At 39.3% G+C, this 57,671-nt stretch carries 46 protein-coding genes, 1 pseudogene and 1 riboswitch (1 of these 48 only partly in view); of the genes and pseudogenes, 36 read left to right on the top strand and 11 right to left on the bottom strand.

Going from position 1 to position 57,671, the window contains the following annotated elements:
• Window positions 1-2,278: the 3' portion of a DNA gyrase/topoisomerase IV subunit A gene (locus tag H4K35_RS10410; RefSeq protein WP_182627687.1), read on the top strand. Its footprint begins 389 nt before the window's first position; the window shows 2,278 of its 2,667 coding nt (coding positions 390-2,667); its start codon lies beyond the left edge, outside the window; its stop codon occupies window positions 2,276-2,278.
• An 83-nt stretch (window positions 2,279-2,361) separates the two neighbouring features.
• Complete coding sequence (locus H4K35_RS10405; protein ID WP_182627685.1) at window positions 2,362-3,279, top strand: phospholipase A; 918 nt, start codon at window positions 2,362-2,364, stop codon at window positions 3,277-3,279.
• Window positions 3,280-3,600: 321 nt separating this feature from the next.
• Here H4K35_RS10405 and hemN read toward each other — a convergent pair whose 3' ends face one another.
• Window positions 3,601-4,962 carry an oxygen-independent coproporphyrinogen III oxidase gene (hemN, locus tag H4K35_RS10400; protein WP_182627683.1) on the bottom strand — a complete coding sequence of 454 codons (1,362 nt, stop codon included), beginning with the start codon at window positions 4,960-4,962 and terminating at the stop codon, window positions 3,601-3,603.
• 79 nt (window positions 4,963-5,041) lie between these two features.
• On the opposite strand from hemN, the gene H4K35_RS10395 reads away from it, so the two are divergent.
• The 4 genes from H4K35_RS10395 to H4K35_RS10380 all read left to right on the top strand — a co-directional run bounded on the left by H4K35_RS10395 (window position 5,042) and on the right by H4K35_RS10380 (window position 9,764).
• Window positions 5,042-5,428, top strand: a complete 387-nt coding sequence (locus tag H4K35_RS10395; protein WP_255492427.1) for a rhodanese-like domain-containing protein — start codon at window positions 5,042-5,044, stop codon at window positions 5,426-5,428.
• Window positions 5,429-5,505: 77 nt separating this feature from the next.
• Complete coding sequence (locus tag H4K35_RS10390) at window positions 5,506-5,799, top strand: DUF4834 family protein (protein ID WP_182627681.1); 294 nt, start codon at window positions 5,506-5,508, stop codon at window positions 5,797-5,799.
• A gap of 211 nt (window positions 5,800-6,010) precedes the next feature.
• The gene (locus H4K35_RS10385; protein ID WP_182627679.1) at window positions 6,011-8,434 is read left to right on the top strand and encodes a YfhO family protein; all 2,424 of its coding nucleotides are present in this window, start codon (window positions 6,011-6,013) and stop codon (window positions 8,432-8,434) included.
• Window positions 8,435-8,453: 19 nt separating this feature from the next.
• Window positions 8,454-9,764 (top strand): glycosyl transferase family 1, encoded by a 1,311-nt coding sequence (locus tag H4K35_RS10380; RefSeq protein WP_182627676.1) that lies wholly within the window; start codon window positions 8,454-8,456, stop codon window positions 9,762-9,764.
• A 414-nt stretch (window positions 9,765-10,178) separates the two neighbouring features.
• Here the strand turns inward: H4K35_RS10380 and H4K35_RS10375 are convergent, their stop codons facing one another.
• Window positions 10,179-10,385 (bottom strand): hypothetical protein, encoded by a 207-nt coding sequence (locus H4K35_RS10375; RefSeq protein ID WP_182627674.1) that lies wholly within the window; start codon window positions 10,383-10,385, stop codon window positions 10,179-10,181.
• A gap of 304 nt (window positions 10,386-10,689) precedes the next feature.
• A complete protein-coding gene (gene uvrA, locus H4K35_RS10370; RefSeq protein ID WP_182627672.1) occupies window positions 10,690-13,500 on the bottom strand; it encodes an excinuclease ABC subunit UvrA in 2,811 nt (936 codons plus the stop codon).
• A 222-nt stretch (window positions 13,501-13,722) separates the two neighbouring features.
• Between uvrA and H4K35_RS10365 the strand changes: the two genes are divergently transcribed.
• Complete coding sequence (locus tag H4K35_RS10365) at window positions 13,723-14,307, top strand: sigma-70 family RNA polymerase sigma factor (RefSeq protein WP_182627670.1); 585 nt, start codon at window positions 13,723-13,725, stop codon at window positions 14,305-14,307.
• Window positions 14,308-14,355: 48 nt separating this feature from the next.
• The gene (locus H4K35_RS10360; RefSeq protein WP_182627668.1) at window positions 14,356-14,511 is read left to right on the top strand and encodes a hypothetical protein; all 156 of its coding nucleotides are present in this window, start codon (window positions 14,356-14,358) and stop codon (window positions 14,509-14,511) included.
• A gap of 13 nt (window positions 14,512-14,524) precedes the next feature.
• Here the strand turns inward: H4K35_RS10360 and nth are convergent, their stop codons facing one another.
• Window positions 14,525-15,196, bottom strand: coding sequence for an endonuclease III (gene nth, locus H4K35_RS10355; RefSeq protein WP_182627666.1), 672 nt, complete (start codon window positions 15,194-15,196; stop codon window positions 14,525-14,527).
• A gap of 207 nt (window positions 15,197-15,403) precedes the next feature.
• Between nth and H4K35_RS10350 the strand changes: the two genes are divergently transcribed.
• The 8 genes from H4K35_RS10350 to H4K35_RS10315 all read left to right on the top strand — a co-directional run bounded on the left by H4K35_RS10350 (window position 15,404) and on the right by H4K35_RS10315 (window position 25,545).
• Entirely contained in the window at window positions 15,404-16,750 is a 1,347-nt protein-coding gene (locus tag H4K35_RS10350) for a sigma-54 dependent transcriptional regulator (RefSeq protein WP_182627664.1), read from the top strand.
• A gap of 407 nt (window positions 16,751-17,157) precedes the next feature.
• On the top strand, window positions 17,158-17,235 hold the full coding sequence (gene kdpF / locus H4K35_RS15925) for a K(+)-transporting ATPase subunit F (RefSeq protein WP_182627740.1): 78 nt from the start codon (window positions 17,158-17,160) through the stop codon (window positions 17,233-17,235).
• Window positions 17,236-17,338: 103 nt separating this feature from the next.
• Complete coding sequence (gene kdpA, locus H4K35_RS10340) at window positions 17,339-19,033, top strand: potassium-transporting ATPase subunit KdpA (RefSeq protein WP_182627662.1); 1,695 nt, start codon at window positions 17,339-17,341, stop codon at window positions 19,031-19,033.
• A gap of 3 nt (window positions 19,034-19,036) precedes the next feature.
• Window positions 19,037-21,052 (top strand): potassium-transporting ATPase subunit KdpB, encoded by a 2,016-nt coding sequence (kdpB, locus tag H4K35_RS10335; RefSeq protein ID WP_182627660.1) that lies wholly within the window; start codon window positions 19,037-19,039, stop codon window positions 21,050-21,052.
• Between the two features lie 5 nt (window positions 21,053-21,057).
• Window positions 21,058-21,618 carry a potassium-transporting ATPase subunit KdpC gene (kdpC, locus tag H4K35_RS10330; protein WP_182627659.1) on the top strand — a complete coding sequence of 187 codons (561 nt, stop codon included), beginning with the start codon at window positions 21,058-21,060 and terminating at the stop codon, window positions 21,616-21,618.
• Between the two features lies 1 nt (window position 21,619).
• A complete protein-coding gene (locus tag H4K35_RS10325; RefSeq protein WP_220497683.1) occupies window positions 21,620-22,708 on the top strand; it encodes a porin in 1,089 nt (362 codons plus the stop codon).
• Window positions 22,709-23,839, top strand: coding sequence for a sensor protein KdpD (locus H4K35_RS10320; RefSeq protein WP_182627656.1), 1,131 nt, complete (start codon window positions 22,709-22,711; stop codon window positions 23,837-23,839).
• A complete protein-coding gene (locus tag H4K35_RS10315; RefSeq protein WP_182627654.1) occupies window positions 23,836-25,545 on the top strand; it encodes an ATP-binding protein in 1,710 nt (569 codons plus the stop codon). The genes H4K35_RS10320 and H4K35_RS10315 overlap by 4 nt, the downstream gene beginning before the upstream one ends.
• Window positions 25,546-26,205: 660 nt before the next feature.
• On the opposite strand, the gene H4K35_RS10310 is transcribed toward H4K35_RS10315, so the two are convergent.
• Window positions 26,206-27,081 carry a DMT family transporter gene (locus tag H4K35_RS10310; RefSeq protein ID WP_182627652.1) on the bottom strand — a complete coding sequence of 292 codons (876 nt, stop codon included), beginning with the start codon at window positions 27,079-27,081 and terminating at the stop codon, window positions 26,206-26,208.
• A gap of 87 nt (window positions 27,082-27,168) precedes the next feature.
• On the opposite strand from H4K35_RS10310, the gene H4K35_RS10305 reads away from it, so the two are divergent.
• From H4K35_RS10305 to H4K35_RS10215, 19 genes and pseudogenes are all read left to right on the top strand, one after another.
• Entirely contained in the window at window positions 27,169-28,584 is a 1,416-nt protein-coding gene (locus H4K35_RS10305; RefSeq protein ID WP_182627650.1) for a PLP-dependent aminotransferase family protein, read from the top strand.
• Window positions 28,585-28,692: 108 nt separating this feature from the next.
• Window positions 28,693-28,802: riboswitch (TPP riboswitch) on the top strand.
• A 25-nt stretch (window positions 28,803-28,827) separates the two neighbouring features.
• Complete coding sequence (pnuC, locus tag H4K35_RS10300) at window positions 28,828-29,424, top strand: nicotinamide riboside transporter PnuC (protein ID WP_182627648.1); 597 nt, start codon at window positions 28,828-28,830, stop codon at window positions 29,422-29,424.
• Window positions 29,411-30,427 (top strand): hypothetical protein, encoded by a 1,017-nt coding sequence (locus H4K35_RS10295; RefSeq protein WP_182627646.1) that lies wholly within the window; start codon window positions 29,411-29,413, stop codon window positions 30,425-30,427. The genes pnuC and H4K35_RS10295 overlap by 14 nt, the downstream gene beginning before the upstream one ends.
• 287 nt (window positions 30,428-30,714) lie before the next feature.
• Window positions 30,715-31,556, top strand: a pseudogene (locus tag H4K35_RS10290) (DMT family transporter).
• Window positions 31,557-31,698: 142 nt separating this feature from the next.
• A complete protein-coding gene (locus H4K35_RS10285; protein WP_182627644.1) occupies window positions 31,699-33,171 on the top strand; it encodes an aminoacyl-histidine dipeptidase in 1,473 nt (490 codons plus the stop codon).
• Between the two features lie 684 nt (window positions 33,172-33,855).
• On the top strand, window positions 33,856-34,461 hold the full coding sequence (locus tag H4K35_RS10280; RefSeq protein WP_182627643.1) for a YceI family protein: 606 nt from the start codon (window positions 33,856-33,858) through the stop codon (window positions 34,459-34,461).
• Between the two features lie 94 nt (window positions 34,462-34,555).
• Window positions 34,556-35,629, top strand: coding sequence for a peptide chain release factor 1 (prfA, locus tag H4K35_RS10275; RefSeq protein WP_182627641.1), 1,074 nt, complete (start codon window positions 34,556-34,558; stop codon window positions 35,627-35,629).
• Window positions 35,630-35,689: 60 nt separating this feature from the next.
• Window positions 35,690-36,511 (top strand): orotidine-5'-phosphate decarboxylase, encoded by an 822-nt coding sequence (gene pyrF, locus H4K35_RS10270; RefSeq protein ID WP_182627639.1) that lies wholly within the window; start codon window positions 35,690-35,692, stop codon window positions 36,509-36,511.
• A 3-nt stretch (window positions 36,512-36,514) separates the two neighbouring features.
• Window positions 36,515-37,312, top strand: coding sequence for an ABC transporter substrate-binding protein (locus H4K35_RS10265; RefSeq protein WP_182627636.1), 798 nt, complete (start codon window positions 36,515-36,517; stop codon window positions 37,310-37,312).
• 278 nt (window positions 37,313-37,590) lie between these two features.
• A complete protein-coding gene (gyrA, locus tag H4K35_RS10260) occupies window positions 37,591-40,134 on the top strand; it encodes a DNA gyrase subunit A (RefSeq protein WP_182627634.1) in 2,544 nt (847 codons plus the stop codon).
• Between the two features lie 21 nt (window positions 40,135-40,155).
• Entirely contained in the window at window positions 40,156-41,415 is a 1,260-nt protein-coding gene (locus tag H4K35_RS10255; RefSeq protein WP_182627632.1) for a tetratricopeptide repeat protein, read from the top strand.
• Between the two features lie 185 nt (window positions 41,416-41,600).
• Complete coding sequence (locus H4K35_RS10250; RefSeq protein WP_286466970.1) at window positions 41,601-41,963, top strand: hypothetical protein; 363 nt, start codon at window positions 41,601-41,603, stop codon at window positions 41,961-41,963.
• Window positions 41,964-42,216: 253 nt separating this feature from the next.
• Window positions 42,217-43,128: a hypothetical protein gene (locus H4K35_RS10245; protein ID WP_182627630.1), complete on the top strand. Its 912-nt coding sequence runs from the start codon at window positions 42,217-42,219 to the stop codon at window positions 43,126-43,128.
• Window positions 43,129-43,132: 4 nt separating this feature from the next.
• Window positions 43,133-45,118: a TonB-dependent siderophore receptor gene (locus H4K35_RS10240; protein ID WP_182627628.1), complete on the top strand. Its 1,986-nt coding sequence runs from the start codon at window positions 43,133-43,135 to the stop codon at window positions 45,116-45,118.
• Between the two features lie 12 nt (window positions 45,119-45,130).
• On the top strand, window positions 45,131-46,000 hold the full coding sequence (locus H4K35_RS10235; RefSeq protein WP_182627626.1) for an MbnP family protein: 870 nt from the start codon (window positions 45,131-45,133) through the stop codon (window positions 45,998-46,000).
• Between the two features lie 66 nt (window positions 46,001-46,066).
• A complete protein-coding gene (locus H4K35_RS10230) occupies window positions 46,067-47,080 on the top strand; it encodes a cytochrome-c peroxidase (protein WP_182627624.1) in 1,014 nt (337 codons plus the stop codon).
• Between the two features lie 57 nt (window positions 47,081-47,137).
• On the top strand, window positions 47,138-47,704 hold the full coding sequence (locus tag H4K35_RS10225; RefSeq protein ID WP_182627622.1) for a hypothetical protein: 567 nt from the start codon (window positions 47,138-47,140) through the stop codon (window positions 47,702-47,704).
• A 99-nt stretch (window positions 47,705-47,803) separates the two neighbouring features.
• Window positions 47,804-48,379, top strand: coding sequence for a hypothetical protein (locus H4K35_RS10220; protein WP_182627620.1), 576 nt, complete (start codon window positions 47,804-47,806; stop codon window positions 48,377-48,379).
• 188 nt (window positions 48,380-48,567) lie between these two features.
• Complete coding sequence (locus tag H4K35_RS10215; protein ID WP_182627618.1) at window positions 48,568-49,431, top strand: EamA/RhaT family transporter; 864 nt, start codon at window positions 48,568-48,570, stop codon at window positions 49,429-49,431.
• 174 nt (window positions 49,432-49,605) lie between these two features.
• Here the strand turns inward: H4K35_RS10215 and H4K35_RS10210 are convergent, their stop codons facing one another.
• The gene (locus H4K35_RS10210) at window positions 49,606-50,232 is read right to left on the bottom strand and encodes a YigZ family protein (protein WP_182627616.1); all 627 of its coding nucleotides are present in this window, start codon (window positions 50,230-50,232) and stop codon (window positions 49,606-49,608) included.
• Window positions 50,232-51,302, bottom strand: a complete 1,071-nt coding sequence (ribD, locus tag H4K35_RS10205) for a bifunctional diaminohydroxyphosphoribosylaminopyrimidine deaminase/5-amino-6-(5-phosphoribosylamino)uracil reductase RibD (protein WP_182627614.1) — start codon at window positions 51,300-51,302, stop codon at window positions 50,232-50,234. Before ribD ends, H4K35_RS10210 begins: the two co-directional genes overlap by 1 nt.
• A 46-nt stretch (window positions 51,303-51,348) precedes the next feature.
• Here ribD and prmC point away from each other — a divergent pair, with 46 nt between their 5' ends.
• Window positions 51,349-52,188 (top strand): peptide chain release factor N(5)-glutamine methyltransferase, encoded by an 840-nt coding sequence (prmC, locus tag H4K35_RS10200; RefSeq protein ID WP_182627612.1) that lies wholly within the window; start codon window positions 51,349-51,351, stop codon window positions 52,186-52,188.
• 142 nt (window positions 52,189-52,330) lie between these two features.
• On the opposite strand, the gene H4K35_RS10195 is transcribed toward prmC, so the two are convergent.
• The 4 genes from H4K35_RS10195 to H4K35_RS10180 form a co-directional block, all read right to left on the bottom strand.
• Window positions 52,331-53,227 (bottom strand): 3-hydroxyacyl-CoA dehydrogenase, encoded by an 897-nt coding sequence (locus H4K35_RS10195; protein WP_182627734.1) that lies wholly within the window; start codon window positions 53,225-53,227, stop codon window positions 52,331-52,333.
• A gap of 52 nt (window positions 53,228-53,279) precedes the next feature.
• Window positions 53,280-55,232 (bottom strand): oleate hydratase, encoded by a 1,953-nt coding sequence (locus tag H4K35_RS10190; RefSeq protein ID WP_182627605.1) that lies wholly within the window; start codon window positions 55,230-55,232, stop codon window positions 53,280-53,282.
• A 396-nt stretch (window positions 55,233-55,628) separates the two neighbouring features.
• Entirely contained in the window at window positions 55,629-56,057 is a 429-nt protein-coding gene (locus tag H4K35_RS10185) for an acyl-CoA thioesterase (protein WP_182627604.1), read from the bottom strand.
• Between the two features lie 401 nt (window positions 56,058-56,458).
• Complete coding sequence (locus H4K35_RS10180; RefSeq protein WP_182627602.1) at window positions 56,459-57,664, bottom strand: NAD(P)-dependent oxidoreductase; 1,206 nt, start codon at window positions 57,662-57,664, stop codon at window positions 56,459-56,461.
• Window positions 57,665-57,671 lie beyond the last annotated feature (7 nt).

Raw genomic sequence — 57,671 nt, 5'->3', positions numbered from 1 at the left:
GCAAGGAAACTGGGGGAATATCCTCACGGGTGATGGTGCCGCTGCTTCGCGTTATATCGAAGCACGTCTGAGCAAATTCGCCCTAGAAGTGCTGTATTCTCCAAAAATTACAGAATGGCAATCGTCTTACGACGGCCGTAGAAACGAACCAATCAACCTCCCTGTAAAGTTTCCTTTGCTCTTAGCACAAGGTGCAGAGGGAATTGCGGTTGGACTCTCAACGAAAGTCTTACCACACAACTTTAATGAATTAATCGACGCCTCAGTAAAAATATTGAAAGGGAAACCTTTTACGTTATATCCCGATTTTCCAACCGAGGGAATTGCTGATGTGTCTGCTTATAACGACGGACTCAGAGGAGGCCGTGTTCGCGTTCGCGCACGCATTTCTCAGCTAGATAAAAATACCCTCGTCGTTACGCAAATCCCTTTCTCAACAACCACAACATCGTTGATTGATAGTATATTAAAAGCAAATGAGAAAGGAAAACTGAAAATTAGAAAAATTGAAGATAATACGGCAGCTAGTGTTGAAATATTAATTCACCTACCGCCGGGTACATCACCAGATAAAACCATTGACGCCCTCTATGCCTTTACGGCTTGTGAAACGTCAATCGCTCCACTGGCTTGTATTATTCAAGATAATAAACCTCTCTTTATCGGAGTTTCTGAAATGTTGAAACGCTCCACGCATCAAACCGTTGACCTGCTTCGACAAGAACTCGAAATCGAACTACAAGAGTTAGAAGAACGTTGGCACTTCCTCTCCTTAGAGCGCATTTTTATCGAAAATAGAATTTACCGTGCCATTGAGGAAGAAGAAACATGGGAGGGTGTACTCAGCGCGATTGATGAGGGACTTAAACCGTTTATTGTTAACCTCAAAAGAGCTGTTACTCAAGAAGATATTATCAAGCTTACAGAAATTCGAATTAAGCGTATTTCTCGTTTTGACATTGATAAAGCAAATCAGCTAATCGAAGCTCTTGAAGGTGATATCGAAAAAGTAAAATACAACTTAGAACACTTGGTTGATTTTGCAATCAAATATTTTACAAGCCTAAAAGAAAAATACGGCAAAGGTAAAGAGCGCAAAACGGAGTTGAGAAGCTTTGATACCATTGAAGCAACGAAAGTGGTGTTGCGAAATACCAAATTATACGTCAACAGACAAGAAGGTTTCTTTGGAACTTCCCTGCGCAAAGATGAATACGTTTGTGACTGTTCTGATATTGACGATATTATCGTTTTCTTACGCGATGGATCTATGGTTATTTCCAAAGTAGAAGAGAAGCGCTTTGTCGGAAAAGATATCATCCACATTGATGTATTTGCCAAAAACGACAAACGCACCATCTACAACTTAATCTACCGCGATGGTAAATCCGGACCGTCTTATAGTAAGCGCTTTAATGTGATGAGTATCACTCGTGATAAAGTATATGACTTAACGCAAGGGAATCCAGGGTCACAAGTATTGTATTTCTCTGCCAATCCAAATGGTGAAGCAGAAGTAGTGACTATTTTATTGCGACAGTTGAGCAATGTTAAGAAGTTGAAATTTGATCTTGATTTCGCCGATCTATTGATTAAAGGACGTATTGCCAAAGGAAATTTGGTCACTAAATACGCCATCAAGAAGATTGAACTGAAAGAAAAGGGAATCTCAACCTTGCGCCCGCGTAAAATATGGTATGATGAAGCCGTTAGACGTTTAAACGTGGAAGGTAGAGGAGAGCTGTTAGGCGAATTTAAAGCAGAAGATCGCCTGATGATTATTACCCAAAGTGGGAAAATAAAAACAGTGGTGCCTGAATTGACTACACACTTCGAAGAAGATATGATCGTCTTAGAAAAGTGGAAACCAAACAAACCGATTTCTGCTATTTATTTCGATGGGGAAAAAGCGCGTTACTATGTGAAGCGATTTATCATTGAAAATGAAAATAGAGAAGACATCTTTATTTCTGAACACGAGAACTCAAAATTAGAACTGATTTCAACAGATTATCGCCCTGTAGTTGAAGTTGTTTTTGCCAAGGTAAAAGGCGTGCAAAAAGAAAACTTAATCGTTGATTTAGAGCAATTTATAACGATTAAAGGAATTAAAGCTTTAGGTAATCAACTAACCGCAGATAAGGTAAAACAAATTGATCATTTGGAATCTTTGCCTTATGAAGAGGAGGTAGAAACGCAAGAAGACACAACAAATTACGACTTGGAAAATCTACCCGATGTCAATGTAGATGAGGATGGTCAAAGTAGTTTGTTTTAGATTGATTGTACAACTTTGAAAGAAGCATAACCTACGGTAGTCGTCGTGATGGATACTAGAGCGTAAATAAACAGGAATAGTACATGAAACTGAAAAAGTATAGACAATGTTTAGGATTAGCCCTTATTGCTACCTGTGGCGCTTATGCGCAAACACCGTCAACGGATAATTTATTCGAACAAGAGGATGTTCATTCGCTGTCGGAACGATGGGATTTAGGTCCAACGGCCAAGGGAAAAACGTTTACTATTTCTCCCTATAAACCCATCTATGTATTGCCTGGGCGTTGGTCTAATAGACCCAATAACCAGCCGTTTAGCTATAGCGAGCACATGGATAGACCCGCTGCGAATAATTACAATGAAACCGAAATTCGCTTTCAGTTGAGTTTCAAAACCAAAGTAGTGGAAGGACTGTTATTTGGCAAGGGGGATATTTGGTTGGCTTTTACGCAAACCGCCAATTGGCAAGCGTATAATGAGAAGATTTCTAGACCTTTTCGGGAGTTGAACTATGAACCTGAAATCATCTTTAACTATCCGTTGGATTTGTCCTTGCACAACCTAAAATTTAAAATGGCCGGTTTAGCCTTCAATCACCAGTCCAATGGAAAGAGTGAACCAACCTCAAGAAGCTGGAATCGCTTGGTTTTTCACCTTGGGATGGAGTATAGGGATTGGACTATTATGGTTAAACCCTGGATGCGACTGAAAGAGAAAAATAAAAGTGACGACAATGCGCGTATTTCAGAATACTATGGAAAAGGTGAACTAACAGTGGCTTATCAACGAAACGGACAAGTTTTTACCTTTATGATGCGAAATAATATGCGTTTAAATGAAGATTATAGAGGATTTCACGAATTCACCTATACCTATCCCATTAAGAATAACCTAAAGGCTTTCTTTGTAATTAACAATGGATATGGTGAATCGCTAATTGACTACAATTGGAACCAAACAACAATTGGGGTAGGAATATCCCTAATGGAGTGGTATTAATAACAATATGACATAAAAAAAGGAGAACGCATGGTTCTCCTTTTTTTATAAATTATAGTGGCAGTTGTATATAGTAATAAAACAATCTGTTTTTTGCTTCTTCTGTTCCTTATTTTTGTTTTTGCATATCTTGCTTTTTTGCTGCATGCTTTAATGAAAACACCAAATAGCAGAAGAATATGATAAAAGCCAGGAATGAAAACCAATTCACCTGTATGGACCAAAGATTGTCTAGGTCAAGTTGGTAGATCCCATAGACTAAAAGAAAAAGGACAAGATAGGTGGTTATTTTTTCAACTTTTTTATTCATAGCTAGTTCAATTAAATCGTCATAGAAAATAAAGCGCGGTCTGGTTTGTTGCGTTGCAAACGCAAATCCAAAGCCATACATATATTGCGAACAAAAGCACGCCCTACTTTGTTCACCGTAATGACGTGATTGTTAATGGTGATCAACTGGTCGTTTTCCATTTCTTTTAATTCCTCCAAAATAGGTTGGAAATCAATTAAATGTAAATCGTCAGACAAATCGGTTTTTAAATCACACATTAAATGTAGGATATGTTTTCTAATTATCAAATCTTCTTCGTTTAAAATATGACCTTTTACTACTGGAATTTCATTTTTTTCAAGTAGTGCATAGTAGGTTTCTATGTTTTTTTCGTTTTGAGCAAAAGCAGTCCAGCTGTCGCTAATCGCAGAAACACCTAATCCGATCATTACATCTGTCTTAGATGAAGTATACCCCATGAAGTTTCGGTGAATACTATTGGTATTCATCGCTTTGTACAAGCTGTCCGACTTTAAAGCGAAGTGATCCATCCCAATTTCAATATATCCCTTTTCTTCCAATAGGTTTTTTCCTATTTCATAAAGCTTTCTCTTTTCCTCATCTTTGGGAACATCCTCATCTTTAAAACCGCGTTGTCCATTGCCTTTGATCCATGGCACATGAGCATAGCTGTAAAAAGCCAAGCGATCAGGGGATAAAGACTTAGTTTTCTCAATGGTATCCACCACGTGATCGATGGTCTGAAAAGGCAAACCAAAAATTATATCATGAGAAATAGAAGTATAGCCCAATTCCTTGGCCCAAAGAGTTACTTTAGCAACATCGTGAAACGTTTGATTACGATTTATGGCCTTTTGTATCTCGCGATTGTAGTCTTGTACACCAAAGCTAACTCTTCGAAAACCAAGGGTATATAAAGTTTGTAAATGCTCTCTTGTTGTGTTGTTTGGATGACCTTCAAAGCTGAATTCATACTGTGGAGCTTTTTCAGCACGCGCTAATATTCCTTCAATTAACAGCTGTAGGTGTTCCGGTGTAAAAAATGTAGGTGTGCCTCCGCCTAAGTGAATCTCTTTGATTCGCGGCTTATCTTCTAACAAGGTACAATACAACGCCCATTCTTTTAATACGGCTTGTATGTAGGGAATTTCCACTTCATGGCGTTTGGTGATGTGCTTGTGACAACCACAAAACGTACATAAACTCTCGCAGTACGGCAAGTGAATGTATAAACTGATACCTTCACTTTGATTGGTTTGATCAAAAGTTGCTTTGACACTTTTTAGCCATTTATCACGAGAAAAACTCGTCTCATCCCAATAGGGAACAGTAGGATAACTGGTATATCGAGGACCAGGTACATTGTATTTTTGAATTAGAGGGGTAGCCATTTTTCGTATATTTGTAACAAATGTAACAGGAATAACAAATACTAATCCTGATATTTGTCACTTGATTAAAAATATTTAGATGAAATATACGATGAAAAATAGTTTTTTAACAGCTACTTTACTAATGTTCTCTTTTTTTAAGGTTACTGCCCAGGAAGTGAAAGAGAAAGAATTGGTTCAACCCCTTGCCTTTGAGAAGCAAATTACAGCCCGTAAAGTGCAGTTAGTCGACGTTAGAACACCAAAAGAATACCAAGAAGGCACAATCGCTAATGCGGTTAACTTAGATTATTTAGGAGATGATTTTGACCAACAAATAAAAGAATTAGATTCTTCGCAACCTGTATATATCTTTTGTCAATCAGGAAAACGAAGTGCAGGAGCTGCAAAAAAAATGCAAGAAGCAGGATTTCAAGTCATCGAGTTAGCTGGAGGTTATAAAGCTTGGAAGGCAGAAAAAGACTAGGTTAATTTATCAATTATTTAAGAATTCTCAAGACTAGATGTTTGAAAAAATTGCTATTTTTGAAAAAAAGGTAAAGTATGGATATAGCATCATTTGGAGGTTTTTTAAGAACATTAGTTATTATAGTAGTGATCTATTATGCTTTTAAATTTGCGATGCGTTATTTATTTCCACTTTTTGTCTATAAAATGGCAAAGAAAGTAGAACGAAATTTTCAACAGCAACAGCAAGATTTTTATCAACAAAATAGAACATCTCAACAAGAACCTGATTTTACGAATCAAAATACATCGACAGGGAAAGATAAATTCCCTCGCTCAACAAAAGTCGTTGGCGAATATATCGATTACGAAGAAGTAGACACAAAATAACAACAAGCTCCTCTCAAGGGAGCTTTTTTTTATACATCTCCCTAGCGTAGGAGTTCTACTCATTCATCTATTCACCTAAAAAAGCTGTGGCAAGTAGGGATATTCCTAGTATTTATGGACAGGTTTCAAAAAAAATACACACATCTAACCTTAAAATTACTTACTTTAGCTAATTGAACAGAATTCAATCAAAGCAAAGTAGTTTTATAGCATGAATGCAGTAAAAAAATATGTACCACATCTCTTGGTGTTGGTAGGTTTTATCGTCGTAGCCTTACTTTATTTTTCTCCCGTTTTACAGAACAAGGTTATCTACCAGTCTGATATTGTACAATATACGGGGATGGCAAAAGAGCAAAACAATTTTAGAGCAGAATTTAATGAAGAGCCTTATTGGACGAATAGTGCTTTTGGAGGGATGCCGACCTATCAGTTAGGTGCCAAGTATCCCTATAATTTTGTAAAACACTTAGATAGCGCCATCCGTTTTTTACCGCGTCCTGCAGACTATTTATTCTTGTATTTCGTCGGATTTTATGCCTTACTTCTCGTTTTGGGCATTCGTCCCTTAAAGGCATTTATCGGATCGCTGGCTTTTGGATTCTCTACTTATTTAATCATCATCTTAGGGGTTGGACACAACGCCAAAGCACACGCCATTGCTTATATGCCTATGGTAGTAGCAGGGGTCATACTCGTGTTTCGAAAGAAATACGTAGTAGGAGGGATTCTAACGGTTGTGGCAGCTGCTCTAGAAATTAGCGCAAACCACTTCCAAATGACCTATTACTTGCTGTTGTTCTTATTGATTTTAGGTATAGCCTATACCTACCAATATGGCAAAGCAAAAGACTGGAAAGGCTTGGGTATTGCCTATGCGATTTTAGTTGGATCAGCCGTGTTGAGTATTGGGGCTAATGCAACGAATATTATGGCAACGGCGGAATATACCAAGTTTAGTACGCGTAGTGCAAGTGAATTGACCTATGAACCAGATGGATCGCCTAAAACCTCTTCTAATGCGATGAGCTATGACTATATCACAGAGTATAGCTATGGTATTTTTGAGAGCTTAAACTTGCTATCTCCCCGTTTAACAGGGGGTGCAAATAACGAAACCCTTGAGGAAGATAATGCCATCTATCGCTACCTTACTTCAATTGGTGCTAATCCGCAACAAGCCAAAGAAATGAGTAAGCAAGCTCCTACGTATTGGGGAGATCAACCCATTGTGGCTGCACCTGCTTATATTGGAGCTATTGTATTTTTCTTATTTGTATTGGGTTTGTTTACCGAAAAGCGAAACCTCAAGTATATTTTCTTAGCTGGAGCCTTATTGGCTTTGGTGTTGTCTTGGGGAAAAAACTTTCCAATAGTGACGAATTTCTTCATCGATTATGTGCCCTTGTACAACAAATTTAGAGCGGTTTCCTCTATTCAAGTTATACTAGAGATGTGTGTACCTGTTCTAGCAGTATTGGGCTTGTACAACTTCTTTAAACTCGAGCAAAAACAACAACTAGATGCCTTAAAGAAAACAAGTCTTATCGCTGGCGGTTTGTTGGTCTTTCTATTTGTAATTAAAGGAACGCTTTCCTTTACAGGTTTAAATGACGATTACTATCGCAGTGCATATGGAGAAATTGGTCCTGGTTTTATCCGCGCATTAATTGAAGAGCGCAAGGCCATGTATACCCACGATTTACTGCGTTCCTTTCTATTAATACTAGCTACCGCTGCCGTGCTTTTCGCTTTCGCAAAAGACAAGTTGAAAGAGCTGTATGCCCTCGTGATTATCGGTGTGCTACTCGTTGGTGACTTAGTTATGGTAGACCGCAAGTACGTCAATGAAACCTCTTTTGTGTCAGCTAGAAAAATGGAAGATCCCTTTGAAATCACACAAGCAGACAAACAAATTTTAAACGATCCCTCTCACTTTAGAGTCTTTGATGCTCAGGGAGGATTAAATAGCGCAAAAGCGTCCTATTTCCATTATTCACTTGGGGGATATCACGCAGCAAAACCGAGAAGAATCCAACAACTGGTCGACTATCAATTGAATCAAAACCCGATGACGGTTTTCAATATGATGAATGTAAAATACATTATACAACCAGATGAAGAAGGTCGTAGTGTAGCCATGCTAAATAACGAAGCTAATGGCAATGCATGGTTTGTATCTACTGTTGAAAAAGTAACAACAGCAGACCAAGAAATGCAGGCCTTGGGTAAAATAAACACCAAAACAACCGCCGTGTTGAATACACAAGCGTTTCAACAGCCAATTAAAGATAGTTATGCCGTAGATTCTTTAGCTCGTATTCAGTTAACTTCTTATAAAGCCAATAAGCTAACCTATGAATCGACAAACGCACAAGAAGGATTAGCTGTGTTTTCTGAAATTTACTATCCACAAGGATGGATGGCGAAGGTTGATGGCAAAGAAGTGCCTATTGTAGCAGTAGACTATGTGTTGCGCGCTATAGTTATTCCAGAAGGAAAGCACACGATTGAATTTACCTTTGAACCTCAAGTGGTAAAAACAGGTAGCCGCATTGCTTTGGCAAGCTCTTTGTTGATTGTAATCCTATCACTTGGAGCCGTTTGGACATGTAGAAAAAGAAAAGAAAAATAAAAGTGATTTATTGCTTGAAATGGAAAAGAAAAAAGAAAAGAAAAAAGTACTCATCCTTTGTTATTACTGGCCTCCTGCAGGGGGACCAGGTGTTCAACGCTGGTTGAAGTTCGTCAAGTATTTACCCGATTTTGATATAGAACCAATAGTATACGTACCTGATGGGGCAAACTATCCCTTGATTGATACCAAACTAGAGCAGGAGGTAAGCCCAGAGGTAACGATTTTGCGCAAAACCATCAAAGAACCGTATTCTTTAGCGAAGAAATTAATGGGACAACGCGCACAAACGATGAGTTCAGGAATGATTCCCCAAGTTCGAAATCAAACTAAATGGGATAAATTATTGCTGTGGATTCGCGGTAATATGTTTATTCCCGATGCACGCGTTGGATGGGTAAAACCCTCCATCGATTACCTCAACACCTATTTAGAACAACACCCTGAGATCGAAACCATCATCACCACAGGCCCTCCTCATAGCATCCATTTAATTGGATTGGGCTTGAAGAAAAAAAGAAAAATCAAGTGGGTGGCTGACTTTAGAGATCCTTGGACGACAATAGGTTATCATAAAGAACTTAAACTATCGCATAAAGCAAAAGAAAAGCATTTAGCGCTAGAAAAAGAAGTGCTTACAACTGCAGATCAACTAATTGTAACGAGTAAGACAACGAGTAAAGAATTTAGAACTAAAACAGCAAAGCCCATTGCGATTATCACCAATGGATATGATGTGGCACATTTAGGAAAAATTCCACTGGATGAAAAATTTACTTTAGCCCATATCGGCTCATTTCTCTCTAATCGCAACCCACGTGTTTTGTGGAAAGCAATTAGTGAGTTGAGAAGGGAGAACAAAGCATTTAAAGCCGCATTTGAGCTTAAGCTAATCGGAAAGATTAGCGATGAAATACTCCATACCTTGGCAGAATTTAAACTGTTGGAATGTACTGATAACAGAGGCTATGTCGACAATGAAGAAGCATTGAGGCAAATGCGCGCGTCTCAAGTGTTGTTGCTTGTTGAAATTGACTCCGATGATACCAAAGCGATTATTCCAGGAAAACTGTTTGAGTATATGGCCGCAGAACGTCCGATTTTAGCCATTGGACCGGAGGAGTCTGACTTCTTTGAAATAGTGCAACAAACCAATGTAGGACGCAATGCCTTATACAGTGAGAAAGATAAAATTAGTGAAATCTTACTGCAATATTTTGAACAGTATCAAAACAATCAACTCCGAGTACACGCCATGGGCTTACAGTATTTTGGTCGCAAGCGATTGACTGAACGCTTGGTGAGTGTGTTGAATGGAGATGGGAAATGAGAGTTAGATGAAGAGTGGTAAGTGGTAAGTGGTAAGTGGTAAGTGGTCTTTGAATTTGACTGAGATTCATTCCTTGAATACAAAAAAAAGAAGTTCTGATTTTTGTCAGGACTTCTTTTTTTACTACTAGAAAGAGTAGGTATCTTATCGCGATGTATAGGGCTAAAAGGAGATAAAAATTATTTTCTTTTTTTTCTTTTGATGACTTCATAAACGATATTGCTTAAAAATGATAAAGACAATGCTATGCTAAATAGAAAAATCCATAAAGGTTTATTGCCTTTAATGTAATCATGATAATACGTGTAGTTCAATATAATTGTGATAAAGAACAATAAAGAGTTTTTAATTATATTTTTTTTCATTTTTTCGATGATCAGAAGAGTTGATTTAACCAGTTAAATCAGCTCCTAATTATTTACCATTGTTACCAATTAAAGTACTACATCCTACAAAGGCTAAAGCTAGTCCTAAACCTGTTGTAGCTGTCAAAATACCTGCGGTACAGGCAAAACCTGCTAGAAAATCCTGTCCATCACCAAGACCTTTAATTTCTGCCATTTCATTTAAATTAAGTTTTTCCTTTAAAAGTTTTTTTAAGGTTGATTGTGTAAATTTCATTATTTTATTTGCTAAATAAAATAATAAAACCAATTATTTTTCATGTAATAATTAATTAAATGAAGTGTTTTTGTTTTTTTATTGTTTTTATCAAAAAAATAAGTGTAAGGAAGTTGAGTGAAATAATGGCAAAGTAAATTCTGAGTTGGGCGAAATGCATTATGGGTTAACGGTTGACAGCAAATAGAAAACAACAAAAAAGCTTGAGGATTACCTCAAGCTTTTTTGTTTGTTGTATGCTTCTACTACTATAGACAATATCAGTCATTCATTATCCAAAAAAAAGGAGCATACGCTCCTTTTTTTACTTCAATTTATGTTTTAAAAACTGTCCTGTACTGGATTCTTTGCATGCAGCTACTTCCTCAGGAGTACCAAAAGCAATCAGTTGACCGCCTTTTTCTCCGCCTTCAGGGCCAATATCTACGATATAATCTGCACATTTGATCAAATCTAAATTGTGTTCGATAACCAAGATGGAGTGTCCTTTATCGATCAGTGCATTAAAAGCAGTAAGGAGTTTATTAATGTCGTGAAAGTGTAAGCCCGTTGTCGGTTCATCGAAGACAAAGAGCACTTTTTCTCGCGTTGAACCTGCCAATAGGAAAGACGCTAATTTAATGCGTTGTGCTTCACCACCCGAAAGCGTAGAAGAAGATTGTCCCAATTGGACATACCCCAATCCCACGTCTTGTAGCGGTTGCAAACGCGTAGCGATTTTCGTTTGGTTGTATTGCTTGAAGAAGGCTAATGCATCATCAATAGTCATGCGAAGAATATCGTCTATGTTTTTTCCTTCAAAATTCACTTCGAGCACTTCCTTCTTGAATCGTTTACCGTGACATGCTTCACACTCTAAGTGCACGTCGGCCATAAATTGCATTTCTACCGTTACACTTCCTTCCCCTTTACACACTTCACATCGTCCACCGTCTACGTTAAACGAAAAATGCTTGGGTTGATACCCCCTTAATTTGGACGTATTTTGCTTGGCGTATAAGTCTCGAATTTCGTCATAGGCTTTGATATAGGTCACGGGATTCGAACGCGAGCTTCGTCCGATTGGATTTTGATCTACGTATTCAATCTGCTTGATGTGTTCAAATTTGCCTTCTAATGCGGTAAATTGACCTGGTTTATCACTTAGTCCCGTTAGTTTTTTCTGAAGGGCAGGGTATAATATACGCTTGACTAACGTACTCTTTCCACTTCCCGAAACGCCAGTGATTACCGTTAAGCAATCCAATGGAAAACGAACATCAATATTCTTTAAATTGTGCTCTCTCGCACCAATGATGTCAATATAGTGTTTATACGATCTTCTTTTCTTAGGTATTTCAATAGCTCTCGTTCCATTGAGGTATTGTGCGGTTAGGGAATCTGATTGTAGAATTTCCGCTAAAGTCCCCTGTGCGACTAATTCCCCTCCAAAAGTACCCGCTTCTGGTCCAATATCGATAATCTGATCCGCTGCTTGCATGATTTCCTCATCGTGCTCTACAACAATTACCGTATTGCCTAAAGCCTTTAATTGTTTAAGCACTTGGATTAACTTTTCTCCATCCTTGGGATGTAGACCAATACTCGGTTCGTCGAGAATATACATGGAACCAACCAAACTACTTCCCAACGAAGTAGCTAGGTTAATGCGTTGAGATTCTCCACCCGAAAGTGTAGATGAATTTCGGTTGAGCGTTAAGTAGGATAAACCTACGTTTAACAAAAAGCCTAATCGATTGTTAATCTCGATGAGTAAGCGCTTAGCTACTTGCTGTTCATAGTCTGTTAACCTCAGCTCTTGAAAGAAAACTACTAATTTATCAATGGGCATATCAACCAGATCAGAAACGGTTTTTCCACCAATTTTAACGTAGCCTGCTTCTTTTCTCAAGCGTTTTCCCTTACAAGTTGGGCACTTCGTTTTCCCTCTATAACGCGAGAGTAAAACGCGATTTTGTATTTTGTAATTCTTTTCCTCTAGTTCTTCAAAGAAAGCATTCAGACCCGTAAAATATTCATTTCCTTCCCATAGGAGTGCCTTTTCTTCTGCGGTGAGCTGAAAAATAGGACGATGAATGGGAAAATCAAATTTATACGCATGTTGAACGAGTTGATCGCGATACCATCCCATGGATTCCCCACGCCAAGGAAAAACGGCATTTTCATATACCGAGAGTCCTGTATTAGGGAACACCAACTCTTCATCAATGCCAATTACATTGCCATAGCCATCACAAACAGGACAAGCGCCATAGGGATTATTAAAGCTAAACAGGTGAATATTAGGCTCTAAAAATGTTATGCCATCGAGTTCAAATCGATTGTTGAATTCGTATTGTTTATCTTCATCTAAGCTGCGTACATAACAAGTTCCCTTGCCTTCAAAAAAGGCAGTTTCAACAGCATCACCTAAACGATTGTAAAATTCGTCTGTATCTTTTACCACAATGCGATCAATGATCAGGCGGATATCCTCCAAAGAAAATTGATTAATAAGTGCGGGTTCCAAGCCTAGAAACTCATCCAAACGCACCATTTCACCTTTTACCCATAAACGAGCATACCCCTGTTTGAGTAGAACATCTAAGTGCTCGGCTAACGTTCTTTCTTCCTCAAACAACAAAGGGGCTAATAACAGCCATTTACTATCTAAAGCAAAGGATTTGATTAAGGTTGTTACATCAGTTACAGTGTCTTTCTTTACTTCTTGTCCCGATATAGGGGAGTAGGTATGCCCAATACGAGCAAAGAGCAATTTGATGTAGTCATATAGTTCCGTAGACGTCCCCACCGTAGATCGCGCATTGGTGGTATTGACCTTTTGTTCAATGGCAATAGCAGGGGCAATACCTTTGATGTATTCCACTTTAGGTTTGTCTATGCGCCCTAAGAATTGACGTGCATACGAAGACAAACTCTCAACATAACGACGCTGTCCCTCCGCATATAGGGTATCAAAAGCCAAAGAAGATTTTCCAGAACCAGAAAGTCCTGTTACGACAACCATCTGATTTCTAGGAATCACCACATCTATATGCTTTAAGTTATGGAGATGTGCTCCTTTAATGATAATGTTTTTCTTGGGATCTAGTTTAGAAAAATCGATTTTAGACATGTGATATTTTGGTGTTTAGTACACAAAAATACGCTTTTATCTTAGTTTATGAAATGCTTTAGCTTCCCAAAAATCAATTATATTGGCCTCCCTTTTTTTATTTCTTTTTTTTAACAAATATTTTTGTATATATTTGTAACACTCAATACATAAAAATCAATTGCCTATATAACAAAAGTACTTTTTAGATCAGAATAGAACAGCTATAAAAAGAATTTTGTTATGGAATTAAGTCAATTACCAGATGCTACCCTTGTACAGCATTATAGAAGGGGCAATGAATATGCGCTAGAAGTTTTAATTAAAAGACATCAAGCCAAGATTTTTGGATTTATTTTTAGTAAATTGGACGATGTTGAATTAACCAATGACATCTTTCAAGATACGTTTATCAAAGTAATCAATACCCTTAAAACAGGAAAGTATAACGAAGAAGGCAAATTCATCTCCTGGGTGATGCGCATTGCACATAATCTAATTATGGATCACTATCGACGTGAAAAGCGCACGGTTATCCACAATGATACCGAACAAACGCCTTTTTTTAGTTTTCTAAAAGACGATAGTGATACCGTTGAAGAATTGTTAATACAAAATCAGATTACCGAAGATTTACAACAGTTAATTTTAGAATTGCCTGAAGATCAGCAAGAGGTGATCCGCATGCGCTTGTATCAGGATCTGAGTTTTAAAGAGATTGCCGAAGCAACGGATGTCAGTATTAATACAGCTTTGGGAAGAATGCGCTACGCTATTATCAATTTGAGACGAATGCTCGAAAAAAAACAAATATCATTAAGTATATAATAAAGTCTCAGATCGCCCGTTATAAAAGAGGAATATAACAGATTTTCTATGAAAAAAAATTACAAGACTCTTTTAACCGTAACGGAAGCAAAGGTACCGAAACCAGAGTTGATTGAAAAGCTATTGACGTATTCTAAATTTTGGTCTCAACTAGCTTTCAGTGAATTTGTGGAAACAAACCTAAAAACGGCTAAAGTAAATTAAAAAAAAGCATCGATTATTTCGATGCTTTTTTTTCTTGTTTTTTATAGTATTCATTGAGAACGGTTTTGCGTCCAATAACACTAGTAATGATATCGAGTTCTAATTTCCATCCACGGGCAGGCGAATATTGACGCCCATACCACACCAATTGTAAGTGCAATTTATTCCAGTGTTCTTTAGGAAATAAGCGTTTAGCGTCTTTTTCTGTTTGTTGCACACTTTTGCCGTTGGAGAATCCCCAACGATACAACAAGCGGTGAATATGCGTATCTACAGGAAAAGCAGGAATATCAAAGGCTTGGGCTACTACTACCGAAGCCGTTTTATGTCCCACCGCAGGTAATCGCTCTAAGGCTTCCATATCCGCAGGGACCTCTCCATTGTGTTCCTCAATTAAGATCTTGGACAACCCATAAATCCCCTTACTCTTCATCGGTGATAAGCCACAAGGACGTATAATATCTTGAATCTCCTCAACCGTTAATTTTACCATGTCATAGGGATTATCCGCCTTGGCAAATAAAATAGGCGTTATTTTATTGACGCGTTCATCTGTACACTGTGCGGATAATAATACGGCAATCAGCAACGTATAAGGGTCTTTGTGATCTAAGGGAACCGGAATTTCAGGATATAAAGCATCTAGCGTTTCAAGCACAAAGTTTACTTTCTCAGTTTTAGTCATAACTACTTATTCTATAAAGAAGAATCCTCTTTTGGTGTTTCATACAAAGATCGTTAAAAAAAGTGATTTTTATAAAAATTCTCCTTTACTGTATAACGCCCTAGATCATCAAAGCAAAAAATCCTGCTATCATATTGGAGGGATCCATAGTGGAATACCGGATTGTTTTATACCTTTATAAAAATAACCAATCAAAAAAAGCGAAGGATGAAACAAACGGTTTTAGTGGTCGATGATGAGGAAAAATTGAGAAAACTATTGGCTCGCATTATTGAGTTAGAAGGTTTTGACGTTTATCAGGCGCCTGATTTGAAAACAGCAACTAAAAAATTAGAACAACTCACTATAGACGTAGTGGTTTGTGACGTTAAACTACCTGATGGAAATGGCGTTGCTTTTGTGGAGCAAGTCAAGACTAGCTATCCTTGGGTAGAGATGATTTTACTAACGGCTTATGGCAATATACCTGATAGTGTACAAGCCATTAAGAGTGGTGCCTTTGACTATATTACCAAAGGCGATGACAACAACAAGATTTTGCCTTTGCTTTACCGCGCTATGGAGCGGGTTCGCGTTAATCGCACTTTAGAGCAAAACCAAATCCGCAGAGAAGAGCCTCTACCGGGTTTCGAATCTGTGTTGGGAGCAGCACCTTTAGTCACCGAAGCGATTCACCTTGCGCAGCGGGTTGCACCAACTAATGCTACGGTATTATTAACTGGAGAAACGGGAACGGGAAAAGAAGTCTTTGCTCAGGCGATTCACCAAGCAAGTACGCGTGCAAAAGCAAATTTTGTAGCGATTAATTGCTCGGCTTTTAGCAAGGATTTACTCGAGAGTGAATTATTTGGTCATAAAGCGGGTTCGTTTACTAATGCGACCAAGGATCAAAAAGGGTTGTTTGAAGAAGCGCACCAAGGAACGCTCTTTTTAGATGAGATAGGAGAGATGCCGATAGGCCTACAAGCCAAACTGCTTCGCGTATTGGAAACAGGAACTTTCTTTAAAATCGGAGAAACGAAGCCCACGCAAGTCAATGTGCGTATTATTGCGGCAACGAACCGAAATTTTGACAAAGAAATAAAAGCAGGACACTTTAGAGAAGATTTGTACTATCGCATTTCAGTATTTGAAATTCGCTTGCCTGCCCTAAGAGAACGCATGGAGGATATTCCTGTATTAGCCGAACACTTCCGAGCACAATTTGCAGCAACATCGCTCAATCCAGTACAATCCATTGCAAGAGAAACCTTAGCTTGTATGCAGCACTATTCTTGGCCGGGAAATATTAGAGAACTGCGCAACACCATGGAACGCGCCCTAATCCTGTGTACGGGAGTTTCCCTGCAAGTAGAAGACTTACCTGGGGAAGTACAACAAAAAAGTGAACAAACAAGACAAGAAACCACAGCACTTGATCTGGCTTCCATTGAAAAGCAACACATCCAAAAAGTATTGGAATACACCAAGGGCAATAAAACCAAAACTGCAGAATTGTTGGGAATTGCCTTGACTACGTTGTATCGGAAAATGGCAGATTACAACCTCAACTAGTCCATATAGCCTACACAAAGCTCCCAATTCGGAGCTTTTTTTTTTATATAAACCCTATCATTATGATAGACACTCATGCGCAAACCCTATCAAAACGATAGGGTTTACTTTTTGCCCTACCTTTCTTTTTTAAAGTAAAATGTTGATTTATAGTCTTATACCTAATTGTAGGCTAAAGTGGTATGCCATTCGCTATAGTATGAGCAAATCAGCTTCTATGAAACCAACAGTTCCTATAGCATGTAGGCATTTCCGAATCATTGACCAAGAGCAGCACAGCGGTGCTATATGTTCCATTTTAAAACTGAATAACCATGATAATTCTAGCTTGTATCGCCCTAGGCGTGGCCTGCTTTGTCGCCTTTTACAAAGCCATTAATTTTTTTGATCAACTTTAAATCTTACTTATGATTGTTTTATTCTTAATCGCTTTGGCTGTATTAGTCTATTTGTGTTATGTCTTATTCAAGCCTGAGCAATTTTAAAAAAAATGTAAAAGATATAGGAATGATCCTATTGATCTTTACGATGGTCTACGGCATCGTCTACCTCATTCACCGAATTTTATTAGTACTTGATTAAATCAATATGAATACAGAAATCACCGGAATCCTAGTCACTTTTTTATTGGCTATTGGAATCTCAATTCCCCTAGGGAACTATATAGCAAAGGTCTATGCAGGCCAGTCGACTTTTTTAGATGGGGTATTAGCACCACTAGAGAAACTACTGTATCGCATCAGTAAAATAAACCCTGCCGAAGGGATGAACTGGAAGCAGCACCTTCTTGCTTTACTCACCATTAATGTTGTTTGGTTTGTCTTGGTATTTGTGCTATTGCTCACCCAGGGGAGTTTACCATTAAACCCAGACCACAACCCTAGTATGTCACCTGATTTGGCATTCAATACGGCTATATCCTTTTTGGTCAACTGTAATTTACAGCACTATGCTGGGGAAACAGGGGTAACCTATTTGACACAAATGGCTTTGATGTTTCTGCAATTCGTTAGTGCTGCCACGGGAATGGCAGCAGCAGCAGTGGTATTTGAAGCTTTTAAAAATAAAACAGCAACCCAATTAGGTAACTTCTACGTGTATTTTACGCGATCCATTACGCGTATCTTATTGCCTTTGAGTATAGTTGTGGCGACCATTTTGATTTTTCAGGGTACGCCTATGACCTTTGAGGGAAAGGATAGGATTACTACATTAGAAGGACAACAAGTCGAGGTGTCTCGTGGTCCCGCAGCTGCCTTTATAGCTATTAAGCACGTGGGCACAAACGGCGGTGGATTCTTCGGAACCAATTCGGCTCATCCCTTTGAAAATCCAACCTATTTAACCAATATGACCGAAATGATTGCACAGCTCATTATTCCCATGGCCATGGTATTTGCCTTTGGGTACTATATTCAGCGCAAGCGATTTTCTTGGATGATGTTCGGGGTGATGACGTTTGGATTCTTGTGTTTAGCTGTGCCAACCATACAGGTGGAGCGCAGTGGGAATCCAAATATTACAGCCATGGGTATTGACCATTCCCTAGGTGCTATGGAAGGAAAAGAAGTGCGTATAGGCGCTGCTGCTTCTGGTTTTTGGAGTATTGTGACAACCGTAATCTCCACGGGCTCCGTTAACTCAATGCACGATAGCGCTATGCCTTTATCGGGAATGAATCAATTGCTCGCCATGATGATCAATAGCTTTTATGGCGGTGTAGGGGTTGGCATACTTAATTTCTTCGTTTTTGTCGTTTTAGCGGTATTCATCAGTGGGCTTATGGTGGGGAGAACACCGGAGCTATTTGGCAAAAAAATAGAAGCCAAAGAAATGAAAATCGCGATGATTGTTGCCTTGATTCATCCCTTACTTATTTTGGGTAGTACGGCTATAGGGGTGTCTTTTCCCGAATTTACTAGAGACAGCCTCAACAATCCCTCCTTTCATGGATTTACGGAAGTACTCTATGAATACACCTCTTCAGCTGCAAATAACGGAAGTGGCTTTGAGGGGTTGGGAGATAATACCTTGTGGTGGAATTTCTCCACGAGTATCGTCTTGTTACTCGGGCGCTTTTTGCCCATTATAGGTCCATTGGCTCTTGTAGGGGCCCTTGCACAAAAAAGATATATCCCCCAAAGCGCTGGTACATTGGCTACTGATACGTCCACCTTCGGCCTAATTGTTCTAACGGTAATTCTCATCGTAGCCGCATTGGCCTTCTTTCCTGTCTTAACCCTAGGCCCTCTAGCGGATTATTTTACTCAACTACATATTTAGATCATGGCAACGCAAACCAAACAAACACTTTTTCAAAAAGAAGTGATTCAGAAAGCGCTAGTAGAAGCTTTTATAAAATTAAACCCTAGAACTTTAGTTCGCAATCCCGTAATGTTTACTGTAGAAATAGGAACGGCCATTCTGTTGGTTGTTTGTATCGGAATTTTATTCGGATCAACACAACAAGGGAGTTTTGGCTATACGTTCACGCTTTTTTTGCTGCTATTCGCCACCTTGCTGTTTGCTAATTTCGCCGAAGCCATTGCCGAAGCAAGAGGAAAAGCACAAGCAGATAGCTTGCGCAAAACAAGAGAAGAAACACCAGCTCAATTAGAAGATGGAAGGCAAATTTCCTCTGCTGCTTTGCAAAAAGGGATGATTTATTGCTGTGTTGCAGGGGATATTATTCCCGCAGACGGAGAAATTATCGAAGGGTTAGCTACGATTGACGAAAGTGCAATTACTGGAGAGAGTGCACCTGTAATACGAGAAGCTGGCGGAGATAAAAGTAGCGTTACGGGTGGAACGAAAGTATTATCCGATCGCATCAAGGTGCGCGTTACAGCCCAAGCGGGTGAGAGTTTTTTAGACCAAATGATCGCTTTAGTTGAAGGGGCAAACCGACAAAAATCACCTAATGAAATAGCGTTAACCATTTTACTCGCTGGATTCACTTTGGTGTTTACTCTTGTGATTATCACCCTTAAGCCTTTTGCTGATTTTGCTCATATTACACTGACGATTAGCGCTTTAATTTCGCTCTATGTGTGTTTGATTCCCACCACAATAGGTGGGTTGTTATCGGCGATTGGCATTGCGGGTATGGATCGAGCATTGCGTGCCAATGTCATTACAAAAAGCGGTAAAGCGGTAGAAACTGCAGGAGATATTGATGTATTGTTGTTGGATAAAACGGGAACCATTACCATAGGGAACAGAAAGGCCACTCATTTTCACCCTGCCAATGGGGTAGCTAGCCAAGACTTGATCAAAGCTGCCGTATTGAGTTCCCTACGCGACGATACACCAGAAGGAAAATCCATACTAGAATTGGCTCAGGTCGATCCCACCGCTTTTAGAATCAATCAACCTCGATTTATTTCCTTTACAGCAGAAACAAGGAGCTCAGGAGTGGATTATGACGACATCCGCATCCGCAAAGGAGCCGTTGACGCCATCAAACAACTAAGTGAACAAGCGGGATATCCCTTTCCAGAGGAAATGGATCGCTGCGTCCGCGCAGTAGCCGAGAATGGAGGTACACCTTTAGTTGTGGCTCAAAATGAACAAATTGTCGGGGTGATAGAGCTACAAGATGTTATTAAACCAGGCATTCAAGAGCGCTTTGCGCGTTTGAGAAAAATGGGAATTAAAACGGTAATGGTAACCGGCGACAATCCCATGACGGCAAAATATATTGCAGAAAAAGCAGGAGTAGATGATTTTATTGCCGAGGCAAAACCCGAAGATAAAATGAACTACATCAAAAGAGAACAAGCAGAAGGCCGACTCGTAGCTATGATGGGGGATGGGACCAACGATGCTCCCGCATTAGCACAAGCAGATGTTGGGGTGGCGATGAATAGCGGTACGCAAGCCGCTAAGGAAGCAGGAAATATGGTGGATCTCGACAATGACCCTACCAAACTGATTGAAGTAGTAGAAATCGGAAAGCAACTACTCATGACAAGAGGTACCCTAACTACTTTTAGTATTGCCAATGACGTTGCTAAGTATTTTGCCATTATACCTGCCTTGTTCATCTCGGCTATTCCCGCTCTAGAAGGTTTGAATATTATGAAGTTGTACAGCCCCGAAAGCGCTATCCTCTCTGCGGTTATTTTCAACGCTATTATCATTCCTTGCCTGATACCCTTAGCGTTAAAAGGGGTGGCCTATAAACCCATTGGCGCAAGTGCTTTACTGCGTCGTAATTTATTAATTTATGGATTAGGTGGTGTGCTTGTTCCCTTTGTAGGAATAAAAATTATTGACCTATTTATTTCACTTTTGATGTAAACGATATGAAAACAAATATAATACCCTCTATGCTGCTAACCACTTTATTTTTGATTGTGCTAGGTGGTTTTTACCCTGCTCTTATGTGGGGAATAGCGCAAGTTGCTCCAAACAAAGGAAAAGGCATTACCGTTGAAACCCCAAAGGGGAAACAATATGTCAATATTGGGCAGTCGTTTACCTCCATGGCGTATTTTTGGTCGCGTCCATCGGCAGTAGCTTATAATGCTGCAGGCTCAGGAGCGAGTAATGACGCATCGTCCAAGGCAGAATATTTGGAAGAAGTCCAAGGGCGTATTGACGATTTTATAGAGCGCAATCCAGAAGTTCAGCGAGAACATATTCCCGTTGACCTAGTGACGGCTAGTGGGAGTGGTTTAGATCCGCATATTTCTATTCAAGCCGCTCGCGTGCAAATTGCGCGTATTGCCAAAGAAAGAGGACTAGCGCCTAGCCGTATAGAACAACTGATCGCTCAACACACCCAACAGCCTTTGTGGGGGTTTTTAGGTCCACAAACTATTTCTGTGCTGCAACTCAATATCGCTTTAGATCAATTAAAATAAAATGAAAGAGAAAATAATAGTAGGTGTACTTATACTAAGTGCACTTGCTTTTTCATCTGCCTACGCCCAACAAAACAAATGGCTAGACGATGTAAAAGTACAAGCCTATGGAGAAGTTTACTATACATATGATTTTAATCAAACTCCAACTGGAAAATTAAATTCCTTTTTATATTCCTATGACCGGCATAATGAGGTGAATTTGAATTTTGGCATGGTGAAACTAAACTATGAAAAAGCGCGTGTTCGATCGAATTTAGGTTTTATGGCAGGAACGTATGTCACAGCCAATTTAGCTAATGAATCAGAGGGATTAAAGCAAATCTACGAAGCCAATATTGGCGTTAAACTAATGGAGGAACAAAACCTTTGGCTAGATGTGGGGATTATGCCATCTCATATTGGGTTTGAAAGCGCGATAGGCGCTGATGTTATGACGTTGACACGTAGTATCATGGCGGAAAATTCACCTTATTTTTCAGCAGCTGTAAAATTGTCCTATCAAACGCCAAATCAAAAATGGGGAATGGCCTTACATCTTATGAATGGTTGGCAACGCATCAATCGTCCTACTGGAAACTCAACTCCTGCTGTGGGACATCAGCTTACCTATACACCAAATGAACGATGGCTACTGAATAGTAGTTCTTTTGTGGGAAGTGATACACCCGATGAAACGCGTAAAATGCGCTATTTCCACGATTTCTATATGTCCTATCAGCTGAATGAGGCAGTAAAAGTATTGGTTGGATTTGACGCAGGGGTGCAACAAAAAGAAAAATACAGTCGAGCTTATAGTTTTTGGTATGCTCCTTTAGTTATGGGACGTTATGCAGTCAATCAACGCTGGAGTGTGACTGCTAGAGCCGAGTATTATGTAGATCGAGATCAAGTCATAATACAGACGGATACACCCAATGGCTTTCAAACCTGGGGGTATTCTGTTAATGTGGATTGTCAAATTACACCAGCCGTTTTATGGCGATTGGAAGCCCGATCGCTACAGAGTAAAGATGCTATTTTTAGTATAGCAAATAGAGCGGTTTCAGAACAAACCTTCCTCGGAAGTAGTATTTCAATACGATTGTAAATGGAAAGAGAAACACGTCAAAGCGCCGAAGACTTTTTAGCGCTAATTCGCCGGTCCAAACGCGGTAAGTTTAAGATCTATATCGGAATGAGTGCTGGCGTTGGAAAAACCTATCGCATGCTAATGGAAGCGAGAGATTTGCAACGCAACGGCATAGATGTGAAGTTGGGGTATATCGAGACGCATAACCGAAAAGAAACGCAAGCACTAGTAGAAGGGTTGCCTATTATTGGGCGTAAAACTGTTTTTTACAAAGGTAAATTGGTCGAAGAACTCGACGTAGAAGCCATTTTACAAGATCGCCCTGAGATTGTAATCATAGACGAATTGGCACACTCCAATATTGCAGGAAGCAAAAATGAAAAACGTTGGCAAGATGTATTTGAAATACTCGATGCGGGAATCAATGTGATCTCAGCACTGAATATTCAGCACATCGAAAGCCTAAATCAAGCCATACAGGCGATTACTTCCATTGATGTCACGGAGCGCGTGCCAGATAAAGTATTACAAGAAGCTGATGAAGTAGTTAATATCGACCTCACCGCCAATGACTTAATTGAGCGATTGAAAGAAGGCAAGATTTATCCGCAGGAAAAAATTCAAATGGCCCTTCAAAACTTCTTTACAACCTCTAATATTTTACAACTAAGAGAACTGGCATTAAAAGAAGTAGCTTCCTATGTAGAGAACAAAGTAGCGACAGAAGTGAATGTAGCCAATATAGTCAAGCCCAGTCGTTTTCTGGCCTGTATTAGTTCCAATGAGAAAAATGCCAAAAACGTCATTCGAAAGACGGCACGTCTAGCGGGCTATTTAAATTCGAAGTGGTATGTCCTCTATGTACAAACCCCAAAGGAGGATCCCAATAAAATTGCGTTAGACAAACAACGGCATTTAATTAATAATTTTAAATTAGCTACAGAATTAGGCGCCGAAATTATCAAAATCGAGCATGCCAATATAGCCAAAGCAATACGAATACAGGTAGAACAAAGACAAATCACAACGATATGCATTGGCAAACCGCGGTTGCGTCTTTATCAACTTATTTTGGCAACCAATGTATTCAACCAATTAGTGAGGAAATTATCCTTTTTACCAATTGATATTATAATCTTTTCGAAATGAGAATAAAAACAAAATTAACCCTGGGGTTGGGGCTTCTATTTGCGCTTATTGTTTTTTTAGGAGGAATAGCCGCTGTGTATATTCATTTTTTGAAGCTCGATACACGCAATATTCTCCACGACAATTACAACTCTTTGCTCTATGCTAAAAGCATGTTGAGTGCTTTAGATCAAAAAGGCGATAGCCGCTTGATTCACTTTGAAGAACAGTTGAGAAAACAAGAAGGCAATGCTACGGAATTAGGGGAGAAGGAGATGAATAAAACCCTGCGCAATTATTTCGAAAGCTATAAAAATCAAGGACGACAACCAGAAGAGCTCATGCAAATTAGGGTTTGGTTGATTGAGATCATGGAAATAAATATGCAGGCCATTGAGCTCAAAAGCGAATTGGCAAATAAAACAGCGATACAAGCGACGATATGGATTGCCATTGCGGGGCTTGCTTGTTTTGCCATTGCTTTGGGGTTACTGATGAATTTGCCATCCAATATTGCTGATCCGATTCAGAAGCTAACCCAGAGCATCAAACAAATTGCTAGTAGCAATTATAAAGAGCGTGTGTTTTTGGATAAAAATAACGAATTTGGCGAGTTAGCCCAATCGTTTAACACCATGGCGCAAAAGCTAGAAGAGTACAACAGCAGTCATTTAGCAAAGTTAATGCGCCAAAAGAAGAGGATTGAAGCCCTGATCAACAGTATGTCAGATGTTGTGATTGGACTAGATGAAACCATGAAGGTCATCTTCGTCAACCAAGAGGCGTGTAAAGTTTTGGGCTTAGCTGAAGAAGAAATGGTCGGTAAAAGCAGTAAGGACATTGCCATTTACAACGATTTGATGCGTATGTTAGTCAAGGAAATCAATGTAGAGGTGATGGAGAAAGAACCTTTGAAGATCATCCACAACGACAAAGAAAATTACTTCGACAAGCAATTCCTTCACATTGAACTCACCCCAACGGGAGAGGAGCAAAAAGAACTCGTGGGCTATGTGATGATTTTAAAGAATATTACCGAATTTAAAGAATTAGACACTGCAAAAACACGCTTCATAGCCACGGTCTCTCATGAATTTAAAACACCTATAGCTTCGATGAAAATGAGTTTACAGCTCTTGAAAGATGAACGCATAGGTCATCTAAATGAAGAGCAAATCATCTTAGTGGATAGCATTCAAGATGATGCAGGGCGACTGTTGAAAATCACCACAGAATTACTCAATTTAACGCAAATAGAAAGTGGGAAAATTGCGCTACACCTCAAGGCATGTGCGTTAGATCAAGTGGTTCAAGATGCCGTTGAAGCGAATCATATTCAGGCTGAACAAAAGAATATTCAACTCAAAGTCGATTTGCCTTTTGCGCTTCAGCCCTTGCAATTAGACCTAGAGAAAACTGTTTGGGTATTGACTAATCTCATTGCTAATGCCATCAATTACTCCCATGAATCTTCGGTTGTGCACATTGAAGTGCTCCAAGATGACCTTGCTACGACGATTCGCATAAAGGATGAGGGCATTGGAATTCCTCCTGAATACGTCGATCGCATTTTTGATCGCTACTTTAGAGTCCCTAGTACACATAGAGAAGGAACAGGTTTAGGCCTAGCTATTAGTAAGGAAATAATTGAAGCTCAGGGTGGAAGGATTTCCGTAAACAGTGAATATGGAGTTGGAAGCACGTTTGTTTTAGTTTTTAAACATTAATTTTTGTGTTCTTACTTATTTATCTAAATTTTTATAAATATTACGCAATACTTTAACGTTATTTAAGTCGGTATTTTGTTGTTTTTGAGCGCTTTAGTGTATTTAGGTATACTATTTTTTCATTTTCTTGCATTTATTTTAATAGTTTTGATTTGTATTAGAAAAAGAGTACTGTGAAAAAGAAAAAGCTACTGACGATAGGTGAGATTCTCGTTTATAGCAAAGGCCGTCCCTTTATTATCCAAGTAAGGAATAATAGGAGGATGGATTGAAAAAAAGAAAAGCGCAAAATTTAAAAGTAAAACACATAAAAGTGGCCGACTTTTAAGAGATTTGAGTTAGTGTAAATATGAAATAGGAGGATGCAATTTCATCTGTTTGTACTTACGTTTTAGGGGAATATAATTCAAATCAAGCTGGGGCTTTGCGTGCAAAGTCCCAGCTTTTCTTTTTGTAAAAGCACGACTTGTTCTGCACTGTAGAAATAGGAACTAGTTAGCAAGGAAAAGGCAAAAAAGGATATATTCCTTCATCGCTGCTCAGCAATTAAACCTAAACTTTTTATTTACTTGATGCGCTTTATGTTATTCTAAATCAACTAATTGAAATTTGTCTATATTCATCATTCACAGATGCAAGCACTGCGTTTGTCTCCTTAGTTTAGGCAAACTTCTTGCTCGCTGCTACAGATAAAACTACGCCTAGGGTTACGCCAATCATACCTACAGAAACGGATTCATTTAAGAAAAGAGCAGCGAGAGCTAAGCCAAAGAAGGGTTGTAGCAATTGCAGTTGACCTACAGTGGCGATTCCACCTTGAGCTAATCCTTTATACCAAAAGATAAATCCTGTAAACATACTCATTGTGCCCAAGTAAAGTAAACTCACCCAAGTATCAGTTTGTATAGCGTGCAGAGAGGGAGGTAGAAAAAAGAAAAGGCAAGGCAATAAAATAGGCAAAGCATAGATAATAGCCCAAGAAATTACTTGGCTTCCACCCATTGATTTTGTAAGTACAGCACCTTCAGCATAGGCCAATCCGCAGAGTATAATAGCAGCGAGCATTAGTAAATCACCCGTAATCGAGCTAGTTGCTTGCTGGGCATAAGCGAAGGCCACCACGAGCCCACTCCCTAGTAGGGCAAAGAGCCAAAAGAGAGGTTTAGGCTTTTCCTTTCCGCGTAACACAGCAAAAATAGCCGTACTCAGTGGTAAAGTTCCCACAAAAACTAAAGATCGAGCAGCAGTCATATGCTGTAAAGCCAAGGATGATAATAACGGAAATCCTATTACCGCACCCCCAGCAATCAAGATAATTGATTTTGACTCTAGCTTCGTAGGAAAAGACGCTTTGGTGTAATACAGAAATATACCCGCGAGAACAGCTGCAACTAAAGCGCGTACCAAGGTGACAAAAATAGGATCTAAACTCAGTACCGCTACTTTGGTAGCCGGCATAGATCCACTAAATAATAGTACGCCAATGAATCCATTGATCCATCCACTCGAGGTATTGTTTACTGCTGTTGCTTTCATGTATTTCTATTTTTTTTCAAAAGTAAAGCGAAATTAGAAACAAACACAGTCGCAGTTTTGTATCTTTGGATGGGTACAGTATATTTTATGGAAGAAAAATTCATCTATTTGCGCCTAGCGGAAAAGCTGGCCAATCAAATTCGAAACGGCATTTTCAAAAAAGGCGATCGCCTTCCTTCAATACGCGAGTTGTGTAGGACGTACAATATCAGTATGAATACGGCAAAACGCATCTATTTGGAACTCGAATCTCAATCTTTAGTCCTTGCCGTTCCCCAATCGGGTTATTTTGTAAGTCATGTGCATTACCCTCATTTTCCCTTGCCAAAGGCGAGTAATCCAACGCCATTAGCCGATATGGATGTCCCTAAAAAGATCATCAATAAAGTCTATTCCCATATGGGAAATGAAGCCTTGACTTTATTTTCTTTCAACTCACTCTATGGGGAGTTTTTACCTGCTGCTCAGATGAAAAAGGAAATTATTCAGGCGGCGAAAGAAATGAAATACGGGGGAGTGGACTATGAAGGTGTTCAAGGCAATATCAACCTCAGGCGAATGATTGCCGCTCGTTCCATGACGTGGGGAGGTGCGCTTACCGAGGATGAAGTAGTAACGACCAATGGAAGCATACACGCCATATCCCTCTGCTTATTAGCACTGGGAAAAGCGGGCGATACCGTTGCTATCGAGAGTCCGTGTTATCCTGGAATCTTTCAACTGGCAATTGATTTGGGTTTTAAAGTATTAGAACTGCCGACAGATCCCGTTACTGGAGTAAAACTCGACGCCTTAGAACGCGTATGCCCGATGATTGATATTTGTTTGTTGATTACCAATTACAACACACCTTTAGGTAGTTGTATGCCTATCGAAAACAAAAAGAAAGTGGTGGAGCTACTTGCTTCTCATTCTATTCCCTTGATTGAAGATGATGTATATGGAGATTTAAACTTCAGCGGTAAGCGCCCCATGTGTTGTAAAGCGTTTGACACAACAGGTAATGTGCTGTGGTGTAGTGCCGTTTCTAAGACCTTAGCCCCAGGCTATCGCGTGGGTTGGGTTAGTGCAGGAAAATATCAAGACAAAGTCATTGAGCAGAAATTAATTCACTCTATTTCATCCCCCGCCATTGTTCAAGAAGCAGTTGCGAATTTTATTAAGTCGGGAAAATACGAAAAACACTTGCGCAAATTGAGGCAAAGCTTGTTTGCCAACTATCAAAAAATGCTCGCGGTTATCGTGAATGAATTTCCAGCAGGTACAAAAGTTACCCGTCCTGAAGGTGGGTTGTCATTGTGGATTGAATTTGACGAAAAGGTCAATACCCTGAAGTTGTACGACCGTTGTTTGAAAGAAGGTATTAGTATTGCACCAGGGCGAATGTTTACGGTACAAGGACAGTTTCAAAACTGTATTCGAATCAGTATTGGCTTGCCTTGGACCAAAGAAATAGAACAACAACTCAAACGAATAGGAACCCTTAGCCTAGGGTGTGTATAGTTGAAGCAGGAGGAGGGTAGTTGTAAAACGCTGATTAACTGACGGTTGTTTTTTATGCACACACAGCTATTTCCTAAATTTTTTTGTATGAAAAAAAAATGTCACCTTTGTCACTTGAAAGGGGTGCTACACCATGGTGTGGCTGAGATGATACCCTGGAACCAGTTTCCGCACCTGATCTAGGTAATGCTAGCGTAGGGATCAACCATTTATCATCTCATCATTTACTTTAGTTAAGTTAATATGATGCAGGAAATCTTACAACAAACTACGTGGACCGAATGGCTCGGTGTCTTTTTTTCTATGATTCAAGTTGTACTTGCTTCGAGGAATAACTCCAACAATTATCTTTTTGGAATTGCGGGTATCTCCCTAACACTTTACGTGATGATTACCGCCAAGCTATATGCAGAATTTACGCTCAACCTATACTATTTGGGTATGAGCATCTACGGCTGGTTATTCTGGAAATACGGCAAACAAAAAGAAGAAGCAAAAATCTCGCGAACAAATGCAACAGACAAGTGGATTGTTTTGGGCATTGTCAGCTTCACTTTTGGATTATTTTGGCTATTTCTCACCCAATATACCGATTCAGATGTTCCCATTTGGGATTCTTTAGTGACTGCATTTGCATGGGCAGGGATGTGGTTGATGGCCAAACGAAAAATAGAAAACTGGATTTTATTGAATATCAGTAATTTTATTTCTGTGCCGTTGATGTTGCACAAAAATTTATACCTATATGCGGGGTTAACTGTGTTTTTATTTGTTGTTGCAGTATTGGGCTATGTCAAGTGGAATAAAATTTTAAAAGAAGAAGAGTATGTTAAACGCTAGTGAATTGAGAAAGGCCATGCAAGGAGCAACGGCCATTTCAGATGAAGTTATTTCCCATATTTACAAAGAGCGATGGCTGCAAATATGGGTACCTCAAGCCTATGGGGGGTTGGGTTGTGATTTTAAAACAGGCTTACTCTACTTATATGATTGGGCCAAAATAGATGGCAGTTTAGGATGGATGTTGACGCTCTGCGCAGGAGCCAATTATTTTTCGCGAAATATGCAACCCAATACAGCAAAAGCCCTGTTTGCTAGTGAGTATACCTGTTTTGGAGGCAGTGGTATGCTAGGCGGAACTGCCGATGAACAAGCCGATGGAACCTTTGTGGTACATGGACAGTGGGAGTATGCCACTGGAGCACCTTATCTCAGCCATTTTACCCTCAATGCCAAGCTGCTCAAGCAAGGTAAACCTGTTGTAGACGATACTGGTACAGCGGTTGTTCACTCCTTTATCATTCCCAAATCACAAGTGAATATTATTCCTAATTGGAAATCCATGGGGATGAAAGCCACGGGAACCTATTCTTTTGTAGTAAAAGAAGCAGTGATTCCTGCAGATTACCGCTTTGTATATGATGTGTTTTATACTGATGATGCAATCACCAAGATTCCCTTTCGCTTATTTGCTGATTTAACCCTCCTCGTTAACTATTTGGGGATGGCCGCTCATTTCATGGAAGAAGCAGCCAATACTTTGGGTTCTGACCGCATATATACCCATCAGCAACGCATACAGATTGCCTTGGAGGGAATTTTAACTTACGCGATTCAACTTGAAGGAATATTAGAGCAGCACCTACCCATTTCTGCAGCATTAGAGGAAGAGATTCACCACTACGGTCGATGCATAGTAGAACAACTAATACCGCAAGTAATCCAAGTATATACCCAATTAGGGATTAAAGGAACGCAGGTTGACCAACCGATACATCAGGTTTTCTGTGATTTCTTTACCGCTACACAACACGCCAATTTTAGAGCGGAAGTAAAGAAGTAGCACCTTTACCCCAGCGTGAGCATTAGCCAAATACTGCAAAGCACTTCTACTTCCTATGTCTTTTATTAGCTCTAAAACCGTACTATAGGATGCTTTAATCACTAATTCCGGGCTATGTTGTACACTTACTTTGTTCATACGTCTATCGCTTAGGCTGGGGTTAATTCGCTCTGCTTCTAAAATAAAAACCACTTTTTCATTGGGATACTACGCTTGAAGCAGTACTTTTGCAGCAAATGGGGGTTTTGTTCACTTTTGATATAAAACGCTCGGTTTAATTGGTTGAAATGAGTGAAAAAAGAACGGCTATTTCGGCTGCCTTGACCTCAATTATGTGTGTACAAGGTGGTGCGTCTTTAGCAAAAAAGCTGTTTCCTGTTTTAGGGCCAGCTGGTGCAAGCTCCTTGCGTATTGGTCTATCTGCTATCTTACTACTAGTAATTAATAGGCCCAATCTAAAAGCTTTAACGAAAAAACAATGGCTGTGCTGCTTGGGATATGGAGTAAGTATCGGTGGAATGAATTTGCTGTTTTACTTTGCCATTGAGCGCGTACCATTGGGCTTGGGAGTAACCGTTGAATTTGTCGGTCCTCTGCTATTGGCCTTGTTTTTATCGCGCCGACTATTGGATGTTCTTTGGGCGATACTCGCGTGTATCGGTATATTGCTCATTGTGCCTTGGAAAAGCAGTAATGTAGATCTAGTGGGATTAGGCATGGCTTTTATGGCAGGTATGTTTTGGGTAGGCTATATCGTAATGGGAACTAAAGTCACCCAACTCATCGACGGACGAACAGCTGTGTCTATCGGAACTGTATTTGCCGCCATGATTATTGTGCCTGTTGGAATTGCCTCTGCGGTTTAGTGCACCTAACTTGGCCGTTGTTCTTCATAGGACTTGCTGTTGCCATTTTGTCGAGCTCTTTGCCTTTTACCTTAGACCTGGTAGCCATGAAGCGAATTCCCCCAAAGAGCTTTAGCATTTTGACGAGTTTACATCCCGCATTCGCAGCCTTAAGTGGATTAATTTTTTTAGGTGAAGCCCTAAGCCTAGTGCAATGGCTGTCTGTTGCTTGTGTGGTTTTTGCTAGTATCGGAACTACAATTACCTCACCTAGAGTTGCTTAAACTGTACTTGTTTAAGTAAATATTTAAGGTTGTTTTAGCATTGCTGCGGATGAACGTCAACAAAACTAACCAATTCGCCCATTTTTAAAGAGAATAGTTTACCTTTGAAGAACAAGGAATAATACGAATTTATAGTGATATTATGAATCAAGAAATAAGAAACTTAGAGCCAAAACAAGTTTGGAATAAGTTTGCCGATTTGAATGCAGTGCCTCGTCCTTCAAAAAAAGAAGAACGCGTAATTGCTTTTATGGTAGACTTTGGAAAATCGTTGGGGTTGGAAACAATCCAAGATGAAGTAGGAAACGTAATCATTAAAAAACCGGCTACAGCTGGAATGGAGAACAGAAAGACCATTGTGATGCAATCGCATTTGGATATGGTTCACCAAAAAAATAATGATACAGATTTTGATTTCGATACACAGGGAATCGAAATGTATGTAGAAGATGGATGGGTACGCGCTAAGGGAACTACTTTAGGAGCGGACAACGGCCTAGGTGTGGCTACAATTATGGCAATCCTAGAGAGTAAAGATATCCCACATCCGGCAATTGAAGCCTTGTTTACAATTGATGAAGAAACGGGAATGACAGGGGCAAAAGGCCTAAAAGGAGGATTGCTAGAAGGTGAAATCTTACTAAATTTAGATACAGAAGAAGACGATGAAATCGATATCGGATGTGCAGGAGGAATTGATGTAACAGCCGCTGCAGAATACGATGAAGAAGACGCGCCAGAAAATGCAGTGGGATACCGCATTACTGTCAAAGGATTAAACGGAGGACACTCGGGCATGGACATCCACAAAGGTTTGGGGAATGCCAATAAAATCATGAACCGCTTGTTATTTGATTCTTTTGACAACTTTGGCTTGCAAATCGCAACAATCAAAGGAGGAAGCTTGCGCAACGCTATTCCACGTGAAAGTGTAGCAACAGTGGTGATCGCTCAGATGTATGACGAAGCTTTTGTGTATGATATGACGCAAATTGTAGAAGAAATCAAAGCGGAATTACACACCGTAGATCCAGGGTTAGAGGTTATTTTTGAGAAATTAGACGAGGCAGAAACACCGAAAAAAGTAATGCCGTCTATGGCGCAATACTTCTTTGTGCGTTCAATGTACGCAGCACACAATGGCGTATTCCGCATGAGCCCTGATTTTGACGATTTAGTAGAAGCTTCAAACAATATTGCAAAAGTAGAAGTAGGGCAAGGACAGCTAACAGTAAAATGTTTAACACGTTCTTCTGTTGAATCTTCTAAAATGGACGTTGCCAACGGTTTACGTGCAGCATTTGAATTGATGGGATGTGAAGTAGAGTTCTCAGGTTCATACCCAGGATGGAGTCCAAACCCAGATTCTGAAATTCTAGATGTTTTAGTTGATATTTACGAAAAACAACACAGTGAAAAACCAAATGTAGTCGCTTGTCACGCTGGCTTAGAATGTGGAATCTTAGGAACTCATTACCCAGAGATGGACATGATTTCTTTTGGTCCTACGATCAAAGGAGCACACTCTCCTGCAGAACGTGCTAATATTGAATCACTACAAAAATTTTGGAACTTCGTTTTAGAAATCTTAAAGCAAATTCCACTAAAGAAATAAACGTATCTCAAGATCGTTAACCCTATAAAAACAGCAGGCAGCTTTTCGCTCTTGCTGTTTTTTTATATCCAAAAGCGAAGTTCATTCCGTTTCCCCTGTCCAAAATTCTGTCTATACTTTCTGTCATAATCTAGCTGATTTAGTTGTTGTTAGGTCTTGTAGAATCCTTGCTTCCCCTTCAGTCCCTACATGCATGCACTACAAACGTAAACAAATTGAAGTAGTGTAAAAACACCCCTTATCCTTAACTACCACATTTTACCTTACAAGGGTATAAAAGGGCATTATTTTTCACAAGAAATTGAGATAAAGTGCCTGCAATCAGTTTGGTATGTGTTTGTTTTTGTGTTTTCTTCGGTACTTCTTCGAGTCTTGTTCGTGTTTCATTGGGTTAGAAGCCATTTTACCGAAGGAGACTCGAACAAGACTCGAACAAGACCAGAAAAAATCCCCTAGAAATTATGTTACTTGCAGCGCGGCAAACACTATTTCTCTCCCTATACTAAAAGCTGTTAATGGAGGCTGCTTTAGACAGTTGGAAGGAAAACAGAAAATCAAGCTGGCATTTTAGAGCATGTAGGGAGTTCCCAAATATTTTAAGTAAATTTTAATTTTTAAGCAAGTTGAATTGTAAATTGCTTTTTGTACATTAGTTGCTTTAAGACAATAAAACTCAAAAACAGTATGAAAAAATCAATTTTAGCGCTTGCTTTAGTTAGTTTAGTAGCTATTTCATGTGGAGATAAAAAATCAACCGATACAACTGCGCCTGAGCAAGGAGTAGAACAAACAGCGGAAACGCCAAAACAAAAGGAGTTGACGTATACCGTTGAGTGGACAGCATTTAAAACACCAGCTAAAGTTGGCGTAAAGGGAACTTTTGACGAGATCAAATTGTCAGAAGTAAACCGTGAAGCGGCGACCTTAGAAGAGGGGTTAAAAGGAGCTCAATTCGCTATTGTTACGAGTTCAGCTAGTACTGGAGATCCAGCAAGAGACGAGACATTGCGCTTGAATTTCTTTACTAAATTAGTTGGTAATATCAACGGATTTTTTGGAGAGTTTAAAGACGGAAAAGTTACAGTACACTTAACGTTGAATGGCATTACCAAAGAAAAAGAATTTGCTTATGAGGCGACTGAAGCAGGAGTAAAACTAACAGGATCAATCGACATCCTAGAAGACTTCGCAGCAAAAGACGCTTTTACAGCCTTACACGCAGCTTGTAATGCCTTACACGAAGGGAAAACATGGTCTGACGTAGAAATCGCTGTGGAGATTAAAAAATAAAAATACATAAATAAACGAATTGAAGAGGAATATGCGAATATATTCCTCTTTTTTTTTAACTTTGCAATCCAATTAAATTATCTCTTTTAAAGATATGATAGATCGATTACAAATTATTAAACAACGTTTTGATGAAGTATCTGATTTGATTATTCAACCAGATGTTATTGCGGATCAAAAGCGCTATGTTCAATTAAACAAAGAATATAAAGACTTAAAGCAGTTAGTTGAGAAACGAGCGGAATACATAAGTCTAACAGGAAATATAGCAGAAGCGAATGAAATCTTAGCAGATGGAAGCGATGCCGAAATGGTGGAGATGGCCAAGATGCAGCTAGACGAGGCGAAAGATCGTTTGCCAGAACTAGAAGAAGAAATCAAATTCCTTTTAATACCGAAAGATCCAGAAGACGCGAAAAACGTAATGGTTGAAGTTCGCGCGGGAACAGGAGGTGATGAAGCTAGTATTTTCGCAGGTGATTTGTTTAGAATGTACACGAAATACTGTGAGTCAAGAGGGTGGAGAACATCTGTTGTAGACGTGAATGAAGGAACTTCAGGCGGGTACAAAGAGGTTATTTTCGAGGTAACAGGAGAAGATGTTTATGGAACGTTGAAGTTTGAAGCAGGTGTACACCGCGTACAACGTGTTCCTCAAACAGAGACACAAGGACGTGTACACACCTCTGCTGCTACCGTAATGGTATTGCCAGAGGCAGAAGAATTTGATGTACACATTGACATGAACGATGTTCGTATTGATTTGTTCTGTTCGTCAGGACCTGGAGGACAGTCGGTAAATACGACGAAGTCAGCTGTGCGTATGACGCATATTCCAACGGGATTAGTTGCTCAATGTCAGGATGAGAAATCACAGCACAAAAACAAGGATAAAGCCTTGTCTGTATTGCGTTCTCGTTTATATGAAATGGAATTGGCCAAGAAACAAGAAGAAGACGCTAAAAAACGTAACTCTCAGGTAAGTAGTGGTGACCGTTCTGCAAAAATTAGAACCTATAACTATCCACAAGGACGTGTTACAGACCACCGTATCGGATTAACACTTTACGATTTAGATGGTGTAATGAACGGCGGTATTCAGAAAATTATTGATGAATTACAGTTAGTAAGTAATACGGAAAAATTAAAAGAAAGCGAAGTTTATTAAACTGCAAGATAAAGAGAAACCACACTAAGCAGTGTGGTTTTTTTTAAAACTACTTAGACCATGACAACACAACAACTCCTGGAGCAAATTCAGCGTAAAAAATCATTTCTATGTGTGGGATTAGACGTTGATTTAACGAAAATTCCCGCTTTTTTGCTAGAAGAGGAAGACCCTATCTTTAGTTTCAACAAAGCTATTATCGATGCTACGCACGATTTGGCGGTAGCCTATAAACCCAATATTGCTTTTTTTGAGGCCTATGGTATCAAAGGGTGGGAATCTTTGAAAAAGACCATTGCTTATATCAAAGAAAATTACCCGGACCTCTTTACCATTGCCGATGCAAAACGCGGTGATATTGGCAATACAGCTTCGATGTATGCCCAGGCTTTTTTTGAAGATATGGCCTTTGACAGCGTAACCGTAGCACCTTATATGGGGAAAGACTCTGTAGAGCCTTTCTTGGCCTTTGAAAATAAACACACCATTTTATTGGCCTTGACGTCTAATGAAGGGGCTTTTGACTTTCAAACGAAATTAATTGACGGCGAACCCCTGTATAAAAAAGTGATTCAAACCTCACAAACCTATAAAAATGCAGCCAATCTGATGTATGTAGTAGGCGCGACCAAAGCGGAATACTTTAAAGATATTCGCCAAGTAGTGCCAAACAGCTTTTTACTTGTACCAGGAGTTGGCGCACAAGGCGGTAGCTTACGCGATGTTTGCCAATATGGATTAGCGGATAATGTAGGTTTGTTAATCAACTCCTCAAGAGGCATTATATACGCATCCAATCAGGCCGATTTTGCAGCAAGAGCGAGAGAAGAAGCCCTGAAGATGCAAAGTGAAATGCAGGCCATTTTAAACGATAGATTTTAGATTATGATAGTAACAAAGGATCAACTAGGTCGTGAACACGTCTTTGAGCAAATGCCGAAGCGCATTATTTCACTTGTACCTGCTGTAACGGAAACGCTTTTTGACTTAGGCTTAGAAGATGAGTTAGTCGGCATTACAACGGCTTGTATTCACCCTTATCACTTAAAAGTGACGAAGGAGAGTGTAGGAGCACCCAAACAAGTAGCGATCGAACAGATAAAAGCGTTGCATCCAGCTATTATTATTGCAAATGTCGAAGAAAACACCCTAGCGGTTATTGAGCAATTAAAGGGGATTTGTCCGATATGGTTGACTGATGTTCGAACGATGGACCAAAACACCCAACTCATTGAAGCCTTAGGTCAATTGTTCAACAAGCGCACAGAAGCGCGTAAATGGATCGATAAAATTCAGTTTGGACAGCGGGATTTGATGGACTTTGTCTTGCAAAAACAAGGATTTAAAGCCGCCTATTTTGTCGGGAAAGACCCCTTTGTCGTAGCAGGAGAGGGGACGTTTATTCACGAGCTATTAACGCTCAACCAGTTTGAAAATGTCTATGCCAACCGCCTAGAACGTTATCCAGAAGTGGAAATCAAAAAGATTCGCATCCAAGGAGATCCCGAAGTAATTTTCTTGCCTTCCCTTCCTTATGCGTTCCAAGAAGAGGACGCCTTTGAAATTGGGCGATTTACCCATCATGGAAAAACAGTGTTTGTCGAAGGAGAAATGTTTTCTTGGTACGGCACTCATGTGTGTAAAGCCTTTGATTATTTCAAGCAAATTCACAACCGATTATAAAAGGAAATCTCACTATAGGTGAGATTTTTTTATTTTGGTCCCTACCTAGGCCAAACAGGATGTTGGGAAAACAATCCATTTATACCCCTTTAGGGTACATGGGGAGGGCTAAAGTGGCTAATTCCTACCTCAAAATGACTCTATTTAGGTATGTGATGGAAAAAAAACACAAAAAGGGTAAAAAAAACAGCTATTTCCTATGAGTAGCGTATGGAAAAACGCGATAAAATCTGTATATTAGCACGTTTAATAATGAGAATTTAAAATTTAATATACTTATGTCTGAAGGAGAAAAGTTGATTCCTATTAACATTGAGGAACAGATGAAATCAGCCTACATTGACTATTCGATGTCGGTGATTGTATCTCGAGCGCTTCCCGATGTTAGAGATGGCTTAAAACCTGTGCATCGAAGAGTGTTATTTGGTATGTATGAATTAGGCGTTATGTCTAATAGAGCACATAAAAAGTCTGCCAGAGTTGTAGGGGAAGTTTTAGGTAAATACCACCCACACGGTGATATTTCTGTATATGACGCCATGGTGCGTATGGCTCAGGATTGGAGCATGCGATATTTACTTGTAGATGGACAAGGTAACTTTGGATCTGTAGATGGAGATAGCCCGGCAGCGATGCGTTATACTGAGGCTAGAATGAAGAAGATATCCGAAGAAATTCTAGCTGATATCGACAAAGAAACAGTTGACTTCCAATTGAACTTTGACGATACCTTAGAAGAGCCTAGAGTAATGCCTACGCGTATTCCTACGCTATTGGTAAATGGAGCTTCGGGTATTGCCGTTGGTATGGCAACTAATATGGCGCCTCACAACCTTTCGGAGGTTATTGATGGTACCTTGGCCTATATCGACAACAACGAGATTGAAATTGACGAATTGATGAACCACATCAAAGCACCTGATTTCCCTACAGGGGGGGTGATCTACGGTTATGAAGGGGTTAGAGAAGCATTCAAAACAGGGCGCGGTCGCGTTGTTATGCGTGCTAAAGCCAACTTCGAAGAAGTAGATGGAAGAGAGTGCATCGTGGTTACAGAAATTCCGTTCCAAGTCAACAAAGCGGAAATGATCAAAAAAACTGCAGAGGCAGTTAATGAGAAAAAAATCGAAGGTATCGCAACGATACGCGATGAATCCGATCGTAAAGGGATGCGTATCGTTTACGTATTAAAACGCGATGCTATTCCTAATATCGTATTAAATACGCTATATAAGTATACGCAGTTGCAGTCTTCCTTCAGTGTAAATAATATTGCCCTAGTTGATGGACGTCCACAAACCTTAAATTTAAAAGAGCTGATCTACCACTTCGTAGAACACAGACATGATGTTGTGGTTAGACGTACGCAATTTGAATTGAGAAAAGCAGAAGAACGCGCACATATTTTAGAAGGGTTAATTATCGCTTCTGATAATATTGACGAAGTAATCGCTTTGATTCGCTCATCAAGCAATGCAGATGAAGCTAGAGCTAAATTAATCGAGCGCTTTTCTTTATCTGAGATTCAAGCCCGTGCAATTGTTGAAATGCGTCTACGTCAGTTAACTGGACTAGAGCAAGACAAACTACGTGCAGAGTATGAAGAAATCATGAAGTTAATCAATCACTTAAGAGAGTTATTAGCAAGCAAAGACATGCGAATGAACTTGATTAAGGAAGAGTTAATCGAAGTAAAAGAGAAATTCGGTGATGAGCGTCGCTCTGTAATTGAATATGCTGGTGGAGACGTTAGTATAACAGACCTTATTGCAGATGAACAAGTAGTTATTACTATTTCTCACGCAGGTTATATTAAACGTACCCCTCTATCAGAGTACAAAACACAAAATAGAGGAGGCGTAGGACAAAAATCGGCGGGTACACGAGATCAAGATTTCTTAGAGCATATGTATGTGGCTACTAACCACCAATATATGTTGTTCTTTACGCAAAAAGGAAAATGTTTCTGGATGCGCGTTTACGAAATTCCAGAAGGAACTAAAGTAAGCAAAGGGCGTGCGATCCAAAACTTGATTAATATTGAAAATGACGACAAAGTGAAAGCGTTTATCTGTACGCAAGATCTTAAAGATGAAGAGTACATCAACAATCACTTCGTTATCATGGCCACCAAAAAAGGTCAAGTGAAGAAAACGCCATTAGAACAATATTCACGTCCAAGACAAAACGGTATCAACGCTATTACCATTAAAGAAGACGACGAATTACTAGAAGCAAAATTAACAGATGGTAAGAGTAAAGTACTTATTGCCGTTAAATCTGGAAAATTAGTTCGCTTTGACGAGGAGAAAACACGTCCAATGGGAAGAACAGCTTCAGGAGTTCGCGGAATTACCCTAGCAGATGATAAAGACGAGGTAATCGGAATGGTATCGGTTAACGATATGAATAGCGAAATCTTAGTTGTATCTGAAAACGGATATGGTAAGCGTTCAGCCTTAGAGGAGTACAGAGAAACGAACCGCGGTGGAAAAGGAGTGAAAACCATGAATATCAGTGATAAAACTGGATTATTGGTTTCAATTAATGCGGTAACGGATGCGGATGATTTGATGATCATCAACAAATCAGGATTAACAATCCGTATGCGTGTATCTGATTTACGTGTAATGGGACGTGCAACTCAAGGTGTTCGTCTGATCAACATCAAAGGAAACGATTCAATTGCCGCAGTTTGTAAGGTAATGAAGGAAGATGATGAGGAAGATCAAGACCAAGAATTTGTAGAAATTGACGGAACTATCTTAGCGGAAAACGAGGAGATAAACGAACAAACAGAAGAAGATCAAGATCAAGAGTAAAACAATAAAAACAACAGAGTTATGAATAAAAAATATGTTTATTTAGCAGCAGCCCTATTGATCTCTGGGCTTACTATGGCTCAAAAGAAAGAGCTTAAAGATGCTGAAAAAGCGGTAAAGAAAGGAAATGTAGCTGAAGCTACTACTGCGTTAAAAGCAGTAGAAGGTGTTTTAGGTCAAGCTACCAATGATCAGAAAATACAGTACTACTATTTAAAATCGAATTTAGCGTATCAACAAATTGAAAAAAATCAGAATTTTGACGCAAATGTAGACGAAATGGTAGCTGCTTATAAAGCTATTGAGTCAATTGACAAAAACAATAAATTTGCAAAACAAGCAAATGAAGAGTTAGGTATTGTAGCGTCTAAAGTGATCAACAAAGCGATCGAAGATAACAATTCAAAAAACTATATTGGAGCGACTAAAAAGTTTAAACAAGCATTTGACATCAATCCAAAAGATACCTTATACCTATATTACGCAGCTTCAACAGCTATTAGTTCTAAAGACTATAAAACAGCTACGACATATTACAAAGAGTTGATCGACTTAGGGTATAACGGAAATGAATCATACTATACAGCAGTAGATAAAGCGACAGGTGAGGTTCAAAACTTCGGCAAAGATTCTAAAATGAGAGATGTTCTTGTAAAACAAGGATCTCACGTGGATCCTAAATTTGTGAAAGAGGATTCTAAACGCCCTGAAATCATCAAAAACTTAGCTTTGATCTATTACCAAGAAGGACAATACGAAGAAGCTGAAAAAGCGGTTATTGAAGCTAGAAAATCTAATCCAGATGACACCAACTTAATGTTGACACAAATGGATTTGTACTTGAAATCAAACAATATTGGAAAATACGAAGAAGTTGCGAAAGAAGCTTTAGCTAAAAATCCAAATGACGACGTATTATTGTACAACCTAGGGGTAACAAGTTTCCAAGCAGGAAAAGTTGATGACGCTAGAAAATACTACGAGCAAGCAATCCGTATTAACCCTAAAAATGAAAGCGCATACCTAAATATGGCTTTCCTTAAATTGCAACCAGACGAGGAGATTACAAATAAAATGAATAGCCTTGGTATGTCTGCTGCAGATAACAAGAAATACGACCAATTGCAAAAAGAGAAAAAAGCGCTTTACCGCGATGCAATGAATGATTTAGAAAAAGTATTGGCCATTAACCCTTCTAACGAAGAGGCAATCAATACGTTGAAAAACATTTATAGAGCGTTAGAGATGAACGATAAATTAAAAGCATTAGAAAGCAGATAAGCCTTTTTTATGCAACCGATCAAATGAGCCTAATCCCACTGGATTAGGCTCATTTTTTTTGGTAATCAGAAGCCTATCTACTTAAATTTTCTTCTTCAAAGGGCGTAATTTATTTATTCAATCCATTGATTGATACAAACAATTCATAATTTTGTCTTTGTGAAAATATATCAGACCTTTGTAAGGTGAAAATAGCAACACTCATATTATCCCTATTTATGTTTTTCAAACCGGTATTACCGGTTGTGGAATATGTGGTGTTATACGATTATATCAAAAACGAACTTTGTGTAAACAAAGAAAAGCCTGAGCTTGCTTGTAATGGTAAATGTCACCTTGCAAAAGAATTGACTCATGCTGCTGATAACGATACAGACAAAAGCAGATCCCAATTTGCTTCAGCAGAAGTTCAACTCATCTTCTATCAGGCAATTGAAGTGGTTCGCTATGTGTTTTTTAATACCCATAGCGCAAAAACTTTTGTAGGTATTGAAAACAGCTATGCGTTTTCATTTTCCAATTTCTTATTTCGCCCTCCGGTTTACTAGAAAAAGGGGAAAGACTATAGACTTTTATTCTACCTGTGGTTTGAGCGAATGGGCTTAAATCACCACAAGGTATGAACGGTGGATGTCTGTTGTATTCCTGCATTTTCAACACTTATTTGTAAACCGCTGTTAGGAGATCTCGCATCTACTAACACTAGATGCCGTCGGTAATCGAATCGCATTACTCAGTCTATTCACGTCTATGCTATAGGATAGTTGTGCCTCGGTGTACTTGTTGGCGACCTTATGTACTATGAAAACCTTTTTTTGTATCGTATCAACCTTGTTTGTTGTTGCGGCTTGTACTATTGATAAAACAGATTATGAATCTGAATCAACTATCGTAGTACCTGATAATCAAGCGTTCAAAGAAGTTATTTCTTTTGAACAAGAATCCTATGTGATTCGTGTAGAGGCTTTGGAGGGCAAGCTCTACCAAGGATATAATGAAATTCGCGTGCACCTACTGGATGCAAATAGCAAACAAAGTATGGAGCATGCCACAGTAACGCTTGTTCCTGTATTAACAACAGGGGCGGGAACAAGAGAAAGCTGTCCAACTAGCGATGCTTGGACCTATGTATCCCAAGAAAAATACTACAAAGGATACAGTGTATTCACCAAAGAGAGTTCGGCAGGACAATGGGCACTTGTTTTTGATATTCAAGTTGGAGGGCAACATCTTGAGCACCTTCATCCCATTGAGGTATTCCATCAAACCAATATGAACCTCAATATGACTTCATTTGTTGGAAATGACCAAGAACACTATATCATTGCTTTAGTTGCGCCAGTGAAGCCCAAAGTGGCTGAGAATGATATAGTAGCCGGTATTTTCAAATACAATAGCGCTGCCGATACAAGTACATGGCAAGGGTTGCATCAGGCCTACACCAGTGTTGACCACTATACGTTGCGCCTAGATCCGCGTATGCCAGAACCATCCATGGGCAATCACTCATCGCCTAATAACCGCGATTTGGTACAAAGAGAAGATTCGTTTTACCAAGGTGTGGTGAATTATACGATGACGGGAAATTGGACGCTGAACTTTATTCTCCAAAACAACCAAGGGAGAATTGTAAAGGGAACTAAAGTGCCTACAGATTTCACACCTGGAGTAGCAGGAGTGAAGAGTGAATTGTTTATTGATATACTCTTTTAGCCCTATGCGAATTTTATCATTAGTATGTTGTTTGGCTACACTAAGTGCTGTAGCTCAGCATCCGACAACGCCCACCGATAGTTTAACTACCCTATTGGATGAAATTGCCGTAGTGGCACAGGCGAAAGAGAAAATCCGTACGGATTTAAAAATGTCGGTTTCAGTAGACGAGTTTTTGGCTTCCTCTCAACAAATAAGCTTCATTAAGCGCGGTGCTTATGCGTGGGAACCTTTGCTCAACAATATGAGTACGGAACGCTCCACGTTAACCCTAGATGGGATGCATATTTTTGGCGCCTGTACGGATAAAATGGATCCCATCACTTCTTATGTAGAAAGCAATAATTTAGCCGATGTAGTCATTCAATCCGGTCAAGAAGGAGGAATGCATGGGGCTACAATTGCTGGAAGCATTGATTTGAAGCGAAAAAATACGGCCTTTAGTCCTTATGCTCAATGGAGAGGAAGCTATCAAAGCGGATTTGAATTTAATAATAATCAATGGTATAACTTAGGAAACCTGTCCTTTTCAAGTAACAAATGGGTAACAGATGCGAGTATTGCATACCGTTCTGCCGAGAATTACAAGGATGGAAATCGGGAGGAAGTGCTGCATTCTCAATTTAAGAAGTTCAATAGTTCTTTGGGTATTGCACATAAAACCAGTGCGTTATCTTCATTGCGTGTCGATGCTATTTTCGATGTGGCTAAGGATGTGGGCTATCCAGCTTTGCCGATGGATTTGTGGTTATCGCGAGCGTTAATCACCTCGCTTTCATACAAACAGCTTTTTGAAAACCAAATGCTTAAAATATGGGATACCAAAGTGTATTTCAACGCTATCGAGCACTATATGGACGATACGACACGTCCGGAGAATTTGGTACACATGGACATGCCCGGTTGGAGTACAACCTATGGCTTGCTGTCTAAAGCAAATTTCAAAAAGGGGATCTATTCTTCTGAATTGCAGCTCAATGCCTATACCAATCGATCTATTGCAGAAATGCGCATGTATCCGCAAGACCGAGAAAAACAAAGCATGTTTGCCTATACATGGCCCTGGGTAACGACTACCTATAGCGGAGTTTCAATGAACAATAGCATAGCCCTATCGGATAATAGTCAACTTCACCTTGGTGGTGGGTTGGGGATTAATTACAACAAGGCGAAGTACATTGAGTTTAACTGGATTTTTCATCCAGGAGCTGCTCAGGAAAAAACGAGAGTATTGCCAAGCCTACACGCGAGCTATGAAGTAGATATTCAGCGCTTTACTTTAGCAGTAGGTGGGGGCTATGGACATCGTGCGCCCTCTGTTTCCGAAGCGTATGGTTATTATATTTACAATAGCTATGATCGCTATGACTATATTGGAAATCCCGATTTACCCAACGAAGTTTCCCGAGAAATCAATGCGAGCGTTAGCTATAAAGGCGATGGTTATGGCCTCCAAGCTAAAGCCAACTACTTCCACATCAAGGATTATATCATAGGGCGAATTCTGAGCTTAGGAAGTCCGATGAATTATCAATCAGTTGGAGTAAAGGGATATACCGCTTTGGATTATGCGACATTGTTTAACTTTTCGCTCAGTGGACATTATACAGTTTTGGATGATCTACACTGGAAAGGAAGTCTAACATACGCCCGTGGTCAAGATGATGAAAAGGGGAATTTGCCTTTTATTCGACCACTTAGTTATCAAACCTCCTTGCATTATACGTACCGCGATTTTGACGTTCAAACCACAGTACGAGGCGATGGTAAACAACGGGATTACAGTCCAGAATACGGAGAGAGTCAAACCGCAGCTTATGCCATTTGGGATGCTGCAGTTACCTATACCTTTTACGTAAAAGGAGTGAAGGCGGTCTTCCAAGTAGGTGCTGAAAACTTGCTGGACGAATATTATACCACCTATGCCGATTGGGGCAATATACCAAGAATGGGACGTAATGTATTTACCTCTCTTACTTTTAATTTTTAAACTAAACTAAACATGAAAACACTAAAAAAATACGCCGCTTTATCTTTATTTTCAATTGCTTTATTGTCGTGTTCTAACGATGATAGCCACGTTGCAGCAAACAAAGTAACCCTCGCATTTACTAATACATTTGGAGATCAAACCATTGTGCTAGGTGATGCAACTTCCACAACGGCAACTGCGCATACTTCTGCAGCAGGACAACTCCATCATTTTAGCGAATTAAAATACGTCATCAGCAATATTCGCTTGATCAAAAATGACGGAAAAGAAATTCCTTATCACATCAACAATTTAGATCTCGGCGCTGCTGTGATTAACCAAGCGAAAGCGAGTAGCTTAACCTATGTGCTAAACGATATTCCAAAAGGAGAATACAAGCAGCTAAAATTTGGTTTAGGTGTACGCCAGGACTTAAACACTTTAGACGAAGTTAAATTCCCTAATTTCTACGCTTTAGCAGGTGCGAATGATACTGAAATGATGTGGGAATGGGGTACGGGATACCGCTTTACTAAGATTGAAGGATTTTATGACACAGATCACAAAGAGCTGTCTATTCACACCGGTAGTACAATTGACAAAGATGACAATGGAGAAATTAAACAAGGCGTAGATGCGTATCGCGATATTACCTTGGATTTACCAACAATTGCTTCAGTCGGAAAAACTGCGCCAACGGTAGTGATTCAGGCGGATTTTCACCATTTGTTAAGCGGTAAAATAAACACCATCACTTTGCAATCAGGAACGGGATCAGAAGACAATGCAACACCAAACGTACACACAGCGGTGCAAATGGTCAAATTTGTTGATAATCTAGGAGGAAATGGGATCAATGACGTAAGCGGAATGTTTTCGGTTATTGAAGTGAAAAACTAATCGAGTAGACGAGTCATTGAGATGAATGACTCGTCTACTTATTTTGTCAAACAAAATAGTTGTAAGATGAAGAAAATCAGTGTTGTATTTCTGCTTCTAGGGTTGTTTTCATGTCAAAATGACGACGCCTATGAGCCCCTTGTTGACAATCCCTTGCTCACACTTGAGCTACCCGATGATTTTCCTGCCTTAAATCCAGCTTTTTTAAAGAATCCACCCACCGAATTTGGCGTTGAATTAGGTAAAAAATTGTTTTTTGATCCCCGTTTAAGCCGAGATAATAGTGTGTCTTGTGCAACTTGTCACATCCAATCCTCAGCCTATGCAGATCATCAAAAACAAGGCGTTGGAATAGAAGGGAAGGTGGGCTTGCGCAATGTGCCCCCGATTCAAAACCTAGCTTTTATGCAGTTTTACAATTGGGACGGAAGTAAACTAAAATTAGAAGATCAAGTGATTGTCCCAATTATTACACCTGAAGAAATGCATTCTTCCGCAGTACATATCATAAATAAAATTCAAGATGACCCTGTTTATATCGACTTGTTTTTCAAGGCGTTTGGCGATCGACAGTTGACTCCTGAACGCATTTTTAAAAGTATTGCACAGTTTGAGTATACCTTGATTTCAGCCAACAGCAAATACGACCAAGTAAAGCGAGGCCAAGCGGTATTTACTGCGCAAGAAAAACAAGGTCACACGCTTTTTGCACAACACTGTGGTAGTTGTCATAGCGGTGAATTATTTACAGATCAATCGTTTAGAAATATTGGTTTTCCCATCAACCGCGATTCAAATGAAGCGGGACGTGCACGAGTAACAGGCGATTTAAACGACTATATGAGTTTTAGGGTTCCGTCTCTGAGAAACGTAGCACTTACAGCGCCTTACGGTAGTTTTGGACAGTTTGAAACCCTTGAGGATGTCTTGGATTATATGGACAAAGGTGTGCTAAACAGCGCTAATTTAGATCCCATTTTTAAGGACAATAACAATAGAATTCCCTTAACCCAAGAAGAAAAAGAAGCCTTGCTAGCCTTTATGCACACCTTGAGTGATGCTGATTTTATCAGGCAGTGAATTTAGTACTAGTAAGACTTTCTTTTTTTATTTAGATTTGTCTGAAAAGAATAACAAATGAAAACGAGAATACTCTTACTTTTATGCTTAGGTTTAACGTTAATCTCTTGTAGTAAAGGAAATCACTTAGAAAATCAACTGATGCCCAATTTGGTTGATTTTTTTGAAGTACAACTGGGAGCAGATTTTAATCGAGATAAAAATAAAATTACGATTACCAAGATTGATACCCTGACGGAAAAAGGGCGATTAGACTTCAAAGCAACGGAATTAAAACGCCAATTGGAAGAAGAGGGGATTCCTAGATACGAAAGGTTGAAAGATGATTTGGCCTTCTTTACACAAGAATATGCCCAAGATCCAACTCAAACAAATCAAGACCAAATAAATCTAGTTAAAGAGGCTTGTACTGATATGGAAGAGGATATTCAAGAGTTAAGAGACTTAATAGAAACAACTGAGCAGCTTAGTTTAACAGCAGATTCAATTCAATTTAGGGCGTATCACGTGCATGGTTTTTTTACCTATACATCGAAAAGAAACGGAAACCAAGACGTCACACTCAACGTCCTAATGGATGATCGATATAAAGTAATTCCAGTAGAAGACATCATAAGTTACTAATAAACAGAGACATGAACTTTTTATTTAATCATTTAAACACTTTGTTTAATCCTTACATTAATTTAAAATAAGTTAGAAAACATACGTAATCCATAAAAAATGAAAAGAATTGTTTTGCCCGTGCTAAGTTTTGTTATTTTATCCGCTTTTGCTGTACAGGATAATTTGAAGGACCGTATGTTAGCTGCTGTAAGCCCATATGTTGCATCAGAATTGAAGCTCGATTTCAATAAAAAAGAAAATGAGTTGACGATAATTGAAATTGACACGCTGACTGAAAAGAAGCGATTACAATTAAAAGGTTTAGCTTTGGTAGAAGAACTAGAAATCGATCATCAGCCATTTATTGAATTACAGCGATATGCAGTGAATCAGTATATGCAACTCTATAAAATTCATCCGGTAGCAAGTGTACGCCAGGAAATTGATCAAGCAGTGCGCGAATACGATGAACTTCAGAAAAAGGCTGAACCATTGATGAAAGAATTGCAAACCGTTATTGATAGAGAAAAAAAGGCAGACGATACTAAATTTGTTGCTTATAGTGTAAAAGCGCTGTTGAAACGACCAAGAGTAAATTCAGCAAATACTATTGAAATAAAAACAGATACATTGGGAATTCTTGTCAATAAAGCGTTTGAAGTAATAGAAAAAAAAGATTTCATTAAAGGATAAAAGCATACTAAAACCATCCAGTAGCCAACGGATGGTTTTTTTTTAAGTTAAAGTTAAAGAAGGCTTGTATTTTGCTTAATACACAAATTTACTATAATTAATATTATGTAAAATAGAAAATTAAAACCCCTCCTAATCTTGGTGAACTTCCTATAATTTCTATTTTTGTAGTTCGCTAAACCCATCCTATGATATATTTAATTTGCAGCATTCTCGGTAGCGTTTCTGTCGGTGTATTTTTTAAATACATCAAAAGATTCTCTATCAATATCTTTGAAATAATTATTATCAACTATGTTATAACTTCGTTATTGTCATTTTTTATTTTTGATGTTGATTTTACACAACTTTCAAGTGCTATGCCATGGCTCGTAATTTTGAGTTTGGGAATCTTATTGCCAACGATTTTTGTTGCCCAATTTCGCTCCATTCAATACGCTGGTTTAATTAAGACGGATATCGCACAACGCTTGTCGCTTTTAATTCCCATTTTAGCTGCCATATTCATTTTTCACGAAGAATTAAACGCTATGCGCTATTGGGCTTTGGGTATTGGTTTACTGTCCGTTTACTTTATTTTACAAAAAGCTGAAACCACCCAAACAACCACGTCTTCTAAGAGTACTTGGTATTTGTTGAGCACGTTTTTTGGCTTTGGAATTATTGATATTTGCTTTAAACAACTCGCCTTGTATTCCGTGATTCCCTATACGCAAAGTTTGTTCTACGTTTTCTTTACTGCTTTGATTTTAAGCTTATTAATCTATACGCTTGTCGTTAAGAAGAATATCTTAAGACTCTCTAAACTCAATTTGGTTTCGGGTATTTTTATTGGAGGATTGAACTTTGTCAATATTATTTTTTATATGAAAGCCCACCACCACTTCTCCTCTAACCCTACGATTGTGTTTGCGGGAATGAATTTTGGCGTGATCTTCTTGGGAACGCTTTTTGGCTATACCCTATTTAATGAAAAGCTTTCAGTAAAAAACATAATAGGCTTAGGATTAGCCGCTTGCGCAATTACCTTATTAGTATTGTCCTTGGGGTAAGAAAATAAACGAACTATTTTTTAACTGAATTGGAAAATGTAGATACGAATCTTATCGTTTTTCCGTTTTGATTATTAGACAGATATTATTTTTTATTGTATTATTTACTAGAGGGATGTTTGAGTGTAAACATCCCTCTTTTTATAGTTATTACATTCAATTTCAGTAGGTTGTCTAGTAATCTTCAGCCGATGGTTCAATTACTTTGACTTCGTAAAAGGGAACGAATGCAGCTAAAGCCTGTTGATATTCACTTTTGCGGATGGATAGTTCTATTTCACAGGTCATTTCTAACTTTTGTTGGACCAATTGCAAATTGCGTTCTTTGATCACGCGCATCACATTGTTCATGTCTTTGTAGTCAAAGCGCACTTTAAACTTTTTATCTATTGTACATTCGATGATCTCCGCTTCTTCCATCGCCATTTGTGCAGCGGCGCGATAGGCTGTAATCAATCCGCCTACGCCTAGTTTTACTCCGCCAAAATAGCGAACAACAACGATGAGAATATCCGTTACATCAAAAGACTGAATTTGTCCATAAATTGGGGCTCCTGCTGTATTACTTGGTTCTCCATCGTCGTTTGCACGATAGTAAACAGGATCTGTTCCTAGCTGAAAAGCATAGCACCAATGGCGGGCATTGTAGTGTTGCTTTTTTATTTGGTCTAGCAATTCCTTGACTTCTTCTTCTTTTTTGATGGGAAAGGCATAGCCAAAGAATTTGCTGTTCTTTTCTTTGTATAATACTTCTTCTGTAGGTTGACTGATGGTTTTATAAAAATCTTTCTCTTCCGTCATTATTTGGCGTGTAAAATATGTAATTCATTATTCGCTATAGTATAACGCTCCCATGTTTCAGCTATAGGCCATTCAGGAGCAAGAATACCTTCTCCTAATCGCACCTCACTCGTAAAAATACGAGCTTCATCCCAAAGGTTGGCCGCGATAAAATGTTGAATGGTTTGCGTACCTCCTTCTATAACTACAGACATAATTTGAAGATCATACAAGATTGTACAAATTTGCTGTACTACATTTGCATCAAAATCAGCATAATAGTATTGGGTTTGTGCAGTAGATTGCATGTTTCGATTGGCAGTAATACAGATCGCAGGTTTTTCTTGTTGGTTAATTGCAAAAGAAGAGCTAATCTTTCCGAGTCGATCCAAATAGACGCGAGTAGGGTTTTTGCCATACCAGCTGCGCGTTGTTAAAGATGGATTGTCTGCAAGGACAGTATTGGTGCCAACGAGAAAAGCCATTTCCTCACTTCTCCATTGATGGACCAACTGTTTCGCATAGGCGTTGGATAGCCATACAGGGGCTTGTTCCTCTCGGTCTAAAGGTGCAATAAATCCATCCTGACTCTCGGCCCATTTTAGTATAATGTAGGGGCGTTTTTTTTGGTGATACGTAAAAAAGCGTTGATTACTTGCCCGACATGCTTCTTCTAAGACACCAACAACTACTTCTATTCCTGCCTCTTTCATCTTTTGAATGCCCATACCACATACCTGTGCGAATGGATCAATCGTACCAACGACAACCCTAGGGATTTTCTTGGCAATGACTAAATCGCAACATGGAGGTGTTTTTCCAACGTGACTACAGGGTTCTAAACTGACATATAAGGTGCTTTCTTTTAATAAATTAGCATCTTTTACGGCTGCTATTGCATTGACTTCCGCATGGGGTCCTCCATAGGCAGAAGTAAATCCTTCGCCTAGTATTCGGTCGTTGTGTACCACAACTGCCCCAACAGAAGGATTCGGAAGCGCAGCAAAAGTTCCTTGTTTTGCCAGTTGCAGGCATCGAGAAATATAGTATTCGTCTTTTTTCAACATTGATAAAACTGTATCTTTGAACAAATTTAATTCTTTTTAGCTAATCAACTAGGGTTTTAGCTTTTAAACTATGCTGATAAAATTACTACAAGACCAGTTTATAGCGGAGTTAACTCCCATTTATGACGAGTTAGAAGCGCGACAGTTGTTCCTTATCTGCTTGGAAGAACTCGAGGGAAAAACACGTATTGATTTACTGATGAATCCCGGGTTAGAGACCACACAATCCGATGCTTGGTTGACGGTTTTAGGTCAACTCCTACAAGAAAAGCCTGTGCAACAAATTTTTGGTAAAGCCCATTTTTACGGCTATACATTTGAAGTCAATGCGCATACCCTTATTCCCCGCCCCGAGACGGAGGAATTAGTAGCGTGGATTATTGCATCTGTTGCTGTAGATCAACCCATTCGCATTTTAGATATTGGTACTGGTAGTGGGTGTATTGGTTTGACATTGGCCAAAGAACTCCCTAAGAGTCAGGTGACCGTATTGGATATTTCTGCGGCTGCTTTGGCCGTTGCCAAGCGAAATGCCAATGCTTTAGGTGTTACAGTTAACTTCTTACAAGAAGATGTACTTGCCTTAAACCAATTGGACGATGCCTATGATATCATTGTGTCTAATCCGCCCTATATACGCGAATTGGAAAAAGTAGAAATCAAAAAGAACGTCATGGATTATGAACCGCATACCGCCTTATTTGTAGCTGATCACGATCCTCTTATCTTCTATCGAAAAATTGGTTCATTGGCCAAAGCACAACTAAAGCCAGGTGGTTTTTTGTTCTATGAAATCAATCAATATTTAGGCAAAGAAATGGTTGAACTACTAGAGGGTATCGGTTTTAAACAGACGGAGTTAGGTCGAGATTTAATGGGTAATGACCGCATGACAAAATCAAGTATTTAACCTATATAAATTACTGAAATTATGTGTTTTACATAATATTAATTAAAGTAAAGGTTTAACAGTAAAAAGTCCGTATAAACCCAGGGGTTTATACGGACTTTTTACTGTTTTATAGGGGTGAATACCCAACATGAATATCGTCTTACTTTAAGAAATTCGGGTCTTTAAAAGCAGGGTTTGGATAGGTATAGAATCCTTCCCCTGTTCCCACGCCTAGTTTATTTTGATCCAGAAACGCTGTTTTTAAGTATGCAGCTGTTTTGAGTTTCAGAGGATCTTTGGTTGCATCTGCGCTCATTTTGATGATATTGTAGGCCGTTGTAATTCCGATTATATCGAGAATTCCGCAGGGACCTATTGGAGCTCCGGTTGCGACCATCCAGGTCTTGTCTATAGTTGGTGCATCCGCTACCTCTTTTACTAGGAGTTCTGTTGCAGCATCTAACAAAGGAACCAATAGGGTGTTTAAGATGTATCCTGGTTGTTCCTTGTGCAATGGCAACGGAATCATGCCGATTGCGCTTGCAAATTCGACGATTTGATTAAAAATATGCGGATCCGTTTGCGCGTGCCCCATGATCTCAGCAGTATTGTGCGTGCCAATATCATTGGCAAAATGCAGCGCTAAAAACTGTTTGGGTCTTTTTGTTGCTTCTGCAATTTGACTAGGTAGTAAGGTAGATGAATTGGTTGCAAAAATCGTGTGTGCTGGTGCTACTTCCGCCAATTGGTTGTAAAAGCCAATTTTTATTTTCAGGTTTTCAGGAACAGCTTCAATTAGTAAATCAGCATGAGCTGTTGCTTGTTTTAAGTCGCTCGAATAAGACAAATTCGCTTTAGTCTGCGCCAATTGTTCAGGCGTGGCAGCTAAATCCTGAGCGTATTTGGCGCTGAGTACGTCAAACTTCTTTTTGGCGTTTTCGATTGCATCTGGACTTAGGTCGTATACCGTTACATTAAATCCCTTAAAGGCCGATTGAAAGGCTATTTGATAACCTAAAACACCGCTTCCCGCAACAGTTACATTTTTAATTTGCATCATTTTTTGTTTTTTTGATATAAAGGTTTACTTAAATGTACAACAAAGACAGTTAATTAACTAACTTTTTAAACCAGTTCGCACTTCTTTTTAATTCGATGCGGAAATGAGCATCAGAAGACTTGTTTTTTTTGTCTCTTTTAAGGAGCAATTGTTCGTAATACGTTCCATGTAAGAATCGTCTTAAAAGGGGTTCCCCAATAAAGGGTTTGTTGTCGTTGAGGGTATAGGCAGCTTTAATTAAATGGCGGATATCGTACTGCATGGGTGCAATATCAGGTACCTGTTTGTTGAGTTTTAGCAGTTGATAGACGGCTTGCCTACCGGTACGCGCTGCACTTTCCATTGTAAAGACGACATCGTTGGGAGTTTCGACAAACTGACCAACTAGGCCGATATTTACAGCGCCTTCTGGTACAATATCAGGACGATCTCCCTGTGCACGAGGCATAAACATAGCGGTGATATAAGGCATATAAGCGGTGCGTACAATCGTATTAGCTTGGATCTCTCCTATCCTATCACTAAGAGAGAGATGATGGCATAATTCGGCTAAAATCTCATTTCCGGTGCACTGAGGCATTGCTTTAGGGATAAAATCGCCTGGGGTATACATATTCAAGGCATAGAGCCAAAGTACGAGAACATCTTTTGGTTGGTTTGGAAAATGCGGTTGTCTGTTGCACGTAAAACTCAAAAGCCAATTGGAATCAGTGATGGTAACGATTCCGCCTGTGGCGGTTTTGCCCGAATACGGATCGTTGACGGTATAGGTTTTTAGCTTTTCCACGAGTGGAGAGGGCTTACAGGTTAAGGTGGCAGATTCCCAAGCCGATTGCCTTAGGGAGGAGTAAAATTTAGCAGGCTGACCAAAAACAGGCGATTGTGCGGCTAAGTTTCTCCACAATTGCCATCCCGGACTAGACGTGTTGCTGCCTTTGCTTTCCATGGAGTCATCCGTGTGAATGTTTGGAGGGGTTGTATTGCTGCCATATCGTGTGTCTTCCGTCATGGACCCCACAGTAATTACAACAAAATCCGTTGGATGTAGCGGGATTTCACCTGGGATTCCACCTTGTTCTAGCACTATTTTCTTTGCTGTTTTCTTGTCCTCCTCTATCTCCACCTCTACTGCGGTTACCAGCGTATGGTGTTGAAAGGTTACTCCTTCCTCCTCTAAGTATTTTTTAAGGGGCAGCACAAAGGTGTCGTATTGGTTGTATTTGGGAAATACCAAGGAGGAGAAATCCTTCATTCCGTCTATAGCGTGGATAAAGCGGTGTAGGTAGAGTTTAAACTCCAATAAGCTATGCCAGGGTTGAAAGGCAAACATGGTGCGCCATAACATCCAGAAGTTGCTTTTAAAAAAGGACGTCTTAAAATAGGAATCAATGGTTTGGTCATCAAGGGTTTCTTTTCTTTTGAGCAGAAGTTTAAGCAGGGCTCTTTGGTCTTTTTTGGTTAATTCCAAGGAAGTAATTGCTTTGACTTGCCCTAGATGATGGAGTAAACGCGAGCGGGAATAATTGGGATCTCCATCGTTTAGCAAGCGGTACTCATCGAGTACGCTATAGGGTTTGGGGAGTTCAAGTGCGGGAATATGTTGGAAAATATCCCATACATTCTCGTAGGTTGCGTCCATTTCACGGCCTCCACGAACGAGATAACCACCTTGGGCATCCCCTGCTCCATCCAGGGATCCGCCGTCTACGCCACCTTGTTCTAAAAAAACAAGCTGTGCAGGTGGTATTTGTCCATCCCGTATAAAGTAAAAGGCTGCGGATAAGGTGGCGATGCCACTTCCAATGAGGTACACCTTGTGTTTGGAAAAGTCTTGGGGCGGAACCCCTCTGTATTGTTGGTAGCTTCCCAATTGATCGGCAAAAGGTAGACTCTTGCCTGGCTGGTGGTTGGGGTAATCGAAGTAGCTGTTCGGGGCTTGATGTACAACTCGATCTGAACTTACTGAGAAAGGAGGTTTTTCTTTTTTTTGATCTGCTTTCATAAGCTTGCTTTTTGATAGTAAAACAATTAATTATCCCTTTAAATTAGTGAAATAATTACTTGATTTATTTAGCGTTATCCCATTTTATGCGAATACTTAACGGAAACTCAAATTGTCCTTTGAATTGAATTATAAAAAAAAGGGCAACCTCCTACTACCCAGTTCCTAAATAGTCCATTATACGTCAAAAAAGCACAAAAAAAAGTTGAGATCATGGGCTGAGTTCGAATCCCCTTAAACAGCTGTAGATCTGTCAAATTAACCCTGTATTTATATTTAGGTGGACTCGATTGAACGAGGGTAAGAGAATGAGGATAAAAAAGTAGGTGAAGTTTAGGAAAAACAAAAAAAGCTACTGATTGACAGTAGCTTTTTTTTGTTTTTATGCGGAAAAATCTAAAATGATTCTATCTCATCCATGACTGGTACAGGGCGTTTACTTTCGTTAATCGCTACCAGGGTAAAAGTACCAGAAATTGCTTTTTCACGGCCTTCTCTGTACATACTTTCAACAAATACGTCTACACGTACATCTAAACTTGTACGTCCTACGCGTACAACTGTTCCGATAAGTTCAACTAGCGTTCCTACGGGAATCGGTTGATTGAAATCGATTTTATCACTGGAAACAGTTACAATTGGTTTACGGCAAAAGCGAGTAGCGGTCATAAAGGCAATTTCATCCATAATGGCTAAAACAGCTCCACCGAACATCGTGCCATGGTGGTTTGTTTGCCCTGGAAATACAGTTCTGAATACGTGAGTTTCAGAATCTTTAATTTTTTTTTGAATACGCAGCTCCTTGCTTGTTAATTCACCTTCCATAGTTTTATTTTGAACAATTAAATTATTGGCTTGTCATTGAAATGCCAATCTCTAGTTGTTGAAGTTTTTTTGGCGTAAAAGAGGAAATACAATAGATTGCATAGGATGCATCCGCTGTAATTGTCTTTGTACACTTGCTCTTCGTGTGGAAAACAACAGAACCTACGCAATAAAAATAGCCAAATCTTACTTATTTTTCATTCAAATTTACAGATGAAAAAAAAATTCGCAAAAGATGAGAATTATTTCCTTAGTATTCCTAATTCGCCTCCGTTTGAGATTGTAAATTTCGCAACAAATATACGGAGTAAAACTATTTTATTATGAATTTTTCAAACAATATTTGATTTTGGCATACTCTTAACAATTAAGTATTAAGAGTATCCCATAACTTATTGTATTTATTTGCCGTCGACGTACTCTTGTAAATACGCAAAACGCTCGGTTAATTTTCCGTTTTGTGTTACGGTTGCACGAGCTAGAATTTGGTCTTTATCTCCGTTGAAGAATGCGGGTAAAATGGCGTTTAAGAATACTTCACCAAACCCTTCACTAGCATCTTTTGGCAATTCGCAAGGTAAATTGTCAATGGCCATTACTGTAATGGCTGCTGGATGATCAAAGGCTACTTCTTCGTGTTTACCTGGATGATACCCATAGATAGGGTCAGCAATTGTAGAAGCGCGTAAGGTGGAGTCGATTGGACCGTGGTCAACATCGCAAGAAACATCGCCAACTACTTTAATTTTGTTGTCGATGGCATTGAGCATATCTCTAGTTAAGATCTTTGGTGATCCGTGTTTGAAGAAATGACCGGTTATCAATACATCGGTCACTTTAGTAAAGCGCTCGAAATTGCTTTCATATTGCTCTGGATTCGCGTAAAAATCGGCTTTGGATGCTTCTTGACCGTCTTTGCGCTTGTAGTAATCCATGACTTCTAGTTGGGTATAAACAGGTAGGTCATACTTTTGAGTTAGGAAGTGATCAATCGATACTTTTTTGGCTTTCATTCCATTTAAGATCTCCATGATTCCGTGACTTACCTTTCCATTTCCTGTTACAGCGATTTTAATGGGTGGGAAGAATTGCTTTTTTAATTGGGCAATTAGATCCTCTGTGTGCAACATATGTTCGGCTTTTTTCAGATTAAATAACTCGTATTTCAATCCAAAAGCTCTCAGAGTGTTATACGCTCCTACAATACCCGCATAACGTCCAAAGCCAATGAGTCTTTTGTTGTTTTCATCCACTAAAGTTTCGTGATCAATCAGGCGAATATTTTTAGCCAAACACGTTTGGAGAATATTTCGGTTATACTCTTGTTCTTTAATGGTATGCGAGAAGAAAAAGTATGTTTTGTTTGGGATCAAAGCCTCTACGGGAACCTCCTTTACACCTACTAAAACATCACAATCCGTCAAATCGTCACTTAGGCTAATGTTTTTATCAGCATAGGCTTGGTCAGGAAAGATTCTGATGTCAGAGGGTTCCACTACTGCTTCTAGGGTATCAAAAGTTTGTAAGGCTTTTGCTAGAATATCAGGAGGAAACACAACGCGTCTATCAGGAGGACTTTTTCTTTCCTTTATAATTCCAATTTTCATAATATAT

It is taken from the genome of Myroides sp. NP-2, from assembly GCF_014145665.1.
Taxonomy (GTDB): domain Bacteria; phylum Bacteroidota; class Bacteroidia; order Flavobacteriales; family Flavobacteriaceae; genus Flavobacterium.
The sequence above is the reverse complement of the archived record's forward strand: the minus strand, read 5'-3'. Positions and strand labels throughout refer to the sequence as shown.

Coding starts and splice junctions, on each gene's coding strand:
- H4K35_RS10405 (WP_182627685.1), top strand. CDS start 2,362: ATGAAACTGAAAAAGTATAGACAATGTTTAGGATTAGCCCTTATTGCT.
- hemN (WP_182627683.1), bottom strand. CDS start 4,962: ATGGCTACCCCTCTAATTCAAAAATACAATGTACCTGGTCCTCGATAT.
- H4K35_RS10395 (WP_255492427.1), top strand. CDS start 5,042: ATGAAATATACGATGAAAAATAGTTTTTTAACAGCTACTTTACTAATG.
- H4K35_RS10390 (WP_182627681.1), top strand. CDS start 5,506: ATGGATATAGCATCATTTGGAGGTTTTTTAAGAACATTAGTTATTATA.
- H4K35_RS10385 (WP_182627679.1), top strand. CDS start 6,011: ATGAATGCAGTAAAAAAATATGTACCACATCTCTTGGTGTTGGTAGGT.
- H4K35_RS10380 (WP_182627676.1), top strand. CDS start 8,454: ATGGAAAAGAAAAAAGAAAAGAAAAAAGTACTCATCCTTTGTTATTAC.
- H4K35_RS10375 (WP_182627674.1), bottom strand. CDS start 10,385: ATGAAATTTACACAATCAACCTTAAAAAAACTTTTAAAGGAAAAACTT.
- uvrA (WP_182627672.1), bottom strand. CDS start 13,500: ATGTCTAAAATCGATTTTTCTAAACTAGATCCCAAGAAAAACATTATC.
- H4K35_RS10365 (WP_182627670.1), top strand. CDS start 13,723: ATGGAATTAAGTCAATTACCAGATGCTACCCTTGTACAGCATTATAGA.
- H4K35_RS10360 (WP_182627668.1), top strand. CDS start 14,356: ATGAAAAAAAATTACAAGACTCTTTTAACCGTAACGGAAGCAAAGGTA.
- nth (WP_182627666.1), bottom strand. CDS start 15,196: ATGACTAAAACTGAGAAAGTAAACTTTGTGCTTGAAACGCTAGATGCT.
- H4K35_RS10350 (WP_182627664.1), top strand. CDS start 15,404: ATGAAACAAACGGTTTTAGTGGTCGATGATGAGGAAAAATTGAGAAAA.
- kdpF (WP_182627740.1), top strand. CDS start 17,158: ATGATTGTTTTATTCTTAATCGCTTTGGCTGTATTAGTCTATTTGTGT.
- kdpA (WP_182627662.1), top strand. CDS start 17,339: ATGAATACAGAAATCACCGGAATCCTAGTCACTTTTTTATTGGCTATT.
- kdpB (WP_182627660.1), top strand. CDS start 19,037: ATGGCAACGCAAACCAAACAAACACTTTTTCAAAAAGAAGTGATTCAG.
- kdpC (WP_182627659.1), top strand. CDS start 21,058: ATGAAAACAAATATAATACCCTCTATGCTGCTAACCACTTTATTTTTG.
- H4K35_RS10325 (WP_220497683.1), top strand. CDS start 21,620: ATGAAAGAGAAAATAATAGTAGGTGTACTTATACTAAGTGCACTTGCT.
- H4K35_RS10320 (WP_182627656.1), top strand. CDS start 22,709: ATGGAAAGAGAAACACGTCAAAGCGCCGAAGACTTTTTAGCGCTAATT.
- H4K35_RS10315 (WP_182627654.1), top strand. CDS start 23,836: ATGAGAATAAAAACAAAATTAACCCTGGGGTTGGGGCTTCTATTTGCG.
- H4K35_RS10310 (WP_182627652.1), bottom strand. CDS start 27,081: ATGAAAGCAACAGCAGTAAACAATACCTCGAGTGGATGGATCAATGGA.
- H4K35_RS10305 (WP_182627650.1), top strand. CDS start 27,169: ATGGAAGAAAAATTCATCTATTTGCGCCTAGCGGAAAAGCTGGCCAAT.
- pnuC (WP_182627648.1), top strand. CDS start 28,828: ATGATGCAGGAAATCTTACAACAAACTACGTGGACCGAATGGCTCGGT.
- H4K35_RS10295 (WP_182627646.1), top strand. CDS start 29,411: ATGTTAAACGCTAGTGAATTGAGAAAGGCCATGCAAGGAGCAACGGCC.
- H4K35_RS10285 (WP_182627644.1), top strand. CDS start 31,699: ATGAATCAAGAAATAAGAAACTTAGAGCCAAAACAAGTTTGGAATAAG.
- H4K35_RS10280 (WP_182627643.1), top strand. CDS start 33,856: ATGAAAAAATCAATTTTAGCGCTTGCTTTAGTTAGTTTAGTAGCTATT.
- prfA (WP_182627641.1), top strand. CDS start 34,556: ATGATAGATCGATTACAAATTATTAAACAACGTTTTGATGAAGTATCT.
- pyrF (WP_182627639.1), top strand. CDS start 35,690: ATGACAACACAACAACTCCTGGAGCAAATTCAGCGTAAAAAATCATTT.
- H4K35_RS10265 (WP_182627636.1), top strand. CDS start 36,515: ATGATAGTAACAAAGGATCAACTAGGTCGTGAACACGTCTTTGAGCAA.
- gyrA (WP_182627634.1), top strand. CDS start 37,591: ATGTCTGAAGGAGAAAAGTTGATTCCTATTAACATTGAGGAACAGATG.
- H4K35_RS10255 (WP_182627632.1), top strand. CDS start 40,156: ATGAATAAAAAATATGTTTATTTAGCAGCAGCCCTATTGATCTCTGGG.
- H4K35_RS10245 (WP_182627630.1), top strand. CDS start 42,217: ATGAAAACCTTTTTTTGTATCGTATCAACCTTGTTTGTTGTTGCGGCT.
- H4K35_RS10240 (WP_182627628.1), top strand. CDS start 43,133: ATGCGAATTTTATCATTAGTATGTTGTTTGGCTACACTAAGTGCTGTA.
- H4K35_RS10235 (WP_182627626.1), top strand. CDS start 45,131: ATGAAAACACTAAAAAAATACGCCGCTTTATCTTTATTTTCAATTGCT.
- H4K35_RS10230 (WP_182627624.1), top strand. CDS start 46,067: ATGAAGAAAATCAGTGTTGTATTTCTGCTTCTAGGGTTGTTTTCATGT.
- H4K35_RS10225 (WP_182627622.1), top strand. CDS start 47,138: ATGAAAACGAGAATACTCTTACTTTTATGCTTAGGTTTAACGTTAATC.
- H4K35_RS10220 (WP_182627620.1), top strand. CDS start 47,804: ATGAAAAGAATTGTTTTGCCCGTGCTAAGTTTTGTTATTTTATCCGCT.
- H4K35_RS10215 (WP_182627618.1), top strand. CDS start 48,568: ATGATATATTTAATTTGCAGCATTCTCGGTAGCGTTTCTGTCGGTGTA.
- H4K35_RS10210 (WP_182627616.1), bottom strand. CDS start 50,232: ATGACGGAAGAGAAAGATTTTTATAAAACCATCAGTCAACCTACAGAA.
- prmC (WP_182627612.1), top strand. CDS start 51,349: ATGCTGATAAAATTACTACAAGACCAGTTTATAGCGGAGTTAACTCCC.
- H4K35_RS10195 (WP_182627734.1), bottom strand. CDS start 53,227: ATGCAAATTAAAAATGTAACTGTTGCGGGAAGCGGTGTTTTAGGTTAT.
- H4K35_RS10190 (WP_182627605.1), bottom strand. CDS start 55,232: ATGAAAGCAGATCAAAAAAAAGAAAAACCTCCTTTCTCAGTAAGTTCA.
- H4K35_RS10185 (WP_182627604.1), bottom strand. CDS start 56,057: ATGGAAGGTGAATTAACAAGCAAGGAGCTGCGTATTCAAAAAAAAATT.
- H4K35_RS10180 (WP_182627602.1), bottom strand. CDS start 57,664: ATGAAAATTGGAATTATAAAGGAAAGAAAAAGTCCTCCTGATAGACGC.